This window comes from Streptomyces sp. NPDC058877 (assembly GCF_042742855.1).
Lineage (GTDB): Bacteria > Actinomycetota > Actinomycetes > Streptomycetales > Streptomycetaceae > Streptomyces.
This window is the reverse complement of sequence record NZ_JBHYMF010000053.1, coordinates 1-41,269: the sequence shown is the minus strand read 5'-3', so window position 1 is coordinate 41,269 and position 41,269 is coordinate 1. Positions and strand designations below refer to the sequence as shown.

Annotated in this window: 31 protein-coding genes; 16 read left to right on the top strand and 15 right to left on the bottom strand. The window is 72.1% G+C overall.

The window, feature by feature from the left end:
• Positions 1-89: 89 nt before the first annotated feature.
• Positions 90-2,702, bottom strand: a complete 2,613-nt coding sequence (locus ACFW2Y_RS15290) for an AMP-binding protein (protein ID WP_384878296.1) — start codon at positions 2,700-2,702, stop codon at positions 90-92.
• Between the two features lie 173 nt (positions 2,703-2,875).
• Here ACFW2Y_RS15290 and ACFW2Y_RS15285 point away from each other — a divergent pair, with 173 nt between their 5' ends.
• The 5 genes from ACFW2Y_RS15285 (at position 2,876) to ACFW2Y_RS15265 (ending at position 9,842) form a co-directional block, all read left to right on the top strand.
• Positions 2,876-3,895, top strand: coding sequence for an iron ABC transporter substrate-binding protein (locus ACFW2Y_RS15285; RefSeq protein ID WP_384878294.1), 1,020 nt, complete (start codon positions 2,876-2,878; stop codon positions 3,893-3,895).
• 1 nt (position 3,896) lies between these two features.
• A complete protein-coding gene (locus ACFW2Y_RS15280) occupies positions 3,897-5,486 on the top strand; it encodes an ABC transporter permease (protein ID WP_384878291.1) in 1,590 nt (529 codons plus the stop codon).
• Positions 5,483-6,529, top strand: a complete 1,047-nt coding sequence (locus tag ACFW2Y_RS15275) for an ABC transporter ATP-binding protein (RefSeq protein WP_384878288.1) — start codon at positions 5,483-5,485, stop codon at positions 6,527-6,529. Before ACFW2Y_RS15280 ends, ACFW2Y_RS15275 begins: the two co-directional genes overlap by 4 nt.
• Before the next feature lie 315 nt (positions 6,530-6,844).
• A complete protein-coding gene (locus ACFW2Y_RS15270) occupies positions 6,845-8,437 on the top strand; it encodes an SDR family oxidoreductase (protein WP_384878286.1) in 1,593 nt (530 codons plus the stop codon).
• Between the two features lie 163 nt (positions 8,438-8,600).
• Positions 8,601-9,842 (top strand): FAD-dependent oxidoreductase, encoded by a 1,242-nt coding sequence (locus tag ACFW2Y_RS15265; RefSeq protein ID WP_384878283.1) that lies wholly within the window; start codon positions 8,601-8,603, stop codon positions 9,840-9,842.
• Between the two features lie 148 nt (positions 9,843-9,990).
• On the opposite strand, the gene ACFW2Y_RS15260 is transcribed toward ACFW2Y_RS15265, so the two are convergent.
• Entirely contained in the window at positions 9,991-10,587 is a 597-nt protein-coding gene (locus ACFW2Y_RS15260; RefSeq protein WP_384878280.1) for an RNA polymerase sigma factor, read from the bottom strand.
• Between the two features lie 416 nt (positions 10,588-11,003).
• On the opposite strand from ACFW2Y_RS15260, the gene ACFW2Y_RS15255 reads away from it, so the two are divergent.
• The 6 genes from ACFW2Y_RS15255 (at position 11,004) to ACFW2Y_RS15230 (ending at position 18,459) form a co-directional block, all read left to right on the top strand.
• Positions 11,004-12,377 carry a cryptochrome/photolyase family protein gene (locus ACFW2Y_RS15255; RefSeq protein WP_384878278.1) on the top strand — a complete coding sequence of 458 codons (1,374 nt, stop codon included), beginning with the start codon at positions 11,004-11,006 and terminating at the stop codon, positions 12,375-12,377.
• A gap of 584 nt (positions 12,378-12,961) precedes the next feature.
• A complete protein-coding gene (locus ACFW2Y_RS15250; RefSeq protein WP_384878276.1) occupies positions 12,962-14,218 on the top strand; it encodes an NAD(P)/FAD-dependent oxidoreductase in 1,257 nt (418 codons plus the stop codon).
• A 98-nt stretch (positions 14,219-14,316) separates the two neighbouring features.
• Positions 14,317-15,015 (top strand): DUF1365 domain-containing protein, encoded by a 699-nt coding sequence (locus tag ACFW2Y_RS15245; RefSeq protein ID WP_384878299.1) that lies wholly within the window; start codon positions 14,317-14,319, stop codon positions 15,013-15,015.
• Positions 15,012-16,322 carry a class I SAM-dependent methyltransferase gene (locus ACFW2Y_RS15240; RefSeq protein ID WP_384878274.1) on the top strand — a complete coding sequence of 437 codons (1,311 nt, stop codon included), beginning with the start codon at positions 15,012-15,014 and terminating at the stop codon, positions 16,320-16,322. Before ACFW2Y_RS15245 ends, ACFW2Y_RS15240 begins: the two co-directional genes overlap by 4 nt.
• Positions 16,319-17,632 (top strand): class I SAM-dependent methyltransferase, encoded by a 1,314-nt coding sequence (locus tag ACFW2Y_RS15235; RefSeq protein ID WP_384878271.1) that lies wholly within the window; start codon positions 16,319-16,321, stop codon positions 17,630-17,632. Before ACFW2Y_RS15240 ends, ACFW2Y_RS15235 begins: the two co-directional genes overlap by 4 nt.
• Positions 17,629-18,459: a DUF1295 domain-containing protein gene (locus ACFW2Y_RS15230; RefSeq protein ID WP_384878269.1), complete on the top strand. Its 831-nt coding sequence runs from the start codon at positions 17,629-17,631 to the stop codon at positions 18,457-18,459. Before ACFW2Y_RS15235 ends, ACFW2Y_RS15230 begins: the two co-directional genes overlap by 4 nt.
• A gap of 352 nt (positions 18,460-18,811) precedes the next feature.
• On the opposite strand, the gene ACFW2Y_RS15225 is transcribed toward ACFW2Y_RS15230, so the two are convergent.
• The 13 genes from ACFW2Y_RS15225 to ACFW2Y_RS15165 form a co-directional block, all read right to left on the bottom strand.
• A complete protein-coding gene (locus tag ACFW2Y_RS15225) occupies positions 18,812-19,351 on the bottom strand; it encodes a GNAT family N-acetyltransferase (protein ID WP_384878267.1) in 540 nt (179 codons plus the stop codon).
• 118 nt (positions 19,352-19,469) lie between these two features.
• Positions 19,470-20,879, bottom strand: coding sequence for an asparagine synthase-related protein (locus ACFW2Y_RS15220; RefSeq protein WP_384878264.1), 1,410 nt, complete (start codon positions 20,877-20,879; stop codon positions 19,470-19,472).
• 201 nt (positions 20,880-21,080) lie between these two features.
• Positions 21,081-21,386 carry a rhodanese-like domain-containing protein gene (locus ACFW2Y_RS15215; RefSeq protein WP_384878262.1) on the bottom strand — a complete coding sequence of 102 codons (306 nt, stop codon included), beginning with the start codon at positions 21,384-21,386 and terminating at the stop codon, positions 21,081-21,083.
• Between the two features lie 41 nt (positions 21,387-21,427).
• Positions 21,428-21,940 carry a peroxiredoxin-like family protein gene (locus ACFW2Y_RS15210; protein ID WP_384878259.1) on the bottom strand — a complete coding sequence of 171 codons (513 nt, stop codon included), beginning with the start codon at positions 21,938-21,940 and terminating at the stop codon, positions 21,428-21,430.
• Positions 21,941-22,020: 80 nt separating this feature from the next.
• Positions 22,021-22,731: a 4'-phosphopantetheinyl transferase gene (locus ACFW2Y_RS15205; RefSeq protein WP_384878257.1), complete on the bottom strand. Its 711-nt coding sequence runs from the start codon at positions 22,729-22,731 to the stop codon at positions 22,021-22,023.
• Positions 22,732-22,798: 67 nt separating this feature from the next.
• Positions 22,799-23,683 (bottom strand): TauD/TfdA dioxygenase family protein, encoded by an 885-nt coding sequence (locus tag ACFW2Y_RS15200; protein ID WP_384878255.1) that lies wholly within the window; start codon positions 23,681-23,683, stop codon positions 22,799-22,801.
• Positions 23,667-23,972, bottom strand: a complete 306-nt coding sequence (locus ACFW2Y_RS15195) for a phosphopantetheine-binding protein (RefSeq protein ID WP_384878253.1) — start codon at positions 23,970-23,972, stop codon at positions 23,667-23,669. The genes ACFW2Y_RS15200 and ACFW2Y_RS15195 overlap by 17 nt, the downstream gene beginning before the upstream one ends.
• Positions 23,959-27,792 (bottom strand): amino acid adenylation domain-containing protein, encoded by a 3,834-nt coding sequence (locus ACFW2Y_RS15190; protein ID WP_384878251.1) that lies wholly within the window; start codon positions 27,790-27,792, stop codon positions 23,959-23,961. Before ACFW2Y_RS15190 ends, ACFW2Y_RS15195 begins: the two co-directional genes overlap by 14 nt.
• A 1-nt stretch (position 27,793) precedes the next feature.
• Positions 27,794-28,966 carry an alanine racemase gene (locus ACFW2Y_RS15185; protein ID WP_384878248.1) on the bottom strand — a complete coding sequence of 391 codons (1,173 nt, stop codon included), beginning with the start codon at positions 28,964-28,966 and terminating at the stop codon, positions 27,794-27,796.
• Positions 28,956-32,045 carry an AMP-binding protein gene (locus tag ACFW2Y_RS15180; protein ID WP_384878246.1) on the bottom strand — a complete coding sequence of 1,030 codons (3,090 nt, stop codon included), beginning with the start codon at positions 32,043-32,045 and terminating at the stop codon, positions 28,956-28,958. The genes ACFW2Y_RS15185 and ACFW2Y_RS15180 overlap by 11 nt, the downstream gene beginning before the upstream one ends.
• Positions 32,042-32,683: an FMN-binding negative transcriptional regulator gene (locus ACFW2Y_RS15175; protein WP_384878244.1), complete on the bottom strand. Its 642-nt coding sequence runs from the start codon at positions 32,681-32,683 to the stop codon at positions 32,042-32,044. Before ACFW2Y_RS15175 ends, ACFW2Y_RS15180 begins: the two co-directional genes overlap by 4 nt.
• 2 nt (positions 32,684-32,685) lie before the next feature.
• Positions 32,686-33,831: a hypothetical protein gene (locus ACFW2Y_RS15170; protein ID WP_384878241.1), complete on the bottom strand. Its 1,146-nt coding sequence runs from the start codon at positions 33,829-33,831 to the stop codon at positions 32,686-32,688.
• The gene (locus tag ACFW2Y_RS15165; RefSeq protein WP_384878238.1) at positions 33,828-35,336 is read right to left on the bottom strand and encodes a class I adenylate-forming enzyme family protein; all 1,509 of its coding nucleotides are present in this window, start codon (positions 35,334-35,336) and stop codon (positions 33,828-33,830) included. Before ACFW2Y_RS15165 ends, ACFW2Y_RS15170 begins: the two co-directional genes overlap by 4 nt.
• Before the next feature lie 677 nt (positions 35,337-36,013).
• Here ACFW2Y_RS15165 and argH point away from each other — a divergent pair.
• The 5 genes from argH (at position 36,014) to ACFW2Y_RS15140 (ending at position 41,108) form a co-directional block, all read left to right on the top strand.
• Positions 36,014-37,555: an argininosuccinate lyase gene (gene argH / locus ACFW2Y_RS15160; protein WP_384878235.1), complete on the top strand. Its 1,542-nt coding sequence runs from the start codon at positions 36,014-36,016 to the stop codon at positions 37,553-37,555.
• Positions 37,556-37,601: 46 nt separating this feature from the next.
• A complete protein-coding gene (locus ACFW2Y_RS15155; RefSeq protein WP_384878233.1) occupies positions 37,602-38,774 on the top strand; it encodes an argininosuccinate synthase in 1,173 nt (390 codons plus the stop codon).
• Positions 38,775-38,791: 17 nt separating this feature from the next.
• A complete protein-coding gene (locus ACFW2Y_RS15150) occupies positions 38,792-39,739 on the top strand; it encodes a methionyl-tRNA formyltransferase (protein WP_384878231.1) in 948 nt (315 codons plus the stop codon).
• A 71-nt stretch (positions 39,740-39,810) separates the two neighbouring features.
• Positions 39,811-40,659, top strand: a complete 849-nt coding sequence (locus ACFW2Y_RS15145; protein ID WP_384878228.1) for an EamA family transporter — start codon at positions 39,811-39,813, stop codon at positions 40,657-40,659.
• Entirely contained in the window at positions 40,650-41,108 is a 459-nt protein-coding gene (locus tag ACFW2Y_RS15140; RefSeq protein WP_384878225.1) for a hypothetical protein, read from the top strand. Before ACFW2Y_RS15145 ends, ACFW2Y_RS15140 begins: the two co-directional genes overlap by 10 nt.
• The last annotated feature ends 161 nt before the right edge of the window (positions 41,109-41,269 follow it).

Here is a 41,269-nt window from a genome sequence, read left to right as displayed (position 1 = left end):
CCAGCGGTGGGCACCGGGACGGATGCCGCCCGCCGCTCCTCGTGTTGTGGAGAAGATCCGCCGGGGCGACCGGAGGAGCGTGGGCGGGCTCACTGCCGTGCGGCCCGCACCGTGTTCGGCGCGGGGATACGTCCCGGCCGGAGCAGCCCGGTGCCCCGCTTTCCGCGCAGAGCGGCGAGCCGGGTGACGGCCGCGGTGCAGCCGATGCCGACGGCCAGCGAGACCACGAGCGCCAGGTGCTTCGAGATGCCGTCGAAGACCGGGTAGACCTGCCAGTGCGTCAGATAGATGGCGAGTGAACTGCCGGCCAGCAGACCCGCTGCCCGGCTGAGGCGTCGACTGCTCGGCAGCGTGCGGAACCACACCAACAGGCAGAAGCCCACTGCGACGAACGACTCCCTGCGCGGCTCACCGGGGAAGAAGCCGGGGAGGGCGGCCAGGGCGATCACCGTCACCAGCAGTCGGTCCATCGGGGTGCGTGTCCTCGCCGCTGCCCAGCCGAGGGCGAAGAGCCAGAACACGGTGACCGCATCGGTGATCTGGGCCCGGGCCGGGAGGCCCACCAGTTCGTAACGGGCGAGCAGGCCGATTCCGGCCAGGGCGAGCGGCAGCCCGAACGGGAAGCCGCGTTCCAGACGGTCGACGGTGGGGACGGCCAGCAAGGCCGTCACGGCCAGCAAGATGTAGACGAGGGCCTCGACGAACCAGAGGTGGATTCCCGACCCCATGTCCTCGGGTCGGAGCGCATTGTGCAGCAGGAGGACGTTGGACAGGCCGTAGTCATCGGTGATGAGGAGCGCGAAGGCGGTCCAGGCCATGGTGGGCACGGCGATCCGGGCGATGCTGCGGGCCGAGCGGCGCGTCCGTTCACGGCGCTCGGGCGAGGCGAGCAGGAAGCGGGCGAAGTTGAACCCGGCCACGGCGAGCAGGAGGTGCGCCCCGCCCCGGACCTCGAAGACCCGGATGTGCGAGCCGACGATGCACACGATGGCCACCGCACGCAGGATGACGCTGGTCTCGATGCTCCGTCGCCGTGACCGGACCTCCGGTACCGGCTCCCGTCCGGCCGTCCCGCCGTGCCCCTCCAGGTCGCGTATGGACGTCAGGTGCCAGTCGAGGGGCAGACGGCCCAGGCGTCCCTCCAGTTGGAGGGACATCTCGACGTAGGACAGCGAGTCGCCGCCGAGGGAGACGAACGAGCTGTCCGGGGTCACGTCGGGCCGGTCCAGGATCCGGGCGTAGAGCGCGCACAAGTCGTCCGCGGCCCCGTCCTCGTCCGTCCGGGGCGTTCCGGTCGGGCGGGTCAGGGCCTGCACGGCCCGGTAGTCGGGCTTGCCCGTGGCGAGCCGGGGGAGCGCGGGCACCGTGTGGACGTGGACGGTCCGGGCGGGCAGGCCGCACTCGTCGACCACGCGTCTTCGTATTCGCCGTCGGTCCCGCTCCTGCCCGCCTTCCACGGCGATCGTGACGCCCTCGTCGTCGCCCGTGCACAGGGCGTTCAGGCCGTGCCGTGCGAGCAGGGCCTCGATCTGCTGCGGGTCGATGCGCAGACCGAGGATCTTGAGGAAGCGGCTGCGGCGGCCCACGATCTCGTACAGGCCGGCTCCGGTGCGACGGGCGAGGTCGCCGGTGCGCAGGGCATCGACGGTTCGACCGAGGGAGAGGTCTTCGGGGGCGAGGGCGTAACCGAGCATGACGTTCGGGCCCGTGTAGACGAGTTCGCCGACGTCATCCGCTCCGGATGCCTCCTCGACCGGCTCCAGGTGGAAGGAGCCGCCGGGGACGGGGACGCCGATCGCCCCGGGGTGGTCGGCGACGAGGGCGGGCGGCAGGTACGCCATGCGTGCGGTCGCCTCGGTCTGGCCGTACATCACGAAGAGGTCCCAGCCGTGCGACCGCCCGAGTTCGGCGTACTGCGTGACCCGCTCGGGGGAGAGCCGCCCGCCGGCCTGGGTGACGTACCGCAGGCGGGGGAGGTCCATCTCGGCGAACCCGACCCGATCGAGCAGGTCGAAGGTGTAGGGGACACCGGCGAGCGAGGTTCCGCCGGCCTCGCGGAAGAGGTCCCAGAAGCAGGCGTCCGCCACGGAGAGGTCGGTCAGGACGATTCCCGCCCCCCGCAGCAGGTTGCTGTGGACCACCGAGAGTCCGTAGCAGTAGTGCAGGGGCAGGGTGGTGGCGGCGCGGTCGGTGTCGCGGATGTCGAGGTAGGCGGCGATCGATTCGGCGTTGGACTGGAGGTTCTCGTACGAGAGCCGGACCAGTTTCGGGGAGCCGGTCGAGCCCGAGGTGCTGAGCAGGAGCGCCAGATCGGGGTGGAGGGAGTGCGCGGAACCGGACCGCCGTTCCTCGATCCGCGGTCCGTCGTCCGCCCCGGGACGGACGACGACATCGGGGTCGTACGCGGCGGTCAGTGCGGCGACGGCCTCCGGGTGGTCGCCCGGCACCAGCAGGGTCACGTGGCCGGCCGACAGCGCGGCCAGGTGGACGACGAGGGCCTCGACGGTGTTGGCCCCGGGGAGCAGGACCAGTCGCCGTTCGGGCCCCAGCCGTCGTGCGACCTCCTCGACCCGTCCGGCCAGCGCGCGGTACGAGAGTTCGCCGCCGGGGGTCACGACGGCGGTGCGGTCGCCGTGCACCGCGAGGTCGCGTGCGAGGGGGAGGGCCCGGCCGTCGACGGCCGGGGCGGGCAGGAGCGTCATGCGCGCATCGTAGGTAAGCCTTTCCTTACCGGAAAGAGGGGGGTGTGGTTCCGGATGCCGATTCGCGACCTCGCCGTTACCAAAGGCTGACTTGACCCTTAGGTTAGCTTTACCTTATCAATGCCCTATCCACAGGTTCGCTTGATAGATGACTGCAGGAAGGCACCACCCGTATGCGCCGCCCCACGGCCCGCACCCTCACCGCGTTCGCCGCAGCCGCTCTGCTCGGCCCCCTGCTCTCCGCCTGCGGCAGTGACGAGCCGGCCGACCTCGTCATCTACTCCGGCCGCAACGAGAACCTCGTCAAGCCGCTCATCGAGAAGCTGGAGGAGCACCTCGGCGCCAACGTCGAGGTCCGCTACGGTGCCAGCGCCGAGCTCTCCGCCCAGCTCCTCGAAGAGGGCGACCGCACCGAGGCAGGACTCTTCCTCTCCCAGGACGCGGGCGCCCTCGGCGCACTCTCCAAGGAGCAGCGCCTCGCGCCGCTCCCACAGGCCACCCTCGACAAGGTCGCCCCGACCTACCGCAGCTCCTCGGGGGACTGGACCGGAGTCAGCGGACGGGTCCGCGTCCTCGGCTACCACCCGGGTCAGGTCCCCACCCCGCCGAACAGCGTCCACGAGCTCGTGAAGCCGGAGTGGAAGGGCAAGATCGGCTTCGCCCCCACGAACGCCTCCTTCCAGGCCTTCGTCACCGGCATGCGCGTCCTGGAGGGCGACGACGCGGCCCGCTCCTGGCTCAAGGGCCTGAAGGCCAACGAACCCAAGGCCTACGAAAGCAACCTCAAGGTCCTGGACGCCGTCGACAAGGGCGAGGTCGCACTCGGCCTGATCAACCACTACTACTGGTACGAGCGGGCCGCCGAGACCGGTGCCGACAAGATCCAGGCGAGGGTGCACTACCTGCCCGGGGGCGACCCCGGCGGCCTCGTGAACGTCGCCGGCGTCGGCATCCTCAAGGGCGCCGACGCGAAGCAGGCCGCGTACGCCCAGAAGGCCGTCGACTTCTTCCTCTCCGCGGAATCCCAGGAGTACTTCGCCGAAGAGACCAAGGAGTACCCCCTGGCCGCCGGTGTGAAGGCAGCGGACGGAGTCCCACCGCTGGAGGGTCTCCAGCCGCCGAAGATGGACCTGGGACGGCTCGACTCCCTCAAGCAGACCCTGGTCATGCTCCAGGACGTCGGACTCGTCTGAGGTGACCGCACTGGACGTCCCGCTCCGGACCGACGACGCCGCCCGCCCGGAGGGTGCTCCGGCACCCCGTGGGCGGGCGCGCGCCGCCGGCCGCCCCTCCTGGACCCTCGTCGTACCCGCCACGACGGCCGCCCTGCTGGCCGTCCTGCCCCTGGGCTACCTCGGTGTCCGAGCCCTCGAACACGGCCCCGCCCGCGCGTGGGACGCCATCGCCGGCGAACGCACCGCCGAACTGCTCGTGCGCAGCCTCGGCCTCGCCGCCGTCGTCGTCGCGGCGTGCTTGGCGATCGGCGTCTCGCTCGCCTGGCTCACCGTCCGCACCGCCCTGCCCGGGGCCCGCGCCTGGTCCGTCCTGGTCACCCTGCCGCTGGCCGTCCCGAGCTACGTCACGGCGTTCGCCTGGCTGTCCGCGGCGCCCTCCCTGGCCGGTTTCGCCGGCTCGGCGGTCGCACTGACCCTGGCGTGCTTCCCGTACGTCTACCTTCCGGTCGCCGCCGCGCTCCGCGGCACCGACCCCGGACACGAGGAGGCTGCGCGCTCCCTCGGGCACGGACCGGTGCGCACCTTCCTGCGCGTCACCCTCCCCCAACTCCGGCCCGCCGCTGCCGGCGGCGGACTCCTCGTCGCGCTGTACGTGCTCTCCGACTTCGGTGCCGTCTCGCTCATGCGGTACGACACCTTCACCCGGGGGATCTACACCTCCTACCAGGCCAGCTTCGACCGCACCCCGGCCGCCGCCCTCAGCGCGGTGCTCGTGGTGATGACCGTGCTGCTCGTCGCTGCCGAAACCCGCACCCGCGGACGCGCCGACTACTCCCGCACGGGAAAGGGAACCGCCCGACGGATCGTTCCCGCCCGCCTCGGCCGACTCCAGCCGCTCGCCCTCGCCTGGTGCGGAACGATCGTCGCCCTGGCGGTCGGCTTCCCGCTCGCCACGCTCGGCTACTGGCTGGCCGTCGGCTCCTCCGCCACCTGGGATCCGGCCGCGCTCGCCGGCACCGCGCTCACCACGCTCGGCGTCGCCACCGGGGGAGCCACACTCACCGCACTGCTCGCGCTGCCGGTCGGCATCATCGCCGCCCGCCATCGCGGCCGGCTCGCCCACCTCCTCGAACAGGCCGCCTACGCGGGACACGCCGTTCCCGGCATCACCGTCGCGCTCGCGCTCGTGTTCTTCGCGGTGCGCTACGCCCGGCCCCTCTACCAGGAAACCCCGCTGCTGATCTGTGCGTACGCGGTGCTCTTCCTGCCCGTTGCCGTCGGAGCCACCCGAGCCGCCGTGCTCCAGGCACCGCCGGTCCTCGACGACGTGGCCCGCTCGTTGGGGCGCAGCCCCTTCGGCGTCCTCCGTGAGGTCACCGTGCCGCTCGCGGCCCCCGGAATCGCCGCCGGAGCGGCCCTCACCTTCGTGGTCTGCATGAAGGAACTCCCCGCCACCCTGCTGCTGCGCCCCACCGGCATGGACACCCTCGCCACCCGGCTGTGGACGGAAACCGGCACCGGATCGTTCGCCGCGGCTGCTCCGTACGCGGCGGCACTGATCCTGCTGGCCGCCGTTCCCTCGTACCTCCTCGGAAGGCACCGCACATGAACGAGCTAGAGGTACGCCAGGTCGTCAAGGGGTACGGGCCGGGGGCGTCGATCCTCGACGGGCTCGACCTGAGCGTTCCCGGAGGTGCGCTCGCGGCCGTCCTCGGACCGTCCGGCTGCGGCAAGACCACCCTGCTGAGGGTGATCGCGGGCTTCCTGGAGGCCGACTCCGGCACCGTCGCCGTCGCCGGCAGGACCCTCGGCGGCCCGGGCGTCCACTTGCCGCCCGAACGGCGTCGCATCGGGATCGTTCCCCAGGAGGGCGCCCTCTTCCCCCACCTCAGCGTGGCCCGGAACATCGCCTTCGGGCTGAGGGGCCTCGACCGGGCGGCCAAGCGCTCCCGCGTCGGGGAGATGCTCGACCTTGTCGGACTTCCCGGCTACGGCGAGCGGATGCCGCACGAGCTGTCCGGTGGCCAGCAACAGCGCGTGGCACTCGCCCGCGCGCTCGCCCCCCGGCCCCACCTCGTGCTGCTCGACGAACCGTTCAGCGCGCTCGACAGCGGGCTGCGCGGTGTCGTACGGGCGGAGGTCCGGGCCGTGCTGCGGGAGAGCGGCGCCACCGGCCTGCTGGTCACCCACGACCAACAGGAGGCCCTGTCCACCGCCGATCTGGTCGCCGTGCTCCGGGACGGCCGCGTCGCCCAGTGCGCGAGCCCACAGCACCTCTACCACCGCCCCGTGGACCCCTGGCTGGCCTCGTTCGTCGGCGATGCGGTCCTCGTTCCCGGCACGGTCGAGAAGGACACGGCCACCACCGTCCTCGGACGGGTCCCCCTCGCGACCACCCCGGAAGGGCTCCGCGAAGGGGTGGTGCTGCTGCGCCCCGAACAGCTCCGGCTCACCGGGCCGGAGGACGCCGACGTCGAAGGCGTGGTGACCGAGGTGCGCTTCTTCGGGCACGACGCCATGGTCACCGTGGCGGTCGACGGACTCGACCGACCGGTCGACATCCGGACCTCGGGCCCGCTCCGCCAGGAACCGGGCCGGAGGGTCGGCGTCCGGCTGACCGGCGAGGCCACCGTCCACCCCCACCGCGGCTGAACCGCGCCGAGGGGCCGTCGGAGCCCGACGCCGCGGGTGACGTCCCGGCCCCGACCCCCGACGTCACCCGTCGCCCCTCCTCGCCTGCCCCGGCCCTCCGAGCACTGCCCCACGGGAACGGGCCGCCCCCTCGACCGGGGGCGGCCCTCACGGGCATTACGCCGTACGGACCCAGAAACACACCGCGGCGCATCCCTCACCGGGGTTGCGGGCGAAGTATCTCCCAGACGGCCGGTGCCCCCGACGGCCGGCGAGCCAGGCGCCACAGCAGTGGAAGCGCAGCAACCGCTGCCCCTCCAGGGAACGGAGCACTTCATGCCCGCGTCTTCGAAACCGGCAGAAGGTCTGCACTGCTTGGTCACGGGTGCCAGCGGATACATCGGCGGCCGTCTCGTCCCCGAGCTGCTGGAGCAGGGGCACCGGGTCCGCTGCGTCGCCCGGAACCCCTCCCACCTCGAAGACCTCCCGTGGGCCGGGCAGGCGGAGATCGTCCACGGAGACGTCACCGACGCCCGGAGCCTGAAGCGGGCGATGGACGGCATCGACGTCGCCTACTACCTGGTCCATTCGATGACCTCCACGGCCGACTTCGAGAAGACCGACCGTCGCGCCGCCCGCACCTTCGCCGAGGCCGCCCGCGCCGCCGGCGTCGGGCGCATCGTGTACCTGGGCGGCCTCACCCCTTCCGGCATTCCCGAGGAAGACCTCTCCCCGCACCTGCGCTCGCGCAGCGAGGTGGGGCGGATCCTGTTGGAATCCGGCGTGCCCACCACCGTGCTGCGCGCAGCCGTCGTGATCGGCTCCGGCTCGGCCTCCTTCGAGATGCTGCGCTACCTGACGGAACGCCTGCCGGTCATGGTGACGCCCACCTGGGTCGGCACCCGGGTCCAGCCCATCGCGGTCCGTGACGTCCTGCGCTACCTGGTCGGCAGCGCACGCATGCCGGACGAGGTCAACCGGACCTTCGACATCGGCGGCCCCGACCTCCTCACGTACCGGGACATGATGATGCGCTACGCGCGCGTCGCCGGACTGCGCCAGCGGCTGATCCTCTCCGTCCCGGTGCTGACCCCCCGGCTGTCCAGCCACTGGATCGGTCTCGTCACTCCGGTCCCGGCCTCCCTGGCGCGCCCCCTGGCGGAGTCGCTGCGCTACGAGGTCGTGTGCACCGAGAACGACATCACGCAGTACGTGCCCGACGAACCCGGCCATCCGATGGGGTTCGACCAGGCCCTGGAACTGGCCCTCCAGCGCGTGCGCGACGCCCAGGTCGCCACTCGCTGGTCCTCCGCCTCCTTGCCCGGTGCGCCCAGTGACCCCTTGCCCACCGACCCGGACTGGGCGGGCGGAAGCCTCTACGTCGACGAACGGTCCCGCACCGTCGACGCGGCCCCGGCAGCCCTGTGGCGCGTCATCGAAGGCGTGGGCGGGGAGAACGGCTGGTACTCCTTCCCCCTGGCATGGGCCGTGCGCGGATGGTTCGACCGGCTGGTCGGGGGAGTGGGCCTGCGCCGTGGCCGGCGGGACGCCCAGAGGCTGAGGGTCGGCGACGCCCTCGACTTCTGGCGGGTCGAGGAGATCGAGCGCGGGCGGTTGCTGCGCCTGCGCGCCGAGATGCGCCTGCCCGGTCTCGCCTGGTTGGAGATGGTCGCGGACCACGACGACTCCGGGCGGACCCGCTACCACCAGCGCGCGCTGTTCCATCCCCGTGGCTTGGCCGGCCAGTTGTACTGGTGGAGCGTGGCGCCCTTCCACGCCGTCGTCTTCGGCGGCATGGCCAGGAACATCGCGCGGACGGCCGAGAGGGCCGAGAAGGCCGAGAAGCAGGAGCACCGGGGCGCGGCGCCGCAGCGACCGGAGGGTTCCGCCACCGCGCGCGAGGGCCTGCACGAAACCCACCGGACGTGACGGGGGCCGTCGACCCGTCGACCCGTCGGGCCGACAGGTGTCGACCGGTGCAGAGGAGAGGTACGGGAGGGGCTCTGCGGCGACCCCACCGGAAGGGCCCCGGATCCCCGGAGTCGAACCGCAGCCGAGCCGCCTTCGAGCACCAGGACCGAGGAGCACGGTGATGTTCAGCGAGGAACCGTACGACGTCGTGGTCGTCGGAGCGGGGGTGGCGGGTCTGGTCTGCGCGGCGGACCTCATCGATGCGGGACTCACGGTTCGGTTGCTGGAAGCCGACGGGCTACCGGGCGGTCGCATGCGCACCGACCGGGTGGCCGGCTTCACGCTCGACCGGGGGTTCCAAGTGCTCAACACCTCCTACCCGCAGGTGAAGAGAAGACTCGACCTCCGTGCGCTGAGGCTGCGCCCCTTCGCTCCGGCCGTTCTCGTGCCCACCGCCCGGGGGACGCGGAGGTTCACCGATCCGACCCGCGACCTCCGCGGCAGTGCCGATCTGCTGACCGGCCGGGCGGGTTCCCCGCGCGACCTGCTCGCCATGGGCCTCCTGTCCGCCCGCGACGCGCTGGAACCCGCCTCCCTGGTGAGGAACCGGCGCGACGGCACGACCCGGGCCGCCCTCGCCAGGGCCGGCGTCTCCCCGGAACTCGTCGAGACCTTCTTCCGGCCCTTCCTCTCGGGGGTGTTCCTGGAAGACCGACTGGAGACTTCGGCGCGCGTCTTCCACCTGGTCTGGCGCAGCTTCCTGCGGGGCACGCTCTGCCTTCCCGCAGAAGGCATCGGAGCGGTCCCGGCACAATTGGCCGCTCGACTCCCACCGGGCGTGCTGCACACCGCGACCCCCGTCGACGGTTTCGTCGACGGGGGAGTGTGGCTCGCTGACGGAGCCGTGGTGGGCGCCTCGGCCGTGGTCGTCGCGACGGGCATGACCGCCGCCGCCCGACTGCTCCCCGGGTTGCGGGTTCCGTCGGGGCGGACCGTCACCACCGTCTATCACGCGGCCGAGCGCTCCCCCTTGCCCGAGCCCGCCCTGGTCGTGGATCCACAGCGCCGTTTCCTGAACACCTGCGTCCTCACCGAGGTGCACCCGGGCTACGCGCAGGACGGTCGCGCCCTCGTGTCGACCTCCGTGCTCGGAGAGCTGCCGCCCGAGGAGGAGGGCCGCCTCGGGGAAGCGCTCGCGGAGGCCTACGACACCGACACGCACTCCTGGCAGACGGTGCACCGGATCACGGTGCGGGACGCGCTCCCGGCCATGCCGCCTCCGCATCCGCTGACGCGCACCACCCGTTTCGATGCCGGGGTGTACGTGTGCGGTGACCACCGGGCCACGGGGTCCGTGCAGGGAGCCATGGCGTCCGGCGCGCGGGCGGCCCGTGAAGTCCTGGCCGATCTCGGACGTGCGTGACACCGGGACGTCCGCGGCGGAGGGGGAGCGCACTCCCCCTCCGCACCGTTCGGCGGTCCACCCGGGTGATGCCCGGTCGAAGGGAGCGGACGTCCGTCGTGCGGAACGCGGCCGTCGTGTCGGGGGCGGCCGCACCCCTCGGCACGGGTCAGCCGGACGGGTCCATCACGGGCCGCAGCGCCTGGAAGCCGCGGCGGATGTGGCTCTTCACGGTGCCCAGGGGGAGACCGGTCGCCTCGGCGATCTTCGCCTGGGTCATGTCCCCGTAGATGGCCATCCGGACGAGCCGCCGTTGCACGGGGGACAGGACCGTCAGCTTCTCCTGGACCAGGACGCGGTTGAGGGCCAGGTCGCTCTCGTCGCCGTTCAGGTTCCGGATCGCATCGGCGTGTCGACTGGCGAGGGCGCGTTCCGTGTCCGCCCGACGGGTGCGTGCGGCCAGGGCGTCGACGATGACGTGGCGCGTGATGCCCACGATCCACCCGGCGAGCGGACCGCGTTCCATCCGGTATCCCGCGCGTCCGCGCCATGCGGCGAGGAACACCTGCTGGGTGACGTCCTCCGCGTCCTGTACGTCACCGAGGGAGCGTCGGGCCAGGGTGTACACCAAGGGTGCCAGCTGCTCGTAAGCCGAAGCCAGGGCACCCTCCTCACCGGCGGCGAAGCGGGCCGACAGCGCTTCCTGCTCCGCGTCCTGGCACGCTCGCGCGGTGGAACCGCCGCGGCGGGCGCGGTCGGCGGTCATGGGGGAACTGTGCCGGGCGGCGTTCATGGCTTGCTCCTCAAGGGGAAGGGCAGCGTCACCACGAACATCACGCAAAACGCTGCGTGGTTCAATTCGCATCGAATCTGCATTGAAATATGAGGAAAGGTGCGGGCTCCGGCATCCCTCCGGGCGGAGCCCGAGGAAGAACAGGAGGCGACCCACCCGCGGGGGAGCGAGCAGGCCGAAGCGATGCACGAACGATCCGTAACGGCACACACCCCACCGCTCCTTCGCAGGGGACCGCCCCGCGACCGTCACGCCCTCCGCTCGGTCGCATGTGCGACCCCGTCCTGTGCATCCGGCCGGGCGGCCGGTGCGGTAACCACCAGGTGGCTCAGTGGTCGGCCGGCTGAGTCTCCTCGTACGCCCGCCGGCCGAAACCCAGGAGTACTGCCATGACCGTTTCCGTGGTCCTGTTCACGTCGGACCTCCGCGTGCACGACCATCCGCCCCTGCGGGCCGCCCTGGAAGGCGCACACGAGGTCGTCCCGCTGTTCGTGCGCGACCCCGCCGTCGACCGGGCCGGATTCGCGGCTCCCAACAGGTTGGCCTTCCTCGCGGACTGCCTGGCCGACCTCGATCGGGCGCTCAAGGACAGGGGCGGCCGGCTGGTCGTGCGCAGCGGTGACACGGTCGCCGAGGTGTGCGCCGTGGTCCGCCAGGTGCAGGCCGACGAGGTCCACGTGGCGGCCGGCTACTCGACCTTCGCCCACGTCCGCCAAGAGCGGCTCCGCAGCGCGCTGGAGCCGGACGGCTGCCGCTTCTACGTGCACGATGCCGTGACCACGGTCATGCCGCCCGGTGACCTCACCCCCCAGGGATCCGACCACTACGCGGTCTTCACCCCCTACTACCGCCGTTGGGTCGGGGAACCCCTGCGTAAACCGCTCCCGGCCCCCCGGGCCGTGCAGGTGCCGCATGCGGTCCGATCGGAGGAGGTTCCCCTGCGGTCCGCCGTCGAAGGGGTGTCCGCGGGCCTCGTCGCCGGTGGCGAGAGCCGGGGTCGCAAACGGCTCACGGCCTGGATGTCGCACCACGGCGACTCCTACGCGGACCGGCATGACGACCTCGCCGGCGATGTCACGTCGCGGTTGTCCCCCTACCTCCACTTCGGGGCCCTCTCGCCCTTCGAAGCGGTCCACCGGGCGCGAGCGCGCGGTGGGGCGGGGGCCGAGGCGTTCGTCCGCCAGGTGTGCTGGCGGGACTTCTACCACCAGGTCCTGGCCGCCCGGCCGGAAGTCGCGGCCCAGGAGTACCGCTCCCGTCGCGACGGCTGGAGGCGAGGCGCGGACGCCGAGGCCGATCTCCGGGCATGGCGCGAGGGCAGGACCGGTTACCCCGTGGTGGACGCGGCGATGCGTCAGCTCGCCCACGAGGGGTGGATGCACAACCGTGCCCGCCTGATCACGGCCTCCTTCCTGACGAAGACCCTCTACGTCGACTGGCGCGAGGGCGCCCGTCACTTCCTCGACCTCCTGGTGGACGGTGACGTGGCGAACAACCAGTTGAACTGGCAATGGGTCGCGGGAACCGGCACGGACACCCGCCCCAACCGGGTCCTCAACCCGATCCGTCAGGCCCAGCGCTACGACCCCGAGGGCCGTTACGTCCACCGGTGGGTGCCCGAACTCGCGGGTCTGTCGGTGCCCGCACTCCACCAACCGTGGACCCTCACGGGCCTCGACCGGGCCGGCTACGACTATCCCGATCCCCTCATCGCCCTCGCGGACGGGCTGGCACGCTTCCGCCGGGCCCGCGAGGCCGACTGACGGGACCGTCCACCGGGCGCCGTGGGCGGCGCGGTCGAGGGGGTGACCGCGCCCGCGGTCCATCCGACGGCTGCCCGGGGGTCGATGCCGAGGCCCGCCGCGGCTCCTGCCGGCAAGGAACGCTGCAGCATCGACATTCGACGCGGAAACGATGCAGCTTGTTGCGTTCCTCCTCGTCGGAAGAACCTTGAGCAGCAGGCACGAAGGACGGCATCAGCAGCGTGTCCGCCCCGCCAGGAAAGGGACACCACGTGGGAATCACCTGAAACCAGCCCCTTCCCGGGGCCCGGCGCTGCTCAAAGGCCCGGCCTCCGTGGAAGGCGATCGGCCCGACGTTCCCGTACCACCGCGCCGGGCGGACCGGGGCGCAGCGTTTGTGAGCACCCTCCTGCACGGTGCATCGGCCACGGCTCAGATGCGGCCCCGGGAGGGAGCCCGGGGCGGGAGCGGTCGAGAACCACGGCCGATCCTGCCGAGCCGGGCTCGAACCGCCCCCCCATCCGATGGGGGAGCGGCTACGAACAACCCATGACGTGAAGGACGGGCAACACACGCCGAGGCCCGTGGAATGAGGGGCGGAGAACATGAACCGGCGAAGCGTTGCGGTGGTGGGGGCTGGAGTGGCCGGTCTGACGGCAGCCCACGTCCTGTCCCGCGTCCACGACGTGGTCCTGTACGAGGCGGACGAACGGCTGGGGGGCCACGCCCACACCCATGAACTGCCCACCCGCGAAGGCGGAACCGTCCGGGTCGACACGGGATTCATCGTCCACAACGAGCGCACCTACCCCCACCTCGTCGGACTCTTCCGGGAACTGGAGGTACAGACCCAGGACTCGGAGATGAGCATGTCCGTCCGGTGCGACGGCTGCGGACTCGAGTACGCCGGGGCCCGTGGCGCACGCGGGCTCCTGGGCGGGGGGAACCTCCTGCGCGGACGCCACCTGCGCATGCTCGCGGACGTTCCCCGCTTCCACCGGTCCGCCCGCGGACTCCTGGAAGCCGGGGACGAGACCATGACGCTCGGCGACTTCCTCCGGGAACGCCGCTTCACCCCCTACTTCATCGCACACTTCGCGATTCCGCTCGTCTCGGCCGTCTGGTCCTGCCCCGCGGAGACGTCGCTCCGCTATCCCGCCGCGTACCTCTTCCGCTTCCTCGACCACCACGGCCTGCTCTCGGTGACCGGATCGCCCCAGTGGAAGACCGTGACGGGCGGATCCGCCGTCTACGTGGAGCGGGTGGCCAAGAGGCTCACGGCCGTCCGCACCGCCACTCCGGTCCGCAGCGTCACGCGCGGAGCACACCACGCCCGCGTCACCACCGAGGACGGCGAGTCCACCACGCACTCCGCCGTCGTCCTGGCCGTCCATCCCGACCAGGCACTGCGCCTGCTCGCCGACCCCACCGAGCAGGAACGACGCGTACTCGGCGCGTTCACCTACTCGCGCAACCCGACGGTGCTGCACCGGGACACCTCACTGCTGCCCCGCTCCCCGCACGCACGTGCGTCCTGGAACTACTGGCTGCCCTCCTGCACCGCACGCCCCGAAGCGGTCCAGGTCAGCTACGACATGAACCGCCTCCAGCGACTGGGCTCCGCCGAACCCCACGTCGTCACGCTCAACCCCGGCGACCGGGTCGACGAGTCCACCGTCCTCGCCCGCATGGTCTACGAGCACCCCGTCTACACGCCCGAATCCGTTGCCGCCCAGCGCATGCTCCCCGAGCTGAACACCACCGTCACCGCCTACGCGGGTGCCTACCACGGCTGGGGGTTCCACGAGGACGGCTGCCGTTCGGGAGTCGAGGCGGCCCGTTCCCTGGGGGTGGACTGGTGAGCGGCACGCGGACCAGGACCACGGCCCCCGGCACCGGTTCCCCACCGCCCGCGGCCCCCGGACCGCCGCACCTCCCGGCGCTCTACCCGAGCGAGGTCGTGCACACCAGGGTCACCCCGATCTCCCACCGGCTCCGCCACCGCACGTACTTCTGGCTCGTCGACATCGACGAGCTGCCCGTGCTTCCCCTGCTGCTGCGCCCGCTGGCCCGCTTCGACCCCCGGGACCACTTCGGCGGCGCGGCACCCACCCTGCGCGCCGGCCTGGAGGCCTTCCTCGCCGATCACGACGTTCCCGACGCCGACGGCCGGATCCTGATGCTGGGCCACGCACGGGTGCTGGGACACGTCTTCAACCCGCTCACCCTGTACTGGTGCCACGACCGGGCCGGCCGCCTCGTCTGCGTCGTCGCGGAGGTGCACAACACGTACGGCCAACGCCACTGCTACCTCCTCCACCCCGATGCCCGGGGACGCGACCAGGTCCCGAAGGAGTTCTACGTCTCGCCCTTCCTCGACCTGGAGGGGACCTACCGGATGCGTCTGCCGCTGCCCGGCGACCGGCTCGACCTCACGGTCCAACTCCGCCAAGCCCACGGAACCCACCCCCTGACGGCCACCGTCCGCGGCACCCACCGGCCCGCGGGGACACGCACCCTCCTCGCTGCCGCGGTGCGCCACCCGTGGTCGACCGCAGCGGTCTCGCTCGGCATCCGCTTCCACGGGATCCGCCTGTACCTCAAGGGCTTGAAGATCCGACCCCGGCCCGTCACTCCCACCCAGGAAGACATGCTGTGACCCTCTCGTTGCCCCCGGCGTCCACGTCCGACCCCGATCTCGACCGCCCCACCACGATCGACCTCGCACGGTGGCCGGACGTCGCCCACCGCCCCCGGGCCTCCGCGCTGCGCACGGCCGTGGCGCGCACCCTCCTGGAGCGTGCCTTCGCCCGTCTTCCGCTGCGCATAACCACGTCCCTCGGCCCCCGACCGGCCACCGCCACGGCCCGAGGAGCCGACACCGCGCCCACCCTGACGCTCCACGACCCGCACGCCTTCCACCAGAGGATCGGTGCCGACGGCCTCATCGGCTTCGGCGAGTCCTACATGGCCGGCGAGTGGGACAGCGACGACCTCGTGGGGCTCCTCACCGTCCTCGCCCGCCAGGTGGACGACCTCGTCCCCGCCCCGCTCCGCCGACTGCGCGGCGCCTGGGTGCGCAGCAGGCCCCACCTCGACCGCAACTCGATCGACGGAGCCCGCCAGAACATCCACCGCCACTACGACCTCTCCAACGAGCTCTTCGCGCTGTTCCTCGACCCCGGCCTCAGCTACTCGTCGGCGGTCTTCGACGCCCTGCCGGCAGACGGTGCGGGCTTCACCGCCGCCCAGCACCGCAAGATCGACCAGCTCCTGGACCTCGCCGAAGTGGGCCCCGGCACCCGGCTCCTGGAGATCGGCACCGGTTGGGGCGAGCTCGCCCTGCGCGCCGCGGCCCGCGGAGCCCGCGTCCGCACCATCACCCTCTCCGCGGAGCAACGGGCCCTGGCCACGGACCGGATCGCCGCCGCGGGACACGCCGACCGCGTCAGCGTCGAGCTCTGCGACTACCGCCAGGTGGAGGGCCGCTACGACGCCGTGATCAGCGTGGAGATGATCGAGGCCGTCGGCGCCGAATACTGGCCCGCCTACTTCGGCGCGCTGCGCCGGTGCCTGTCCCCCGGCGGCCGCATCGCGCTCCAGGCGATCACCATGCCGCACGAGAGGATGCTCGCCACCGCCCGCACCCACACCTGGATCAGCAAGTACGTCTTTCCCGGCGGCCTGATCCCCTCACGGGAAGCGATCGCCGAACACAGCGCCGCGGCCGGCCTCGACGTCGTCCACGACACCGGCTACGGGCAGCACTACGCCGAAACCCTCCGGCTGTGGCGCGAACGGTTCCTGAACGAGCGCGAAGCCGTCGCCGCGCTCGGCTTCGACCAGGTCTTCCGCCGTATGTGGGAGCTCTACCTCGCCTACTCGGAGGCCGGGTTCCGAGCCCGGTACCTCGACGTCCGCCAGCTCCTGCTCACCGAGGCCAGCCAGCCGGAGGCAACCCGATGACCGCGAAGCGACCCACTCCCCGGGGGGCCGCTCCGCTCCTCGCGGCAGCCCTCGCCCCCTTCCTGCCGCCCGGTCCCCTGCCCGTACGGCTGGTCGCCTGGGACGGCAGCACCGCCGGGCCGAGCGACGCCCCCACCGTCGTCGTCCGCACTCCACGGGCGCTGCGCCGCATGCTCTGGCAACCCGGTGAACTCGGCCTCGCCGAGGCCTACGTCGCCGGCGACATCGACACGGAGGGCGACCTCCGCACCAGCCTCGGCCACGTACGGCAGAGCCTGGGCGAACAGGCTGCGGCACGGCCCCGGCCCAGGGACCTGGCACGTGCCGGACTGACCGCACTCACCCTCGGCGCGGCCGGCCTCCGCCCCGCGCAGCCGGCGGCACCCCGGGCGTCCCTGCGCGGGCGGCTCCACATCGAGGCACGGGACCGCGCCGCCATCAGCCACCACTACGACCTGTCGAACGCCTTCTACGAACTCCTCCTCGACGAGTCCATGGCCTATTCCTGTGCCTACTGGACGCGACCGGAGGACCCCGGCTACACCCTCGCCGACGCCCAGCGCGACAAGCTCGAACTCATCTGCCGCAAGCTCGGACTGCAGAAGGGCATGCGCCTGCTCGACATCGGCTGCGGTTGGGGCGCGCTCGCCGTGTACGCCGCCCGGGTCCACGGCGTGCACGTCACCGCGGTCACCCTCTCCGGGGAACAGGCCGCACACGTGCGGGCCAGGGTGCACGGCGAAGGCCTGGACGACCTCGTCGAGGTCGAACAGCGCCACTACCGCCAGATCAGCGGCGGCGGCTATGACGCGGTGACCGCCATCGAGATGGGGGAGCACGTCGGGGACACCGCCTACCCCCTCTTCGCGACCCGTCTCCACCAACTGCTCCGGCCCCGCGGCCGGCTCCTCGTCCAGCAGATGTCCCGTGGAGCCGTGGCACCCGGAGGGGGTCCCTTCATCGAGAAGTACATCGCCCCCGACATGCACATGCGTCCGCTCGCCGACACCCTCTCCCTCCTGGAGGCCGCGGGCTTCGAGACGCGCTCCACGGAGTCCCTGCGCGAGCACTACGTCAGGACCATCGACGCCTGGCACCGCACGCTGGAGGAACGCTGGAGCGAGTTCACCTCCCTCGTCGGCGAGCCCACCGCACGCGTCTGGCGCCTCTACCTCGTGGGAAGCAGCCTCACCTTCGCCCAGCACCGCATGGGCGTCGACCAGATCCTCGCCGTGCACACCGACCGGCTCGGCCGGACCGCCATGCCCGCCACGCCCGCCCACTGGTACGCGGGAAGGACGGGCGCATGACCACCGTCGACGCACAGGGCCTCGTACTCGTCCTGGGCGCCTCGGCCGGTACGGCCCTGGCGGTCATGCTGGTCACCTTCGCCATCGGCCGCGCCAAGGGGCTCCACCGGATCGTCGACATCGCCTGGGGCGTGGCCTTCGCCGCCGTCGCCGCCGTCTCCTGGGGACTGTCCAGCGGCTACGGCGACGGCACCCGAAGGACGGCCGTCGCACTCGCCACCGTCCTCTGGGGGCTCCGGCTCGCCCTTCACATCGCGCGCCGGGGCCGCGGCCACGGCGAGGACCCCCGGTACGCCCGCATGCTGGCCCGTGCCCGGGGCAATCCGACCCTCTACGCGCTGCGCACCGTCTACCTCCTCCAAGGCGCCCTCGTCTGGCTGGTCTCGCTACCGGTCCAGGTGGCGGTGCTGCTGCCCGACCCCTTGGACGGGGTGGCGACCCTGGGGCTCGTCCTGTGGGCCTGCGGCGTGTTCTTCGAGGCGACCGGAGACCACCAACTCGCCCGTTTCAAGGCCGACCCCGCGAACAAGGGGCGCATCATGGACCAGGGGCTGTGGAGCTGGACCCGGCACCCCAACTACTTCGGCGACTTCCTCGTCTGGTGGGGGCTGTACCTCACCGCGTGCGCCACGTGGCAGACCGCCGCACTCACCGTCGTCTCACCGATCGTGATGAGCGGCCTGCTGGTCTTCGGCAGCGGCAAGCGGCTGCTGGAGAACCACATGGCACGACGCCCCGGCTACGCCGAGTACCGGGAACGGACCAGTGGCTTCTTTCCCCGGCCGCCGCGCCGGCCAGCCACCACCCCGCGCGCCGCTCGGCGATGACGGCGCGCGGAGACCCACCGCGGAGGACGTAAGGCGGTGTCGAAGAGGAACGGTCTGAAGCGGCCCCGCCCCTCGATCGGGTGATGCTTCGTGCGCGTCATGTCACGGAGGTGGCCAGCTGCGGATGGTGGTCCGGGGCTGCCGGTGGCGTGTGGTCCACGGAGCCCGCGCCCGGCCGCTCCCCGCCGAAGTCCCCGCCCCCGGCGGGTCGCCGCACCGTTCCCGTGCGAATTCCCGAGCCCGTGGCCGAGGGCCGGATCGATCGGGTACCGGCGAACGCGTGTCGTCCTCGACCGACCCGGGGCGGCTCGACCCACCCCGCGTGACGACGGTGCGGCGATCGGGCACGGCCCTATGGCCGCACCCGACGGGGGTCGGTGGTTGCCGAGGCCTCGCGGATCATGGGCAGGGTGGGCATCCTTCCTCGCCAGAGGTAGCGCTCACCCGCCATCTCGAAGCCGTGCCGCAGAGAGAACCGGATCGCCCGTTCGTTGTGGTCGGCGACCCTCAGGCGGATGCGTGCGGGGCCCGCCCAGGTGAAGAACTCGGCCATCAGACGGTCACCGAGTCCATGGCCCTGGGCGCAGCCCAGCAGGTACATCGGCCCGAGGGTGATCGACTCCTCCCAGTGGCCGCAGAGGTAACCGACGATCTCCGCCCCGGACCGGACGACACGGCAGAAGTGCGGGGAGGGGTGCTGGTTCGCCACCTCGATGAACTCGCGCCACTGCGCGATGCCCTCCGGGGTGGCGGACGAGCCGCGCTGTTCACGGATCCAGGACTCGTCGACCCCCACGTCTGCTCGGGGGTAGTTCTGCAGCCAGTTCGCGAGGTGCAAGGGCCCCAATGCCGCCGCGTCGTCAGGGTGAGCGGTGGCGATCGTGAAGGACATGCCGAATGCTACTCGTGCACGGACCGGGCCTTCGTGCGGCCGTCCGGGAGGATCCCCGGCCCTCGGCGAGCCCGTTCGTTCGTGCGGGTGGTGGCGGGGCGGCGTGTGCCGGTGCCGGTCAGCGGGAGCGGACGCTGCGTACCGCCCGCTCGAAGAGCTCCCAGGGGTCCGTGGGATCCAGCTCGCCCTGCGCCGCCTGGTCCAGGAGCCCGGCGAAGCAGGCCAGATAGACGGCCTGCCGGTCCTGCGTGCCGGTCTCCTTCCCCAGGCGTCGCGCCACGCCGTCCTGGAGGCCGCCACCGTGGTGGACGGCGATCTTCTTGCGCCATGCGATCGGTTCGGGGACCCGGCGTCCCATCGCCGTGCGCAGGTGGTACTTCTCCCTGCCCTCACGGACCTTGCACTCGGGGGTGGTCTCCAGGGCGACCCGCATCACCGGCCAGGACCAGAAGGGGTGATGGGCGGTCGTGCCGTACGCGAGCGGCATCCGGTTGGAGAGTTCGTTGCTGCGCCGGGTGCGGTCGACCGCCGACAGGACCTGCTCGATCAGGTCGTCACGATGGTCGAAGGGGCGGTAGAGACCGGCGTTGACGAGGTCGCTGCCGTAGCCGGTCAGCAGGACCTCGTCCGCGGGGACCACGCCGAGTCGCTGCACCGTCGTGGCGGTCAGCGCGACCTCGACCACCTCGGCGTCGGCCAGCCCCAGCCACCGGACGGCCTCCGGTATGGAGGTGATGATCTGGTCTTCGGTCAGGTGGACGGGTTCGAGGTCGATGCCGAGCTCCGCGCAGAGCTCGGCCGCGTCGTCGAGCTCGTCGCCCCACGGGCTCGCCACGCTGTACGGGGTGAGGGGCAGCCCGGCACGGGCCGCCAAGTAGGTCACGGTCCCGGAGTCGATGCCCCCGGACAGCAGGGTGGCGTAGCCGGTGCCCTCCGGAGCGGCTGCGTCGATGCGTGCGATCTCCGCGGCCAGCGCCTCCAACTGTGCCTCGCCGGCTGCCAACGGATCGTCCCGGTGCGGGGCACGGAAGTCGCCCAGGACGTCGTGCTCGTCACCCGTCTCCCTGAGCCAGCGCCCTCCGGTACGGCGGGTCCGCTCCACGGTGCCGTGCCGCAATCGGCTCACGCCGGCCACCAGCGTGCCGCATTCGTGGACCGGGGTGCTGCCGAGGAAGCGGACGGGCAGCCCGAGCGCGGGCAGTACCAGTGGAGCGAGGAGCAGGTCCGTGAAGTAGGCGAAGGAGCCCTTCGTGCGGTTGACCGCGTAGTAGACGGGGTTCTCGTTGAGGGGCGAGACGCGGACGGTGACGACGTCCGACTCGATGCGCAGCGTCGGGGCGACGGCCCCGGGGGAGTGCGGGGTCAGGGTGGCGACGTCGACGACGAACGGCGGGTCCTCGGGGAGGTGGATTCCCTCGGGGCCGCGGTAGTACACCGTCAGGTCCCCGAGGTCGGCGGTCTGTGCGAGGTGTTCCAGATCGGGCAGGGAGACGTTGGCGACGACGCACCATTTGCTGACGGGAGCCATGTTCGGGCCTTTCGGGTGGGGCGGCAGGAACGGAGCGGCGGCACGGGGCCGCCGGCCCGCCCCGGCCGCGAGGACGGTGCGGGGAGTGCGGGGCTTGTCCGGGGGCGCGGCCGGGCTCGTCGACGGGGGTGCGCCCTTGCCGGTCCGGCGGCCCGGAGGCCCCGTGCTCCGGTGTCGGGAACCCGTCGGCGCGCTCGCGGCTCAGTACCCCGGCAGGCTGGGATCGATCTGCGCCGCCCAGGCGAGGACACCGCCTTCGAGGTGTACGGCGTCGGTGAAGCCCGCCCCGTGCGCGACGGCCAGGACCGCTCGCGTACGGACGCCGGTCCGGCAGTAGAAGACGGTCCGGCGGTCCGTGCGCAGCGTCGGCAGCGCCGATCCGTCGAGCCAGGAGCCCTGCGGCACCAGCCGGGCCCCGGGAATCCGGACGATCTCCCACTCGTGGGGTTCCCGGACGTCGATGAGGTCGAGGGGGATCCCGCGGTCGAGTAGCCCCTTGAGCTCCACGGGCGTGATCGTGCCGGGGTCCCCGGGTGCCCGCTCGCCGCTCACACCTCGCCCCGTGCCGGATAGTCGTTCTCGTTGATCCACCGGACGGTCTCGACGACCTCGTCCAGATGGGGGCGGAGGAACGGCATCGACGTCCGCACCGCCGCGTAGAGGGTGCCGTCCGGGCGGATCAGGAACAGGCCCGGTTCGCTGAACTCGTCGGGATTGCCCTCGTTGATGGCCTTCGAGACGTACAGGCCCCACTCCCGCATCGCCTCGGGGCTCAGCCCGTATCCGACGGGCACCCGGGTGATGTCCCACTCCTCGACGGCCCGCTCGGCGCGGTCGATCCCGTCACCGCTCACCGCGACGACCGAGGTCACCCCGACCTCGGCCAGTCGGGGTACGAGGGCGTCCAGTTCCGTCACGTGGGCGCGGCACAGGGGGCAGTGCACGCCCCGGTAGAAGACCACGAGGGTGAAGCTCTCGGGCCGTTGGTCGGCGAGGACCCAACGGCCGCCGCCGACCAACGGGACGTCGAGGGCGGGTGCGGACTGTCTGGGCTTGAGCATCGCGAACTCCTGTGTGGGACGGGTCGGAAGGGGAAGGGGGGCCGGCGGTGTGCCGGCACGCACGGGCACGGGAGGGCGGTTCAGGGCGACGCCCGGCCCGGTGACCGGGGCCGGGAGGAGGCACGGGAGGCGGCCGGCACCGAGACGGCCGTGAGCACCAGGCCCCGCCGTACGGTCCACACCCCCCGGAAGCCGGTCACCCACAGGCCGTTCGCCAGGGAACCCGGCTGCGTCAGGCCCGCCGTGAAGGACTGCGAGGTCACGTCGACGGTCACCGACACGTCTTCGAACCCCAGCCAGCTCCCGGAGAGCGGATGCCAGGCCTTGTAGACGCTCTCCTTCGCGCTGAACAGCAATCGGTCCCAACACACTCCGGGATCGGAGGAAGACAACTCAGCCAGGTGCAGCCGTTCCTGACGGCTCGTGAACATTTCCAGAGTGCGACCGCTGCTGAGCGGCAGGTTGGGCTCCGCGTCCAGGCCGACGGTCAGCACCGCATCGCACCGGGCCACCACGGCGGCCCGGTAACCGGAGCAGTGCGTCATGCTGCCGACCGTCGATGCCGGCCACACCGGGGCGCCCCGGGGGCCACGCGGAATCGGCCCCGGAGCCTCGCCCAGCCGTGCCAGGGCGGCCCGCGCACAGGCGCGGGTCGTGGCGAACTCGCGGCGCCTCCCGGGAACGGCTCCGGCCACGTACCGTTCCTCCTCCGCGAAGAGAGGCACCGGGCCGGGCGGGTCACCGAAGGCCTCGGCGACCGCGTGCGGGACGGGGAGCAGTTCCTCGATCACCGTCGCGCCCCCGGGCGCCGTCCCGCTGCGGGCGCGGACCGGCGGGTGCCGCCGGTTCCCGCCGCGTTCACGGCCTGTTCTCCGGCACCACGGTCCGTGCCACGGGACTGGGGACCTCGTCTTCTCTCCAGGCCGTTTCGGACAGCGTCAGTTGACCGCGGAAGAGCACCCGGGTGCCTCCCTCGCCGATGGCGGTGCGCCCGTGCAGCGTCCGCTGGTTGTCGATGATCAGCAGGTCGCCGACCCGCCAGCGGTGGGTGTAGGCGTAGCGCTCGGAACGCAGGAAGCCGTCCAGCGCCTCGAAGAACCGGTCGGAGTCGACCTGCGGCATCCCCTTCACCCGGATCTCCCAGGACCGCTGGTCCACGTCGTGGGGGAAGGCGGTCGTGAGGTTCAGGGACTTCACCCGGCCGTAGTCACGGGTCGTCGGGATCGTGTACCAGTCGACGGGGACGGTCGGGAAGTAGCCCCGTTCCTTCACCAGGTACTCGAATTCGTGCTCGTCGAGGACGTGGCGGAGCTGCGCGGGCATCTCCTGCCATGCGGCCAACTGATCGCTGACGTACGTCTCGCCGGAACCGGGGGCGTCCGAGAACTCCGCCGCGTACAGGATGATCAGGTCGACCTGTTCGCCGACGAGGAGGCCGTCGGTGTGCAGCGGCAGCGGACCGCGGCCCGTCACCACCTTCCCCTCGTCGCGTGAGGCGTCGAGCTTGAGGAGGTCGGCCTGCCCCTCGCCGAACTTGTGGTCGACGGTGTCGCCGAGGGAGCGTACGAGGAGTTTGAAGGCCTCCTCGTCCAGCTCGACGCCCCGGACCAGGACGCAGCCGTTCGCCAGGGCTGCCTCCTTGGCGCGCGCGGCCAGGTCCCCGAGGGCGCCGCCGGGGGTCCAGGGGACGATCGCGCCCATGCCCGAAGGGGTCAGTCGCTGGTAATCATCGGTCGTGGACATCGTTGGTTCCTTCCGTGGGTGGTACGGCATCCGCCCGGCCGGTGGGGTCGGCGGCTCCGGTGGCGCGTACGACCTCCGCCTCCAGGCGGGACACCGTGACCGGGGCGGCGAAGAGCGCCTCCAGGTCCAGGTCGACGTCGAACCGGTCCTCCAGCGCGGACAGGATCTGGATCAGGGCGGCCGAATTGACCCCGTGGCCGATCAGATCCGTGCCGGGACCGGCGAGCGGGGGGCACCCGTGGGCGTCCAACTCCGCGAGGACTGCCGCACGTACGTCAGAACCGGTCATCGCTCTTCACTCCTTCGATCACGTCCTTGATCCGCTTGGTGTTGGCGCCCTCGAAAACGGAGAAGTGCCCGCCGGACAACGCCCGGCTCTCCTCGCGCCGGGCGAGGCGGCCCCAGGCGGCGGGATCGGCCTCGGCAGGGCCGTCCTCGGCGCGGAACTCCACCAGGGGGACGGCAAGGGGCACCGGGACCCAGCCGCGCAGCAGGGTCATGTTCTGCCGGTAGATCGCGAACCTGGTGGCGAGCACCGGGTCCACGGCCACCTCCCCGGCGTCGAGCCGTACGCCGCCGGTCTCCCGGATGTCCTTGAGGAACCCGTCGAGCGACGCCTCCTCGGAGGCGACGGTTCCGTCGCCGCGGGACGCCGGGGAGACGGGCGTGTCGATCACCACCACGCGTGCCACCGGCACCTCGGAGGCGCGCGCGGCCTCGTAGGCCAGTGCGCCGCCGAACGACCACCCCGCGAACACCAGCGGCACCGCGTCGGAGCGGACCCGACCGATCAGCTCCGCGAGGCAGCGCCGGGCGAGCCCGGGCAGCGCGTCACCGCCGTCGGCCCCCTCCTCCAGCGGTGCGTCGAGGCCCACCACGTGCACGTCGATGTCGCCGACGAGCTCCCGCACCAGCTCCGCGTAGCAGGACACTCCGCCCCCCACCGGCGGGAAGAGGACCAGCCTCAGCCGGGGCGCAGCACTGGCGCGCGGCTGGTATGTCCAGATCCCCGAGCCGTCCGAGGCGCGGGGCCGGCGGCAGAGGGCGGCCAGGCCCGCGACGGTCGGGGCGGTCATGAACTCTCCGAAGGGCACGTCGTGGCCGTACCGGCTCCGCAGGACCGAGAGGAGGCGGATCGCGTCGTACGAGCTGCCGCCGGCGGCGAAGAAGGACTCCCCGCCCGGGGCCCCGCCCAGCACCTCCTCCCAGCACGTCGCGACCTCGTGGCTCAGCAGGTCCCGTTCCGCAGTCGATTCGTCGGCGGTCGTGGTGTCGTCCCAGGGGAGCCGTTCGAGCCGGCCTCGGTCCAGCTTCCCGTTGCCGTTCAGCGGAAGCTCCTCCAGCTCCAGCAGCGCCTCGGGGACCATGTAGGACGGCACCGCGTTCCTGAGCGCCGTGAGCACGTCCCGTTCCCAGTCGACCGGGGCTTCCTCGGTGAGGGTGACGCAGGCGACGAGCTGCTTGCGCCGGCCGCCGTCCCGGACGGCGACGGCGCACCGGCCGACGCCCGACACCCTCTCGACCACGTGCTCGATCTCACCCAGCTCCACCCGGTGCCCGTTCAGCTTCACCTGGCTGTCGGTGCGCCCCAGGAACTCGACGACCCCGCCCGGGTGACGGCGACCGCGGTCACCGGTGCGGTAGAGCCACCCGTACACCGGGTCGTCGTAGAACGCGTCCGCGGTCTTCACCGGGTCGTCGGCGTAACCGTCGGCCACCCCGCTGCCGGCGATGTGGATCTCGCCGATCTGCCAGTCCGGGCACGCGTTGCGCTCGGCGTCGAGGACGAGGATCTGCTGACCGGGCAGGGCCCTGCCGTACGGGATCGACCGGCCGTCGCCGTCCGCTTCCCCGACACGGTGGAAGACGGACCAGATCGACCCCTCGGTCGCACCGCCGAGGGAGACGACCTCGGCCTCCGGTGCCAGGCGACGCAGCGCCGCCGGCAGCTTCAGCGGAATCCAGTCGCCGCTCAGCAGGAAGGTCCGCACCGACGGGACGGCCGCCCCCTCCTCCGCCAGCAGGGACGCCAACGCCGGCGCGGAGTTCCACAGGGTCACCCCGTGGCGATCGATCAGCTCCCTCCACCGCGCGGGGCTCTTGGCGCTCTCCTCCGAGAGCATCACCACGGAGCCGCCGCACATCAGCGGGCCGAAGACGTCGTACACGGAGAGGTCGAAGCCGATCGAGGAGACGGAGAGCACCCGGTCCGCCCCGGTGACGCCGAACTCCTCGTTCACCGCGTCGATCGTGTTGAGGACCGCCGCGTGGGAGATCACCACGCCCTTCGGCTCACCGGTCGAGCCCGAGGTGAAGATGACATAGGCGGTGGGGTTCGCCGCGACGGCCGTCCGCGGTGTCCCGGTCACCGACCCGTCCGCGGGGAGTGCCAGCGGGCGCACTCCGCGTTCCGTCCAGCGCGCGTCCGCCGCCGGCCGGCCCTCGGTGACCGCGAAGCGCACGGCTCCGCGGCGTGCGATGCCGTCGAGGCGCCCGTCCGGGGTGCCGTGGTCCAGCGGGACGTACGTGCAGCCGGCGAGCAGGCTGCCGAGCATCACGACGACCTGACCGCGCCCCCGGGGCAGGTGGACGGCGACCCGGTCGCCGGGGCACGCACCGGCGTCCAGGAGCGACTCCGCGACCGCGCGGGCCCGTCCGACCAGTTCCGCGTAGCTGAGGGTGCCCCGTTCGTCGTGGACGGCGGGCGCCTCGGGCCGGTCGGCCGCGCACTGCAGGACGCGCTGGTGCAGGGTGTCGGCGGAGGCCCCGGCGGGGGTGTGCGGGGGTGCGGAGACGGGGCGGCGGGAGGGGCGGCGGGTCCAGTGCTCGCCGGAGGCGGCGAGTTCGCGGACGAACTCCTCGCACCGGGCCACGAAGTCCTCGGCGAAGCCGACGTCGAAGGAGTCCGTCCGCCAGTCGAAGCCCAGCCGGACGCTGCCGTCGGACTCCCTGACGACCTGGTGGTCGATCAGTACCTGCGGCACCCTCAGCTGGACCTCGTCCCAACGGCGGCGCAGCCCCAGCGAGGCCTCGCGCGCACCGTCGACGTCGAGCGCCGTGAACGCGAAGGGATGGGCGAGCCGGCGCAGGTCGGCGGCGGGGTCGGTGAGCCGGGCTATCTCGGCGCCGCTCAGCGAGCCGTGCATGGCCTGGCTGAGGTACCGGCTCTGGACCGTCCGGGCGGTCTCGACAAAGCTCTGCCCGGTCGTCCCGGGCACCTCCAGCGGCATGGTGCTGCCCCGGTTGCCGAGGGAGGTGGGGGTCACGGGGCCGGTGCGGCGCGAGTGCAGAACGGTGACGGTGTGGGCCGAACCGCCGCCGAGCCGACCGAGCACGACACCGTAGGCCGCGAGGTAGACCATCGACGGGGTGAGTCCGTGGCTGCTCGCCAGCGCGTCGATCCGGGCCGCCGTGGCCGGGGCGAGGGTGACCATGCGGTGGGAGACCGTTGGGCCGGCGGCCCGCCACTCGGGCCGCAGCGGCAGCTCGACGGCGTCGGGCAGTGCCGCCGCCCGCGCGCGCCAGAACCGCTCGTCACGTGCGGAACGGTCACGGCGGATCCGGTCGGGTGCGTCGCCCGGGGCGCGGTCCGTGGAGGCGGGTTCGCCCGCCCCGCTCGGGTCCGTCACCAGCTCGCTGAGGAACACGTCGAGCGATGCCGCGTCCATCAGCCACAGGGCGTACACCAGGTGCAGCCTGGCGCGGTCGGCCGAGCGCACCACGGACACCTCGAACTGCGGCCAGTCGCCGAACGCGAAGGCGTCGGAGGTGCGGGCGCGGCGGACCTCCTCATTGACCGCGTCGAAGCCGGCGTCGTCGACCTGGTGGACGTCGGCGCCCACGTCCCGTGCGACGTCCTCGTGCAGCACGGTGAGGGAGAGGTCGGCCGCCTGACGGAGACGGAGGACGGGGTTGTCCCGGACCAGCCGACGCAGCCGGGCGCCGATTCCGTCCGCCCGGTCCGGACTCAGGTCGCAGCCCAGGTAGTAGCGGGCCGGCCCGCTGAGTTCGAGGCCGTCCTGGCCGCCGATCAGGTACGCACGCTGGATCGGGCTCAAGGGCTCCGGCACGTGGCCGTCAGCGGGTTCCCGCGGAGTGGTGTCGCTCATCTCAGAAAACGATCTCTCTCACCTTGTCGCGGCTCAGGAATCCGCCGGGGCTGAAGCTCGGCCCGTACGCGCCCGCGCCGGGGAACAGAAGGAGGTCGCCGGGCTCCACCTCGGGCAGCTCGATGTCCTCGGCGAGCACGTCGAGCTGGGAGCAGAGCGAGCCCGTCACATGGACGTGGGGGACCGTCGGGCGGTCCGCCCCGCCCACCACCCGGACGGGGAACTCTCCCCGGTCGCCCCCGGACAGCAGACGGCTTGCGAGGAGGATGTCGTTCATTCCCGCGTCGACGAGGACGTACCTGCGGTCACCGACCGTCTTGGTGTCGAGGACGGTGGTCAGCAGACTGCCCGCCGGGCCGGCGATGGACCGGCCGTACTCGCAGACGAGCGGCAGCCGACCGATCTCCGCCGACGGGCCGGTGTCCGCCCCTGACAGCCGGTCCCAGTCGACGGCGGGGTCCCGGTCGCGCCACTGCATCGCGATGCCGCCGCCGATCGAGACGAAGTCGAGGGAGAGGCCGAACCGTTCGGCACACGCCCCCGCGCGCTCCGTCACCGCCTTCCGCGTGGCCAGGACGACCTCGGGATCGCCGTACTGGGAGCCCCAGAACAGTTGGAGCCCGCTGATCGACAGCGGCGAGGCGCGCAGGACGTCGACCACCTCGGCCAGGTCCTCCTCGGCCACCCCGAACTGGTTGGGCGACGGTTCGGCGTCCGGCGTCCGGGCCGGATAGGGCATGTTGAGCCGGATCACGCCGCGCCCGGTCACTCCGAGCTCGCGGGCCGCACCGGCGAACAGGACGGCCTGCCGGGGCGATTCGACCGTCACCGCGACGCCGGCGGCCAGGGCCGCAGCCGCCTCCGTGCGGGACTTCGCCGGACCGGTGAACAGCACCCTGCCCGACGGAGTCCCCGTGTTCAGCGCGGTCTCCATCTCGGTGAGCGAGCAGACGTCGAAACCGTCCACCAGCGGAGCCAGCGCATGGACGACCCCGGGGTGCGGATTGGCCTTCAGCGAGTAGTAGAGCCCGGCCGTGGGCGGTGAGGCCGCGCGGACCCGCGCGACCGCGTCGCGCAGCGCCGCCCTGCCGTACGCGTACACCGGGGTCCGGCCCGCCCGGTGGACGAGCAGCCGTGCCTCGGCGTCGGTGGGTGCGGTCGTCTCATCGTTCATGCGGTTCTCCCCCTGCTTCGCGCAGTGCCGCGAGGACGTCCGCATGGACCCGGTCGATCGCATCGGGTCGGACCATGGTGATGCCCCGCCGGTAGTAGTAGGTCAGCGCCATCTCGCCCGCCGACATCTGCAGTTCGCCCTGGAGCTGGTAGCGCAGCGACCGTCCCAGCGACCGGGGCCGCCAGGCCCCGAGGTCGCGGGCGCGCAGGCCCCGCGGTCTGGGGTGTTGGTTGAAGAGCACCGTCGACAAGGGGAAGCACTCCGTGCCGGCGAGGCCCAGGTCCTCGGCCCGCTGGTCGAACTCCCAGGCGCTGTGGGCCGCGCCGGCCTCCAACTGTCCGGCGAACGCGCCCGCCCGGTCCCGAAGCCCGCCCACGTCCCGGCCGCGGACGACGAGCTGGCTCGTGAACATGCCCGCGGTGCCGGTCCGCGCGCCCTGCCGTACCTGGACGGGAACGACGAGGGTCAGCGGGCCGAGTCCGAAGGTCCGGGAGACGGCCCGCTCGAAGGCGGCCAACACCACTGCGAAGACCGAGACTCCGCACGCCTCCGCGATCCGGTGGGCGGCCCGGGTGCCGGTGACGCCGAAGGGACGCGAGAGCAGCTCTCCGGTGCGGGCCTCCTCCCCGGCCGCCTCCGGCAACTCGATCTGACCGGCGTCCCCGAGGAGGTCCCGCCAGTAGGCGGCCTCCGGGATCCGCGCGTGCGGATCGCGCTCGGTCGCCCGGCAGTAGTCGCGGAAGCCGCGCGGCGCCGGGGCGGGGCCGAGAGGCTGCCCCGAGAGCAGGGAGCGGATCTCGTCGGCGATCAGATCCAGGCCAAGTCCGTCGACGAACAGGTGGTGTGCGACGACGAGGACGGAGGTCCTGCCGTCACCCGGTACGACGACGACCCTGAGCGGCGGGGGCCCGGTGGGGTCGATCAGTTCCGACACCGCCCGGACCCGGGCCTCCTGCACCCGTGCGCGATGCCCCTTCCCGGTCGGCTCGCCGCCGCCGGTGTCCTCGTGGAGCGTGACCGGGCAGCGCACCTCAGAGGCCTCGCGATGGAGCTGGCGCTTCCGGTCCTCCGCGAGCGAGAGCCTGAGGACGTCGTGGCGGGCGACGACGGCTTCGACCGCCTTCTCCACGTCGGCCGGGGTCACGACCGTCGTGATCTGGACCTCCCGGGAGATGTTGCACCAGTCGGCGTTGCCGTCCGCCATGCAGAGGGCCACGTAGGCGTGCTGACGAGTCGACAGCGGAAGGATTTCGGGCGCCCCGGGGACGTCGGTGGCGTCGGTGCGGGGCTCCGGTGCCGCGGTCGCGGACGGGGCGGGACCGCCGGCGCGCTCGATCACCCGGACCAGGGAATCGACGTCACGGTGGGCGAAGCAGTCCCGGACCGAAAGGTCCACCCCGAACCGCCGGTTCACCTCCAGGACGAACTCCATCATGTCCAGCGACGTCAGCCCCGCGTCGACGAAGGCGACGGGGGAGGCGGAGCCGGCATCGAGGCCGAGGAGTCCGCGCAGCGTCCCCGCGACGTCCACGGAACGGTCCGCATCGCTCTGGCCCGTAGGAGCAGCCCCCGTGGCCGGCGCGTCGACGACCGACGTGATCAGCGCCGTCCGGTCGACCTTTCCGCTGCGCAACAACGGGAAGGCGCCGCGCAGATGGACGACGGGGCGCGGCAGCCGCAACCGCCGGGCCGTCACCTCCACCGCGGTGCGCAGCGCCGCCGTCCCGGCGGCGGTGGGGCCGGCAACGGCGAGGAAGGCGTGCGGACCCTGCCGGTCGACCACCACGCACTGCCGGACGCCGGGCAGCTCTTCGACCTCGTCGACGAAGCGGTGGTACGAGACCCGCCTGCCGGAGACCTTCAGGTCGTTCCCGAGCCGGCCGGTCACCACCAGGTGACCCCGAGCGGTGAGGTATCCGCTGTCGCCGGTGCGCAGCACCGGTTCCATCGGAGTGACGCGGAACGTTCCCGGTTCCCCGCCGGAGCCCCCGGCCAGGGTGCCCAGCGCCGACGCGGTCGAGGCGATGAGCACCTCACCGTGTCCGTCGGCGTCGGGCCGGTCGATGGTGACGGAGACGCCCGGACGGGCGGACCCGACCGGCACGCCCTCCTGCGGACCCCACCCCGCGCCCCGTACGTCCCGTAGGAAGAGCTGCGCGAGGGTGCCCTCGGTCATGCCGTACAGGTTCACGAACTCGGCCCCGGGGGCGAGCGCGCTCCACTCCTCGACCACCCGCGCCGGCAGCACCTCGCCGGCGAAGAAGCCCAGACGCAGGTGGTCGAGGTGCACGGACCCTGCACCCAGGACGTCGGCGATCCGCCGTGCGAGCGAAGGAACGAGGAAGGAGAGGGTCGCCCGGCTGCTCGCCAGGTGGTCGGCCAGGGCCCTCAGATCCAGCTGGGCCTCGGGCCCGGGCAGCGAGAGCCGGCCGCCGACGACCAGGACGGCCAGCAGTTCGCGCAGCGAGGGGTCGAAGTTCACCCGCGTGACGGCGGCGCAGACGTCCGTGCTCCGGAGCCCGAACTCCGTCACGAACCAGGACAGGAACGTGCCGAGTCCGGTGCGGCTTCCCACCACCGCCTTGGGGGCGCCCGTTGAACCGGACGTGGGGATGAGGTAGCCGGCGTCGCGGGTCGCATGGCGCCGGACGGGCAGGGTGCGGTGTCGGGCCGGGAGGTCGAGGAGGACGCGCCCGGTGGTGGCCTCCAACACCCATTCGTCCGGTCCTCCGGTGCCCCGGTAGTGCGCCGTCACGGAGACGTCGCTGCTCAGGACGGCTGACGGTTCCGAGATGCGTTCGACCCACGCGTACTGGCCGGCCTCCATGCCGGCGTCGACCGGTACCGGTACGGCGCCGCTGCGCAGCGCCGCCAGGAGACCGACGACATAGGCCGGGCTCAGCGGGCCGAGCACCAGTACGTGGGTGCCCGCCGCGCCGCGCTCCCCGAGGGCGCGCGCCAGCTCGTCGACGGCGACGGCGAGTTCGGCGTACGTCAGCAGTTCCCCGCACCACTCGACGGCGATCCGGTCGCTCGGGGGAAGGGCGAGCAGCCGACCCAGCCGGTCCTCTCCGCTCATGAGACCGGCCGACCCGGTTCCGCGGTGGGCGGCACGAGGGTCAGCTCCGCCAGCTCGTGACGGGCGCTGTCACCGGCAGCCCGCAGCGCGTCGGCCAGGCTCTCGGCGCCCCCCTTGCCCTGGTTCAGCCGGAAGCACGAGGTGAGGCGGAGGTCGCGCAGGCGGTAGCCGACGATGTGCTTCAGGTACTCCTCGGAGAGGTGCGCCGGGATCTCGTCCAGGGTCCAGGTCGAGCCGTCGACCGCGCCCTTCTGGAGCCGGTCGATCAGCACCTCGACATCGGCGCGCTTGCGGGTGTCGTCGCTGAGTTCGAGCCGGCCGGAGATCTCCACCGCACAGTACAGCCAGGTGGGGATGCGACTGCGGGTGCCGAACCACTCGGCCGGGACGTAGGTGTCCGGGCCGAGCACGGTGATCGTGGCGGGGGCCCCGGTCCCGAAGACGGCCGACATGCCGTTCGCCCGTGCCACGTGTCCCGCGACGAAGAGCTCGCCGTCCTCGGTCTCGCGCAGGTCGATCGGGAGGGGAGAGGTCAAGACCTCGCCCGCGTGGTGGGTGGCCAGCACTCCGAACGACTTGGCGCGGACGAAGTCGCACATGGCCGGCAGGGGGAGGCTGAACTGCTCTTTGGTGTACACGATCAGTCGCGGTCCTTCACGTCGGGGTGCAGGGACTCCAGGCCGATGCCGTCGCGGGCGCCGCGCTGGGGCGGATGGAACGCGAGGGCGTTCAGACCGCCGGCGAGGAGGGCGTGGAACGAGGTACGGGCGAAGGCCGCGCCGCCCGCGGCGCGCAACAGCCGGCCGCCGATGCCGCCGATCGCGTCCTCGACCTGGTCCCGCGCCGCCACCGCCAGGTCGAGCCGGTCCTCGGCCGGCACGCCGGCGTCGGTCGCACGGGCCGCTTCGAGCAGCTCGGACTCCAGGTGGTGGAGCTCCGCCGTCGCACCGGTCCAGCTGCGCGAGCCGAGTCGCCGGCCCTCGGGGGTGGCCCCCGCCAGACAGTGGGCGATCCCGAGGTACGAGGCGCTGATCAGCAGCTGGAACCAGCCGTAGCAGTCCATGGCGAAACGCCGGCCGGTCTCGCCCCGCAGGGGGAAGACCTGGGCCTGCGGCACCCGGACGTCCGACAGACGCACCGCGTGGCTCTCCGCCGCGAGGAACAGGGGGCTGTGCCAGAACGGCTCGCGCTCCACCCCCTCGGCTCCTGCGTCCACGAACGCCTGGGCGAAGCCGTCGGGGGATCCGTCCGGCGCACGCAGCTCGACCATCAGCGACAGCACGTCCATGCTGCCGGACAGGGAGCAGGGCCGCTTGATGCCGCTGACGCGGTAGCCGTCGGTGTCGCGGACCGCTTGGCTGCCCAGGCTCCTCAGGTCCTTGCCGGGAGCGGACTCGGCACCGCCGGAGGCGACGAGCCGGGCGTCGCGGGCGATGCCCCGGAGGATGGTCCGGGCGCCCTCGTCGCCGGTGGCCGCCACCTGGCCGAGCGCAGCGATCTTGTAGTGGTGCATGGTCGTCGCGATGGCCGCGGACGGGGCCGCCCGGCCCAGCGCGACCTGGAAGCGCACCGCGTCCTCGGCCGCGACCCCCTTGCCGCCGCACTCCGTCGGGACCAGCATTGTCGTGGCGCGGGTCCGCTTCAGGAGCGCGAACACCGGTCCCGCATCACGCTCGTACTCCTCCGCCGTGCCGGCCGTCAGCGCGGCGTGGAGTCCGTCCGCCACGCCGTCGAGCCGCTCCCGAGCGTCCGGGAGGGCGTCCTCCGCGATCAGGTCGGTGGTCATTCGGCGTTCCTCTTCCCGGTGTGCATGAGCTCCCTCACGGCGGCGTAGTCGGTCTTGCCGAGCGGCGTGCGCGGCAGTGCGGCGGCGAGTTCGTACCGTTGCGGCAACTGGTGGGGGAGCAGCCGCTGGGCGACCTGCCGCCGCACCGTGCCCAGGTCGGCGTCACGGTCGACGACCAGCAGGGCGGCGACCCGTTCGGTGGTCCTGGGGTCGGGGACGCCGACCACCGCGCTCTCCAACACCCCGGGGCACTCGCGCAGCGCGGCTTCGACCTCCAGCGGGCCGACCTTGTGCCCGGCGACGTTGATGAAGCCCGAGCGGCGACCGAGCACGTACCAGCCGTCCTCGTCGGCCCGGATGAGGTCGTGGGTCCGCAGCCAGCCGTCCTCGAACATCTCGGCGGTCTGGGAGGGATCCCGGTAGTAGCCGCGGGCCAGTGCGGGACCGCGCACCCAGAGCTCGCGGAGGTCCGTGGTTTCCGCGTCCGTGCCCTCCAGCGGCTCCAACCGGTGCTCCACCCCGGCGATGGGCGTGCCGATGGAGTTCTTGCCGGTGTATTCCCTGTCGAAGCAGATGGCGCCGATCTCGGACAGGCCGTACACCTGCCGCAGTGGCAGGCCGTACCGTTCGAGGAACGCCTCCTGGGTGCTCGTCCCGAGCGGCGCGCTGCCGGAGACGGCCAGCCGGAGGGTCCGGAGCGCCGCTGCGGGCACCCCCCGCGCCGAGGTGAGCATCCGGTACATGACCGGCAGCCCGCTCACCACCGTGACGCCCCGCGTCTCGACGAGCCGGGCGAACCCCCGCCCCGTCAGCCGGTCGCCCCGGGCGAACACCACCGTCCCACCGCTCAGGAGGCCGGGCAGCGTCAGGATGTCGATGCCGTGGCAGTGCGACAGCGGAAGCGCACACAGCACCACGTCCGATGCGGTGAGCGCCAACTCGCCGCTCCACAGCCGCACTCGGGCCGCGATGGCGGCCTGGCTCATCACGATGCCCTTCGGCTCGCCCGTCGAGCCGGACGTGCGGTGCACGACGAAGTCCCCGGGCGCGTAGCCCTCCCCGGCACGTTCGCGATGACCGGGGGCACCGGGCACGGGGACGAGACGGAAGCCACCCGGCCCACCGTCCGGGCCGGGGACGTCCACGGCCAGCCGGGTCAGGTCGAACCTGGCGCAGCTGCGCTCCCGTTCCCGCCCGGAGAGCCGGTCGTCGAGGAGCACCGTGACCACGTGGAGCTTCGCCGCGGCCAGATAGAGCGCCACGAAGGCGACCGGGTCACCGACGGCGAGGCCCAGGACGTCGTCCTCGTCGAGCTCCGCCGTCAGACGTCCGGCCGCCGTCTCCACCGCGTCGAGCAGGGTCGCGTACGACGACACGGCCCCGTCGAGACCGACGACGGCGGGTGCGTGCGGCGCCGCGAGTGCCGTGGTCAGGAAGGCGGTGTACAGCGGGCCGTGGGCTTCCGAGACGTTCTCGACGCCGGCGGCAGGGGCTCGCTGGGGCACGGGGGGCTTCCTCCAGGCTCGGGCGCGCGGGGCGCGTGTGCGGTGGGTGACGCGGATGCGACGGGGCCGCTTCCGGTCGGCCGCGGCAGGGTCTTTCTTTTCCGTCCCGTTTTCCGACGAAGGGACGGCGGTGAACCGGCGGTGAACAATTCGAGGGTGTTTCCACGCGAACTGCGCCCGTGCCCGGACGGCAAGGCGGACACACGCCATCTGGCCGCCCCGCGGGGTACGGAGGCGAAGCGCACGAGCGACGCTTCAACCGCTGGTTCGCGGATTGCCGTCACCCGAGAAGGGTGTTTCGTGCAGAGGTATTCCACAAGAGGTGAACGTGTGGCGTCACTTGCGGATGCCGCCCGGGCCGGTCGTCGTGTCTTCCGGTATCGGATCGACGGGCAACGTGACGAAATCACAGAGAACTCGACCGAACAAGCCCCTTTCACATAGCGAGACATGCAGGTGAGGGGGGTGAACGCCCCGTCAAGGGGCGGACATTAGTCCGATGACGAAGGGTGGTGCCGCGCTGGAGCGCGCACGGTGGGCTGTCCATTTCCGGTCACGACCCGACGCGGCCAGTGGATGTCCATGGACAGCCCTTCAGGTGCCGCCCGATGATCGAATTCACTCTCGACGGCCGAGAAACGCGGCTGGAGCAGGTCTGGAGCAAAGGAAGAATTTTCATGACCGATAAGTTGTGGGGCGGCCGTTTCGACGAGGACATCACGCCCGATGTCCTGGACTACACGCTCACGACGGACGTCGATGTCCGTCTCGTCTTCGCCGATCTCTGGCAGGACATGGCGCACGTACTGATGCTCGGTCGTCAAGGTGTCATTCCGGAGGAGACCGCGAGCGCGATCCTCGGCTCCCTTCTGAAACTGTGGGAACAGCACGAGCGCGGTGAACTGACGCTGCGTCCGGAGTTGGAGGACGTCCACTTCAACATCGAGCAGATGGTCATCGAGGACCTCGGTCGCGAGGTCGGCGGACACATGCACACCGCACGGTCCCGCAACGACCAGGTCTCCACGGACGCCCGCATGTACCTGCGCCGCGCCCAGCTCGACGCCGTCGCCGCGAACCTCGCGCTGATCGAGGAGCTGCTCTCCTTCCCCGAGGAGGACCTGCTCTCGATCCTCCCGGGCTATACGCACAGCCAGGCGGCCCAGCCGGTCTCCGTGGGATTCTGGAAGACCGCCCACGCCAGCATGCTGCTGCGTGACGTCCGACGCCTGCGCGGTGCGTTCGAACGCACCGACGAAGCGCCGCTCGGCGCCTGCGCCCTGGCCGGCACGTCCTTCCCGCTGGACCGTGAACTGACCGCACGCCTCCTGGGGTTCGGCAGTGTCCTGAGTCACGCCCTCGACGCCACCAGCGCTCGCGACTACCTCATCGAGACCGCCTCGGCCCTCGCGCTGGGAGGGAACAACCTCTCCCGCATGGCCGAGGAGATCGTGATGTGGAGCGGGCACGAGTACAGCCTGGTCGAGGTCTCCGACGCGTACGCCACCGGCAGCTCGATCATGCCGCAGAAGAAGAACCCGGTCGTCGCCGAGCTGACCCGCGGTCGTTCGGGCCGGACCGTCGGCACCCTCGTCCAGCTGCTCACCATGGCCAAGGGCGTGACGCTCGGCTACAGCTGTGACCTCCAGGACGACAAGCCGTACCTGTGGAACGCCATCGACACCTACCTGTCGACCCTGCGCATCGTCGCGGGCCAGACCCGGGGCCTGCGGTTCGACGGCGAGCGCGGCGAGAACCTGTGCTGGGACAACTTCTCCACCGCCACCGAGCTCGCCAACTACTTGGTTTCCGACCGCGGCATCCCCTTCCGCGAGGCGCACCACATCACCGGCACGCTCGTCTCGACCCTGATCAAGGGCGGCGCGACGCTGCGCGACACCGCTGCCGGGGCCCGGATCCTCGCCGAGCTCGGCCACCCCGTCCAGGAGTCGGTGCTGGCGCACATCTTCGCTCCCCGCACCGCGGTGACCAGTTACACCAGCCCCGGCGGCACCTCCCCGCAGAGCGTCGAGGTCGTCCGTGCCGAACTGCGTGCCGCCGTGGAGGGCCACGCCGAGTGGCTGGACGCCGTCCGGCAGAAGCTCCGGACCGCGCACGAGGCCACCCTGCGGGCCGCCCGCGAGGTCGCCGGCGGCGCGCAGACCGCCAAGGTCCTCGACGCCGTGCTGGCCGAGCTGCCCGCCCCGGAGCCGCGGTGATCCCGACAGCACCGTCTCCCGTCCACCGCCGCACCCTGGAGAATCCATGAAGATCGTGCTCGCGTACTCCGGAGGGCTCGACACCTCCGTCGCCCTGCACTGGTTGAAGGAGCGTTACGACGCCGAGGTCATCGCCTTCTGCGCGGACATCGGCCAGCTGGAGTCCCTGGAGGCCGTCAAGGAACGGGCCCTGCGCACCGGCGCGTCGAAGGTCTACATGGAGCCGCTCTCCGAGCGCTTCCTGAAGGACTTCGCCCTTCCGGCCCTGCAGGCCCACGCCCGCTACGAGAACAAGTACCTGGTGGCGGCGCCGCTCTCCCGGCCGCTGATCGCCCAACGGATGGTCGAGATCGCGCACGCCGAAGGCGCCGACGCGGTCGCCCACGGCGCCACCGGCAAGGGCAACGACCAGGTGCGCTTCCACACCAGCGTCACCGCGCTCGACCCGAAGCTGAAGGTGCTCGCCCCGGTCATCGACTGGGAGCTGACCACCCGCGAGTCGGAACTCGCCTACGCCCGGCAGCACGGCATCGAAGTGTCGGTGACCAAGGAGAACCCGTACAGCATCGACACCAACATCTGGGGCACCAGCATCGAGTGCGGCGAACTGGACGACGTCGAGCAGCCCCCGCCGGCCCGCGCCTGGCAGCTCACCGCCGACCCCAAGTCGGCGCCGGAGCAGGCCGAGCGGGTCACCATCGGCTTCGCCGCAGGTGTGCCGGTCACCCTCGACGGGGAGAAGCTGGAACTCACCGCGCTGGTGGACCGGTTGAACACGGTGGCCGCCCGCCACGGCGTCGGCCGCGTCGACATCGTCGAGAGCCGCATCGTCGGCTTCAAGACCCGGGGCATCTACGAGGCGCCCGCCGCGACCGTACTGATGGCCGCGCACGAGGAGCTCGAGGCGATCGTCCTGGACCGCGAGACGCTCCACCACAAACAGGCACTCGCCCTGCGCTATTCCGAACTCGCCTACTACGGCTACTGGTTCTCCGACCTGCGCCGCGCCCTCGACGGCTTCGTCGCCACGCTGCAGCCGCAGGTCAACGGCGAGATCACCATGGAGCTCTTCAAGGGCTCCTGCACGGTGGTCAGCAGGAAGTCCCCGAACTCGCGATACAGCGGTGCGCTCGCCACGTACGAGGCCGGCGACACCTTCGACCACAAGGCGGGCGCCGGCTTCGCCTACGTATGGTCCCTGCCGCTCACGCGGCCGTGACCGGAAAGGCCACACGCATGCGCGTCGTCTTCATGGGCTACCAGACCTGGGGCCACCGGGTCCTGGAGGCCCTCCTGGAATCCGAGCACGAGGTTCCGCTCGTCATCACCCACCCGACGAGCAACCACGCCTACGAAACCATCTGGAACGACTCCGTCGCCGCCCTCGCGGAGCGCCACGGCATCCCCGTGCTGACCCGCAAGTACGCGAACGACGAGGAAGTGGCCGAGCGGCTCCGGGAACTCCGGCCCGACCTGCTGGTCTCCTCGGACTGGCGCAGTTGGGTCGCCCCGGAGATCTACTCCCTCGCCACCCACGGCGCCATCAACGTCCACGACGCCCTGCTGCCCCGGTACGGCGGCTTCGCCCCGCTCAACTGGGCACTCGTCAACGGCGAACCCGAGGTCGGCGTCACCGTGCACTTCATGGACGAGAACTTCGACCTCGGCGACATCGTGGTGCAGAAGCGGGTGGCGGTGGAGGACAAGGACACCGTCACGGACCTCTTCCACAAGACCGTCGACCTCTTCGCCCCCGCCGTACTGGAGTCGCTGGAGCTGATCGGTTCGGGCCGTACCGACTGGACCCCGCAGGACCCGACGCAGGCGACCTTCTTCCACAAGCGGTCCGTCGAGGACAGCAGAATCGACTGGAGCCGGCCGGCCAAGGACATCGCCAACCTGGTCCGGGCCCAGGTCGACCCCTACCCCAACGCCTTCGCCTACTACAAGGGCCAGCGCGTCCGCATCCTGTCCGCCTCGGTCTCGACCGTGCGGCTCGGCGGCACCGTCGGCCGGGTGTTCCGCCCCGAGGGCGAGGGCGTCGCCGTCGTCTGCGGCCCCGGCGCGCGCAGCGGCGCCGAGCACGGCCTGGTCGTGGAGCGGCTGCGCACGGACGACGGCGTCGAGCACCGCGGAGTCGACTTCTTCCGGACCATGGGCGGCTACCTGACCAGCCGGCCGTAGCCCGTCCCCGATCCGCACCGGGGGCGGCCCGACCGTGGCCGCCCCCGGCTTCTTCGCACAAGGAGTAACTGGTGAACCTGTTCCTGGCGCTCGCCTCGGCGATGGTGCTCGGCGCCGGCGACTTCGTCGGAGGACTCGCGGCCAAGAAGGCCCGTGCCGTCATCGTGGTCGTCTGGTCGAACGCCGCCGGGCTCGTCACGGCGCTCGCCCTCGTCGGACTGCTCTCCCGGTCGGGAAGCAGCGGGGACGAGGTCCTCTGGGGATCGCTCGCCGGGCTGTGCGGAAGCGCGGGTGCCGTGCTGCTCTACCGGGCCCTGGCCAGCGGAGTGATGAGCCTGGTCGCGCCGACCACCGCCGCCGCCGCCGCGGCGTTGCCCGTCGTCGCCGGCGTCCTGACGGGTGACCGGCTCTCCGCCCTGGCCGTCATCGGCGTCGTGTGCGCCCTCGCCGCCGTGCTGCTCGTCTCCCTCAGCGGCGACGGCACGGAAGGGGCCGGCGACCGGCGGACGGTCCTGCGCAGCCTGGCCCTGGCCCTGCTCGCCGGTGCCGGATTCGGCGCCTTCTTCGTCTTCCTGGCCCGTACCCCGAGCGACGTCAGCCTGTGGCCCCTGGTGTGGGCCCGCTGTGCCTCGCTCACCGCGATCCTGCTGTTCGTCCTGGTGCGGCGGACCCCACCGGCGCTGTCCGCCCGTCCCGCCCGGCTCGCCCTGCTCTCCGGCGTGCTCGACATGGGGTCGAGCGCGCTCTTCCTCGTCGCGGTCAGGGACGGAAGCCTCGCCGTCATCGGACTGCTGTCGTCGCTGTACCCGATCAGCACCGTGCTGCTGGCCCGGATCGTCCTCAAGGAACGCATCCGGGGGATCCAGCACGTCGGCGTGGCACTGGCGGTGGGCAGCGTCGTGCTCCTCGCGTGGAACTGACCCGCGCCCCGTCCGTTCCGTTCCCCCGACCGGAGGTCTCCGTGCCCGCCATCGACCCCATACTGCCCCCGACGAACGGGCTGATCAGAAGGAGCGGATCCACCGCCGCCTACACCGGCGAGGACACCGGGACGGTGTCCCTCGATGCGCTCGCCGCCCGTCGTGCCCGCTCCCTCCCTCCCGGCGTTCGCTACGAACTGAAGGACGTGGTCTTCACCCTGCCTCCCGTGCGGGCGCTCCCCGTCGACCTGCCCGAGAGGACCGGCGGGGACGCGGTGGAACTGCTGCGGTTGGTCCTGGGCGAGGACGTGATCAGCGAGATGGCCGCCGCGGGCTTCACCCTCGGAGACTTCGAGCTCATCTGTGAGGACTGGCGCCGCCGCAACGGCCTGGCGGCCGGGACCGGCCCGCTCCTTCCGGCCGATGCCCGTTCCGGGGGGCCTCGATGACCCGGCTCCGAGCGTGGAAGACGTTCCTCCGCGGGCTTCTGAGCCGAGGACGGGACGGGGGGAACCTCCGGGCGTCCGGCGGCGAAGGGCGCTCGACCGCCCGTACCCGCGGGTGGCCGGCGTACCTGCCGGGGCCGGACGGCACGGCGATGACCCGGGAC

Coding starts and splice junctions, on each gene's coding strand:
- ACFW2Y_RS15290 (WP_384878296.1), bottom strand. CDS start 2,702: ATGACGCTCCTGCCCGCCCCGGCCGTCGACGGCCGGGCCCTCCCCCTC.
- ACFW2Y_RS15285 (WP_384878294.1), top strand. CDS start 2,876: ATGCGCCGCCCCACGGCCCGCACCCTCACCGCGTTCGCCGCAGCCGCT.
- ACFW2Y_RS15275 (WP_384878288.1), top strand. CDS start 5,483: ATGAACGAGCTAGAGGTACGCCAGGTCGTCAAGGGGTACGGGCCGGGG.
- ACFW2Y_RS15270 (WP_384878286.1), top strand. CDS start 6,845: ATGCCCGCGTCTTCGAAACCGGCAGAAGGTCTGCACTGCTTGGTCACG.
- ACFW2Y_RS15265 (WP_384878283.1), top strand. CDS start 8,601: ATGTTCAGCGAGGAACCGTACGACGTCGTGGTCGTCGGAGCGGGGGTG.
- ACFW2Y_RS15260 (WP_384878280.1), bottom strand. CDS start 10,587: ATGACCGCCGACCGCGCCCGCCGCGGCGGTTCCACCGCGCGAGCGTGC.
- ACFW2Y_RS15255 (WP_384878278.1), top strand. CDS start 11,004: ATGACCGTTTCCGTGGTCCTGTTCACGTCGGACCTCCGCGTGCACGAC.
- ACFW2Y_RS15250 (WP_384878276.1), top strand. CDS start 12,962: ATGAACCGGCGAAGCGTTGCGGTGGTGGGGGCTGGAGTGGCCGGTCTG.
- ACFW2Y_RS15235 (WP_384878271.1), top strand. CDS start 16,319: ATGACCGCGAAGCGACCCACTCCCCGGGGGGCCGCTCCGCTCCTCGCG.
- ACFW2Y_RS15230 (WP_384878269.1), top strand. CDS start 17,629: ATGACCACCGTCGACGCACAGGGCCTCGTACTCGTCCTGGGCGCCTCG.
- ACFW2Y_RS15225 (WP_384878267.1), bottom strand. CDS start 19,351: ATGTCCTTCACGATCGCCACCGCTCACCCTGACGACGCGGCGGCATTG.
- ACFW2Y_RS15220 (WP_384878264.1), bottom strand. CDS start 20,879: ATGGCTCCCGTCAGCAAATGGTGCGTCGTCGCCAACGTCTCCCTGCCC.
- ACFW2Y_RS15210 (WP_384878259.1), bottom strand. CDS start 21,940: ATGCTCAAGCCCAGACAGTCCGCACCCGCCCTCGACGTCCCGTTGGTC.
- ACFW2Y_RS15200 (WP_384878255.1), bottom strand. CDS start 23,683: ATGTCCACGACCGATGATTACCAGCGACTGACCCCTTCGGGCATGGGC.
- ACFW2Y_RS15195 (WP_384878253.1), bottom strand. CDS start 23,972: ATGACCGGTTCTGACGTACGTGCGGCAGTCCTCGCGGAGTTGGACGCC.
- ACFW2Y_RS15190 (WP_384878251.1), bottom strand. CDS start 27,792: ATGAGCGACACCACTCCGCGGGAACCCGCTGACGGCCACGTGCCGGAG.
- ACFW2Y_RS15185 (WP_384878248.1), bottom strand. CDS start 28,966: ATGAACGATGAGACGACCGCACCCACCGACGCCGAGGCACGGCTGCTC.
- ACFW2Y_RS15180 (WP_384878246.1), bottom strand. CDS start 32,045: ATGAGCGGAGAGGACCGGCTGGGTCGGCTGCTCGCCCTTCCCCCGAGC.
- ACFW2Y_RS15170 (WP_384878241.1), bottom strand. CDS start 33,831: ATGACCACCGACCTGATCGCGGAGGACGCCCTCCCGGACGCTCGGGAG.
- argH (WP_384878235.1), top strand. CDS start 36,014: ATGACCGATAAGTTGTGGGGCGGCCGTTTCGACGAGGACATCACGCCC.
- ACFW2Y_RS15155 (WP_384878233.1), top strand. CDS start 37,602: ATGAAGATCGTGCTCGCGTACTCCGGAGGGCTCGACACCTCCGTCGCC.
- ACFW2Y_RS15150 (WP_384878231.1), top strand. CDS start 38,792: ATGCGCGTCGTCTTCATGGGCTACCAGACCTGGGGCCACCGGGTCCTG.